The 55052-nt window shown below is 69.5% G+C and carries 60 protein-coding genes and 2 pseudogenes (1 of these 62 running past the window's edge); 18 read left to right on the plus strand and 44 right to left on the minus strand.

Annotated elements, in window-relative coordinates:
- From VJT49_RS00040 to VJT49_RS00060, 5 genes and pseudogenes are all read right to left on the minus strand, one after another.
- Positions 1 to 286: pseudogene (locus VJT49_RS00040) on the minus strand (haloacid dehalogenase-like hydrolase); the annotation flags it as partial.
- A gap of 25 nt (positions 287 to 311) precedes the next feature.
- Complete coding sequence (locus VJT49_RS00045; RefSeq protein ID WP_324161810.1) at positions 312 to 1076, minus strand: 3-oxoacyl-ACP reductase; 765 nt, start codon at positions 1074 to 1076, stop codon at positions 312 to 314.
- Between the two features lie 139 nt (positions 1077 to 1215).
- Positions 1216 to 2579, minus strand: a pseudogene (locus VJT49_RS00050) (aldehyde dehydrogenase family protein).
- Positions 2576 to 3286, minus strand: coding sequence for a gamma-glutamyl-gamma-aminobutyrate hydrolase family protein (locus tag VJT49_RS00055; RefSeq protein WP_324162023.1), 711 nt, complete (start codon positions 3284 to 3286; stop codon positions 2576 to 2578). The pseudogene VJT49_RS00050 and the gene VJT49_RS00055 overlap by 4 nt, the downstream one beginning before the upstream one ends.
- An 82-nt stretch (positions 3287 to 3368) precedes the next feature.
- The gene (locus VJT49_RS00060; RefSeq protein WP_324161811.1) at positions 3369 to 4733 is read right to left on the minus strand and encodes a glutamine synthetase family protein; all 1365 of its coding nucleotides are present in this window, start codon (positions 4731 to 4733) and stop codon (positions 3369 to 3371) included.
- Positions 4734 to 4834: 101 nt separating this feature from the next.
- Between VJT49_RS00060 and VJT49_RS00065 the strand changes: the two genes are divergently transcribed.
- The gene (locus VJT49_RS00065) at positions 4835 to 5653 is read left to right on the plus strand and encodes an amidohydrolase family protein (RefSeq protein ID WP_324161813.1); all 819 of its coding nucleotides are present in this window, start codon (positions 4835 to 4837) and stop codon (positions 5651 to 5653) included.
- A gap of 96 nt (positions 5654 to 5749) precedes the next feature.
- Positions 5750 to 6421 carry an MOSC domain-containing protein gene (locus tag VJT49_RS00070; RefSeq protein WP_324161815.1) on the plus strand — a complete coding sequence of 224 codons (672 nt, stop codon included), beginning with the start codon at positions 5750 to 5752 and terminating at the stop codon, positions 6419 to 6421.
- Here VJT49_RS00070 and VJT49_RS00075 read toward each other — a convergent pair.
- From VJT49_RS00075 to VJT49_RS00115, 9 genes are all read right to left on the minus strand, one after another.
- Positions 6414 to 7463 (minus strand): NAD(P)-binding domain-containing protein, encoded by a 1050-nt coding sequence (locus VJT49_RS00075; RefSeq protein ID WP_324161817.1) that lies wholly within the window; start codon positions 7461 to 7463, stop codon positions 6414 to 6416. The two genes, VJT49_RS00070 and VJT49_RS00075, sit on opposite strands and share 8 nt — an antisense overlap.
- Positions 7464 to 7520: 57 nt before the next feature.
- Entirely contained in the window at positions 7521 to 8195 is a 675-nt protein-coding gene (locus tag VJT49_RS00080) for an SRPBCC family protein (protein WP_324161819.1), read from the minus strand.
- A 144-nt stretch (positions 8196 to 8339) separates the two neighbouring features.
- On the minus strand, positions 8340 to 9194 hold the full coding sequence (locus tag VJT49_RS00085; RefSeq protein WP_324161821.1) for a xanthine dehydrogenase family protein subunit M: 855 nt from the start codon (positions 9192 to 9194) through the stop codon (positions 8340 to 8342).
- Positions 9191 to 11629, minus strand: coding sequence for a xanthine dehydrogenase family protein molybdopterin-binding subunit (locus tag VJT49_RS00090; protein WP_324161823.1), 2439 nt, complete (start codon positions 11627 to 11629; stop codon positions 9191 to 9193). Before VJT49_RS00090 ends, VJT49_RS00085 begins: the two co-directional genes overlap by 4 nt.
- Position 11630: 1 nt before the next feature.
- The gene (locus VJT49_RS00095) at positions 11631 to 12167 is read right to left on the minus strand and encodes a (2Fe-2S)-binding protein (protein ID WP_324161825.1); all 537 of its coding nucleotides are present in this window, start codon (positions 12165 to 12167) and stop codon (positions 11631 to 11633) included.
- 255 nt (positions 12168 to 12422) lie between these two features.
- Positions 12423 to 13535: an XdhC/CoxI family protein gene (locus VJT49_RS00100; RefSeq protein ID WP_324161826.1), complete on the minus strand. Its 1113-nt coding sequence runs from the start codon at positions 13533 to 13535 to the stop codon at positions 12423 to 12425.
- Positions 13528 to 14637: a vWA domain-containing protein gene (locus tag VJT49_RS00105; protein WP_324161828.1), complete on the minus strand. Its 1110-nt coding sequence runs from the start codon at positions 14635 to 14637 to the stop codon at positions 13528 to 13530. The genes VJT49_RS00100 and VJT49_RS00105 overlap by 8 nt, the downstream gene beginning before the upstream one ends.
- Positions 14638 to 14762: 125 nt before the next feature.
- Positions 14763 to 16049 carry an RNA polymerase sigma factor gene (locus VJT49_RS00110; protein WP_324161830.1) on the minus strand — a complete coding sequence of 429 codons (1287 nt, stop codon included), beginning with the start codon at positions 16047 to 16049 and terminating at the stop codon, positions 14763 to 14765.
- 16 nt (positions 16050 to 16065) lie between these two features.
- Positions 16066 to 16485 (minus strand): YciI family protein, encoded by a 420-nt coding sequence (locus VJT49_RS00115; RefSeq protein WP_324161832.1) that lies wholly within the window; start codon positions 16483 to 16485, stop codon positions 16066 to 16068.
- A 117-nt stretch (positions 16486 to 16602) separates the two neighbouring features.
- On the opposite strand from VJT49_RS00115, the gene VJT49_RS00120 reads away from it, so the two are divergent.
- Together VJT49_RS00120 and VJT49_RS00125 are read left to right on the plus strand one after the other, a co-directional pair.
- Positions 16603 to 16995 (plus strand): hypothetical protein, encoded by a 393-nt coding sequence (locus VJT49_RS00120; RefSeq protein WP_324161834.1) that lies wholly within the window; start codon positions 16603 to 16605, stop codon positions 16993 to 16995.
- A 649-nt stretch (positions 16996 to 17644) separates the two neighbouring features.
- A complete protein-coding gene (locus tag VJT49_RS00125; protein ID WP_324161836.1) occupies positions 17645 to 18022 on the plus strand; it encodes a hypothetical protein in 378 nt (125 codons plus the stop codon).
- A 155-nt stretch (positions 18023 to 18177) separates the two neighbouring features.
- Here the strand turns inward: VJT49_RS00125 and fxlM are convergent, their stop codons facing one another.
- Genes fxlM through VJT49_RS00145 form a run of 4 tightly spaced genes read right to left on the minus strand, consistent with a single transcriptional unit; the run spans position 18178 to position 21945 of the window.
- Positions 18178 to 19383, minus strand: a complete 1206-nt coding sequence (gene fxlM / locus VJT49_RS00130) for a methyltransferase, FxLD system (protein ID WP_324161838.1) — start codon at positions 19381 to 19383, stop codon at positions 18178 to 18180.
- Positions 19380 to 20624: a lanthionine synthetase C family protein gene (locus VJT49_RS00135; RefSeq protein WP_324161840.1), complete on the minus strand. Its 1245-nt coding sequence runs from the start codon at positions 20622 to 20624 to the stop codon at positions 19380 to 19382. The genes fxlM and VJT49_RS00135 overlap by 4 nt, the downstream gene beginning before the upstream one ends.
- Complete coding sequence (locus tag VJT49_RS00140) at positions 20621 to 21268, minus strand: thiopeptide-type bacteriocin biosynthesis protein (RefSeq protein ID WP_324161842.1); 648 nt, start codon at positions 21266 to 21268, stop codon at positions 20621 to 20623. Before VJT49_RS00140 ends, VJT49_RS00135 begins: the two co-directional genes overlap by 4 nt.
- Positions 21220 to 21945: an FAD-dependent oxidoreductase gene (locus VJT49_RS00145; RefSeq protein ID WP_324161844.1), complete on the minus strand. Its 726-nt coding sequence runs from the start codon at positions 21943 to 21945 to the stop codon at positions 21220 to 21222. Before VJT49_RS00145 ends, VJT49_RS00140 begins: the two co-directional genes overlap by 49 nt.
- A 63-nt stretch (positions 21946 to 22008) precedes the next feature.
- Between VJT49_RS00145 and VJT49_RS00150 the strand changes: the two genes are divergently transcribed.
- Together VJT49_RS00150 and VJT49_RS00155 are read left to right on the plus strand one after the other, a co-directional pair.
- The gene (locus VJT49_RS00150; RefSeq protein WP_324161846.1) at positions 22009 to 22638 is read left to right on the plus strand and encodes a TetR/AcrR family transcriptional regulator; all 630 of its coding nucleotides are present in this window, start codon (positions 22009 to 22011) and stop codon (positions 22636 to 22638) included.
- Positions 22639 to 22666: 28 nt separating this feature from the next.
- Positions 22667 to 22858: a hypothetical protein gene (locus VJT49_RS00155; RefSeq protein ID WP_324161848.1), complete on the plus strand. Its 192-nt coding sequence runs from the start codon at positions 22667 to 22669 to the stop codon at positions 22856 to 22858.
- A gap of 73 nt (positions 22859 to 22931) precedes the next feature.
- Here the strand turns inward: VJT49_RS00155 and VJT49_RS00160 are convergent, their stop codons facing one another.
- The 12 genes from VJT49_RS00160 to VJT49_RS00215 form a co-directional block, all read right to left on the minus strand.
- A complete protein-coding gene (locus tag VJT49_RS00160; RefSeq protein WP_324161850.1) occupies positions 22932 to 23801 on the minus strand; it encodes a MoxR family ATPase in 870 nt (289 codons plus the stop codon).
- Positions 23802 to 23812: 11 nt separating this feature from the next.
- Complete coding sequence (locus VJT49_RS00165) at positions 23813 to 24355, minus strand: nucleotidyltransferase family protein (RefSeq protein ID WP_324162024.1); 543 nt, start codon at positions 24353 to 24355, stop codon at positions 23813 to 23815.
- A gap of 37 nt (positions 24356 to 24392) precedes the next feature.
- On the minus strand, positions 24393 to 25181 hold the full coding sequence (locus VJT49_RS00170) for an IclR family transcriptional regulator (protein WP_324161852.1): 789 nt from the start codon (positions 25179 to 25181) through the stop codon (positions 24393 to 24395).
- A gap of 3 nt (positions 25182 to 25184) precedes the next feature.
- Positions 25185 to 25580: a 4-carboxymuconolactone decarboxylase gene (gene pcaC / locus VJT49_RS00175; RefSeq protein ID WP_324161854.1), complete on the minus strand. Its 396-nt coding sequence runs from the start codon at positions 25578 to 25580 to the stop codon at positions 25185 to 25187.
- Entirely contained in the window at positions 25577 to 26341 is a 765-nt protein-coding gene (gene pcaD, locus VJT49_RS00180; protein ID WP_324161856.1) for a 3-oxoadipate enol-lactonase, read from the minus strand. The genes pcaC and pcaD overlap by 4 nt, the downstream gene beginning before the upstream one ends.
- Positions 26338 to 27666 (minus strand): 3-carboxy-cis,cis-muconate cycloisomerase, encoded by a 1329-nt coding sequence (gene pcaB / locus VJT49_RS00185; protein WP_324161858.1) that lies wholly within the window; start codon positions 27664 to 27666, stop codon positions 26338 to 26340. The genes pcaD and pcaB overlap by 4 nt, the downstream gene beginning before the upstream one ends.
- Before the next feature lie 125 nt (positions 27667 to 27791).
- The gene (gene pcaG, locus VJT49_RS00190; RefSeq protein ID WP_324161860.1) at positions 27792 to 28337 is read right to left on the minus strand and encodes a protocatechuate 3,4-dioxygenase subunit alpha; all 546 of its coding nucleotides are present in this window, start codon (positions 28335 to 28337) and stop codon (positions 27792 to 27794) included.
- 217 nt (positions 28338 to 28554) lie between these two features.
- Positions 28555 to 29292: a protocatechuate 3,4-dioxygenase subunit beta gene (pcaH, locus tag VJT49_RS00195; protein ID WP_324161862.1), complete on the minus strand. Its 738-nt coding sequence runs from the start codon at positions 29290 to 29292 to the stop codon at positions 28555 to 28557.
- Positions 29293 to 29383: 91 nt separating this feature from the next.
- The gene (locus tag VJT49_RS00200) at positions 29384 to 30559 is read right to left on the minus strand and encodes a thiolase family protein (protein WP_324161864.1); all 1176 of its coding nucleotides are present in this window, start codon (positions 30557 to 30559) and stop codon (positions 29384 to 29386) included.
- Entirely contained in the window at positions 30556 to 31329 is a 774-nt protein-coding gene (locus VJT49_RS00205) for a CoA-transferase subunit beta (protein ID WP_324161866.1), read from the minus strand. Before VJT49_RS00205 ends, VJT49_RS00200 begins: the two co-directional genes overlap by 4 nt.
- A complete protein-coding gene (locus tag VJT49_RS00210; RefSeq protein WP_324161868.1) occupies positions 31326 to 31553 on the minus strand; it encodes a hypothetical protein in 228 nt (75 codons plus the stop codon). Before VJT49_RS00210 ends, VJT49_RS00205 begins: the two co-directional genes overlap by 4 nt.
- The gene (locus tag VJT49_RS00215; RefSeq protein WP_324161870.1) at positions 31550 to 32374 is read right to left on the minus strand and encodes a CoA transferase subunit A; all 825 of its coding nucleotides are present in this window, start codon (positions 32372 to 32374) and stop codon (positions 31550 to 31552) included. Before VJT49_RS00215 ends, VJT49_RS00210 begins: the two co-directional genes overlap by 4 nt.
- Positions 32375 to 32454: 80 nt before the next feature.
- Here VJT49_RS00215 and VJT49_RS00220 point away from each other — a divergent pair, with 80 nt between their 5' ends.
- From VJT49_RS00220 to VJT49_RS34980, 3 genes are all read left to right on the plus strand, one after another.
- Positions 32455 to 33408 (plus strand): D-glycerate dehydrogenase, encoded by a 954-nt coding sequence (locus VJT49_RS00220; RefSeq protein WP_324161872.1) that lies wholly within the window; start codon positions 32455 to 32457, stop codon positions 33406 to 33408.
- Positions 33409 to 33433: 25 nt separating this feature from the next.
- Complete coding sequence (locus VJT49_RS00225) at positions 33434 to 34126, plus strand: HAD family hydrolase (RefSeq protein WP_324161874.1); 693 nt, start codon at positions 33434 to 33436, stop codon at positions 34124 to 34126.
- 508 nt (positions 34127 to 34634) lie between these two features.
- Positions 34635 to 35414 carry a hypothetical protein gene (locus VJT49_RS34980; RefSeq protein WP_414635755.1) on the plus strand — a complete coding sequence of 260 codons (780 nt, stop codon included), beginning with the start codon at positions 34635 to 34637 and terminating at the stop codon, positions 35412 to 35414.
- A gap of 53 nt (positions 35415 to 35467) precedes the next feature.
- On the opposite strand, the gene VJT49_RS00235 is transcribed toward VJT49_RS34980, so the two are convergent.
- The gene (locus tag VJT49_RS00235) at positions 35468 to 35782 is read right to left on the minus strand and encodes an iron-sulfur cluster biosynthesis family protein (protein WP_324161877.1); all 315 of its coding nucleotides are present in this window, start codon (positions 35780 to 35782) and stop codon (positions 35468 to 35470) included.
- A gap of 88 nt (positions 35783 to 35870) precedes the next feature.
- Complete coding sequence (locus VJT49_RS00240; protein WP_324161878.1) at positions 35871 to 36317, minus strand: hypothetical protein; 447 nt, start codon at positions 36315 to 36317, stop codon at positions 35871 to 35873.
- A gap of 99 nt (positions 36318 to 36416) precedes the next feature.
- Between VJT49_RS00240 and VJT49_RS00245 the strand changes: the two genes are divergently transcribed.
- Positions 36417 to 36827, plus strand: coding sequence for a GtrA family protein (locus VJT49_RS00245; protein WP_324161880.1), 411 nt, complete (start codon positions 36417 to 36419; stop codon positions 36825 to 36827).
- A 334-nt stretch (positions 36828 to 37161) separates the two neighbouring features.
- Positions 37162 to 37815 carry an RNA polymerase sigma factor ShbA gene (gene shbA / locus VJT49_RS00250; RefSeq protein ID WP_414635756.1) on the plus strand — a complete coding sequence of 218 codons (654 nt, stop codon included), beginning with the start codon at positions 37162 to 37164 and terminating at the stop codon, positions 37813 to 37815.
- On the opposite strand, the gene VJT49_RS00255 is transcribed toward shbA, so the two are convergent.
- Both VJT49_RS00255 and VJT49_RS00260 read right to left on the minus strand, forming a co-directional pair.
- Entirely contained in the window at positions 37806 to 38786 is a 981-nt protein-coding gene (locus VJT49_RS00255) for a TIGR03557 family F420-dependent LLM class oxidoreductase (RefSeq protein WP_324161882.1), read from the minus strand. The genes shbA and VJT49_RS00255 overlap by 10 nt on opposite strands.
- Entirely contained in the window at positions 38765 to 39094 is a 330-nt protein-coding gene (locus VJT49_RS00260; RefSeq protein WP_324162028.1) for a WhiB family transcriptional regulator, read from the minus strand. Before VJT49_RS00260 ends, VJT49_RS00255 begins: the two co-directional genes overlap by 22 nt.
- A gap of 100 nt (positions 39095 to 39194) precedes the next feature.
- On the opposite strand from VJT49_RS00260, the gene VJT49_RS00265 reads away from it, so the two are divergent.
- The gene (locus VJT49_RS00265; RefSeq protein ID WP_324161884.1) at positions 39195 to 39869 is read left to right on the plus strand and encodes a FadR/GntR family transcriptional regulator; all 675 of its coding nucleotides are present in this window, start codon (positions 39195 to 39197) and stop codon (positions 39867 to 39869) included.
- Between the two features lie 70 nt (positions 39870 to 39939).
- Here VJT49_RS00265 and VJT49_RS00270 read toward each other — a convergent pair whose 3' ends face one another.
- From VJT49_RS00270 to VJT49_RS00285, 4 genes are all read right to left on the minus strand, one after another.
- Positions 39940 to 40128: a hypothetical protein gene (locus VJT49_RS00270; RefSeq protein WP_324161886.1), complete on the minus strand. Its 189-nt coding sequence runs from the start codon at positions 40126 to 40128 to the stop codon at positions 39940 to 39942.
- An 18-nt stretch (positions 40129 to 40146) separates the two neighbouring features.
- Positions 40147 to 40893 carry an SDR family oxidoreductase gene (locus VJT49_RS00275; RefSeq protein WP_324161888.1) on the minus strand — a complete coding sequence of 249 codons (747 nt, stop codon included), beginning with the start codon at positions 40891 to 40893 and terminating at the stop codon, positions 40147 to 40149.
- A 70-nt stretch (positions 40894 to 40963) separates the two neighbouring features.
- Positions 40964 to 42259, minus strand: coding sequence for an enolase C-terminal domain-like protein (locus VJT49_RS00280; protein WP_324161890.1), 1296 nt, complete (start codon positions 42257 to 42259; stop codon positions 40964 to 40966).
- 77 nt (positions 42260 to 42336) lie between these two features.
- A complete protein-coding gene (locus VJT49_RS00285) occupies positions 42337 to 42834 on the minus strand; it encodes a GNAT family N-acetyltransferase (protein WP_324161892.1) in 498 nt (165 codons plus the stop codon).
- Between the two features lie 18 nt (positions 42835 to 42852).
- Between VJT49_RS00285 and VJT49_RS00290 the strand changes: the two genes are divergently transcribed.
- Both VJT49_RS00290 and VJT49_RS00295 read left to right on the plus strand, forming a co-directional pair.
- The gene (locus VJT49_RS00290) at positions 42853 to 44034 is read left to right on the plus strand and encodes a saccharopine dehydrogenase family protein (protein ID WP_324161894.1); all 1182 of its coding nucleotides are present in this window, start codon (positions 42853 to 42855) and stop codon (positions 44032 to 44034) included.
- Between the two features lie 33 nt (positions 44035 to 44067).
- On the plus strand, positions 44068 to 44709 hold the full coding sequence (locus VJT49_RS00295; protein ID WP_324161896.1) for a TetR/AcrR family transcriptional regulator: 642 nt from the start codon (positions 44068 to 44070) through the stop codon (positions 44707 to 44709).
- Here the strand turns inward: VJT49_RS00295 and VJT49_RS00300 are convergent.
- Positions 44645 to 45145 carry a metallophosphoesterase gene (locus VJT49_RS00300; protein ID WP_324161898.1) on the minus strand — a complete coding sequence of 167 codons (501 nt, stop codon included), beginning with the start codon at positions 45143 to 45145 and terminating at the stop codon, positions 44645 to 44647. The two genes, VJT49_RS00295 and VJT49_RS00300, sit on opposite strands and share 65 nt — an antisense overlap.
- Before the next feature lie 90 nt (positions 45146 to 45235).
- On the opposite strand from VJT49_RS00300, the gene VJT49_RS00305 reads away from it, so the two are divergent.
- The gene (locus tag VJT49_RS00305) at positions 45236 to 46999 is read left to right on the plus strand and encodes a VanW family protein (protein WP_414635757.1); all 1764 of its coding nucleotides are present in this window, start codon (positions 45236 to 45238) and stop codon (positions 46997 to 46999) included.
- Here the strand turns inward: VJT49_RS00305 and VJT49_RS00310 are convergent.
- Positions 46996 to 47715, minus strand: a complete 720-nt coding sequence (locus tag VJT49_RS00310) for a TetR/AcrR family transcriptional regulator (protein ID WP_324161900.1) — start codon at positions 47713 to 47715, stop codon at positions 46996 to 46998. The two genes, VJT49_RS00305 and VJT49_RS00310, sit on opposite strands and share 4 nt — an antisense overlap.
- A 240-nt stretch (positions 47716 to 47955) precedes the next feature.
- Here VJT49_RS00310 and VJT49_RS00315 point away from each other — a divergent pair, with 240 nt between their 5' ends.
- Positions 47956 to 48141, plus strand: a complete 186-nt coding sequence (locus tag VJT49_RS00315) for a DUF5302 domain-containing protein (protein ID WP_324161902.1) — start codon at positions 47956 to 47958, stop codon at positions 48139 to 48141.
- A 5-nt stretch (positions 48142 to 48146) separates the two neighbouring features.
- On the opposite strand, the gene VJT49_RS00320 is transcribed toward VJT49_RS00315, so the two are convergent.
- Together VJT49_RS00320 and VJT49_RS00325 are read right to left on the minus strand one after the other, a co-directional pair.
- Positions 48147 to 49151 (minus strand): MBL fold metallo-hydrolase, encoded by a 1005-nt coding sequence (locus VJT49_RS00320; RefSeq protein ID WP_324161903.1) that lies wholly within the window; start codon positions 49149 to 49151, stop codon positions 48147 to 48149.
- A 111-nt stretch (positions 49152 to 49262) separates the two neighbouring features.
- Positions 49263 to 50321: a Glu/Leu/Phe/Val family dehydrogenase gene (locus VJT49_RS00325; protein WP_324161905.1), complete on the minus strand. Its 1059-nt coding sequence runs from the start codon at positions 50319 to 50321 to the stop codon at positions 49263 to 49265.
- 118 nt (positions 50322 to 50439) lie between these two features.
- On the opposite strand from VJT49_RS00325, the gene VJT49_RS00330 reads away from it, so the two are divergent.
- Positions 50440 to 51192 carry an alpha/beta hydrolase gene (locus VJT49_RS00330; protein WP_324161907.1) on the plus strand — a complete coding sequence of 251 codons (753 nt, stop codon included), beginning with the start codon at positions 50440 to 50442 and terminating at the stop codon, positions 51190 to 51192.
- A 402-nt stretch (positions 51193 to 51594) separates the two neighbouring features.
- Positions 51595 to 53523: a S53 family peptidase gene (locus tag VJT49_RS00335; RefSeq protein WP_324161909.1), complete on the plus strand. Its 1929-nt coding sequence runs from the start codon at positions 51595 to 51597 to the stop codon at positions 53521 to 53523.
- 142 nt (positions 53524 to 53665) lie between these two features.
- Here the strand turns inward: VJT49_RS00335 and VJT49_RS00340 are convergent, their stop codons facing one another.
- Together VJT49_RS00340 and VJT49_RS00345 are read right to left on the minus strand one after the other, a co-directional pair.
- Positions 53666 to 54025, minus strand: a complete 360-nt coding sequence (locus VJT49_RS00340; RefSeq protein WP_324161911.1) for a VOC family protein — start codon at positions 54023 to 54025, stop codon at positions 53666 to 53668.
- Positions 54026 to 54991: 966 nt separating this feature from the next.
- Positions 54992 to 55052 carry the end of an FAD-binding and (Fe-S)-binding domain-containing protein gene (locus VJT49_RS00345; protein WP_324161913.1) on the minus strand. It continues 2717 nt past the right edge of the window, so only the last 61 of its 2778 coding nucleotides appear in the window; its start codon lies off the right edge, out of view — the gene reads right to left on this strand; it ends in the stop codon at positions 54992 to 54994.

A 55052-nucleotide genomic window follows, 5' to 3' on the forward strand; every position in this document is an offset into this window, starting at 1 on the left:
GGACCGGACGCAGGAGCCCGTCGTGTCTGAGGACCCAGGAGAGGGTGGCGTCGGTGACGTCGTTCTTGGTGACGGTGTTGTCCCAGTCGAAGACGGCGACCGGGTGGCCGCCGGCTCCTGAGCAGGTACCGCGCTCGTCGATCACCTGCTGGAGGCGGGCGCGGTTGTCGCCGTACCAAGTGCCGGTCAGGCGGGGGCAGTTCGAGGGTGCGGAGACGGGGTGGGCGGTGGGCGCGGCCGCCAGGGCGGCGGCCGCGGCCAGGGTCCACGCGAGAAGGGGTCGCATACGCGTGGACCGTACCGTTTCGTCCCTACAGGGGCGTGACGTACGCGCCCGCGATTCCGCCGTCCACCAGGAAGTCGGTGGCGTTGACGAAGGAGGAGTCGTCGCTGGCCAGGAAGGCGACGGCGGCGGCGATCTCCTCCGGTTCGGCGAACCGGCCCAGCGGCACGTGCACCAGCCGCCGCGCCGCGCGTTCCGGGTCCTTGGCGAACAGCTCCCGCAGCAACGGCGTGTTGACCGGCCCCGGGCAGAGCGCGTTGACCCGGATGCCCTCGCGCGCGAACTGCACGCCGAGTTCGCGGGTCATGGCCAGCACCCCACCCTTGGACGCCGTGTAGGAGATCTGCGAGGTCGCCGCGCCCATCACGGCCACGAAGGACGCGGTGTTGACGATCGAGCCCCTGCCCTGCCGCCGCATGTGCGGGATGGCGTACTTGCAGCACAGATACACCGACGTGAGGTTGACCTCCTGGACCTTCCGCCACGCGTCGATGCCGGTGACCAGGATCGAGTCGTCCTCAGGCGGCGAGATCCCGGCGTTGTTGAACGCGACGTCCAGCGAGCCGAATGAGTCCACAGTGGACTGGAACAGTGCCTCGACCTGGCTCTCACTGGTCACGTCGGTGGCGGCGAACTCGCCGTTCACCTCGGCGGCGGCGGCCTTCCCGGCCACCTCGTCGACGTCGGCGATCACCACCTTGGCGCCCTCGCTCGCCAGCCGCCGCGCGGTGGCGAGACCGATTCCGCTGCCGCCGCCGGTGATCACGGTTACGCGCCCGTCGAAACGCTGCATTCAAACCTCCATTTTCATGCAACCCGCGGGGGCGGGTAGCCAGGCCGTGACTCTGTCGTCAACTGCCGGTCGACCGCGTCGGCGGCCCGCCTCCCCGCCCCGTACCGGGTGTCCCTCTCATCAGAAATGCTTGTCTCGCCTATTCCACCGCGTCCGTATTGATGAACACGTTTTTCGTTTCAGTGAAGGCCGCCGCGGCGTCGGGACCGAGTTCGCGGCCGAGGCCGGACTGCTTGAAGCCGCCGAACGGGGTCCAGTAGCGCACCGACGAGTGCGAGTTGACCGACAGGTTGCCCGCCTCGACCGCCCGGGAGACCCGCAGTGCCCGCCCCACGTCGGAGGTCCAGATGGACCCGGACAGCCCGTACTCGGTGTCGTTGGCGAGACGGATCGCGTCGGCCTCGTCGGTGAACGGACGACGGCCACCACGGGACCGAAGATCTCCGCTGTGACCAGCGGATCGGCGAGCGACCTCGGGGTCACCACGGTCGGCGGGAACCAGAAACCGGGGCCTTCGGGAGCGCTGCCGCGAAACGCGACGGGCGTCTCGCCGGTGACGTAAGACGACACCTTCGCCTTGTGCTGAGCGGAAATCAACGGCCCCATCTCGGTGCCCTCCGTACCGGGATCGCCCACGACCACACCGTTGACGGCAGGCTCGAGCAGCTCCATGAACCGGTCGTAGACCGATTCCTGCACGAGGATCCGCGATCGGGAACAACAGTCCTGACCCGCGTTGTCGAAGACGCCGTAGGGGGCGGTGGCCGCCGCGCGCTCAAGGTCGGCGTCGGCGAAGACGATGTTGGCGCTCTTGCCGCCCAACTCCAAGGTCACCCGCTTCACCTGGTCCGCACAACCGGCCATGATCTGCTTGCCGACCGCGGTGGAGCCGGTGAACACCACCTTGCGCACGGCCGGATGGGTCACGAAACGCTGCCCCACCACCGCTCCCTGACCCGGCAGGACCTGGAAGACGTCTTCGGGGACACCGGCTTCCCGGGCGAGTTCGGCCAGGCGCAGGGCGGTGAGTGGGGTCAGTTCGGCCGGTTTGAGCACCACGGTGTTGCCCGCGGCGAGCGCGGGGGCGAAACCCCAGGCCGCGATGGGCATCGGGAAGTTCCACGGCACGATCACGCCGACCACGCCGAGCGGTTCGTGAAAGGTGACGTCGACCCCGCCCGGCACGGGGATCTGCTGCCCGAGCAGACGTTCCGGCGCGGCGGCGTAGTAGTGCAGCACGTCGCGGACGTTGCCCGCCTCCCAGCGCGCGTTGCCGATCGGGTGCCCGGAGTTGACGACTTCGAGCCGCGCGAGATTTTCGAGATCGGCGTCGACCGCGTCGGCGAACCGGCGCAGCAGCCTGGCACGGTCGCCCGGGGCGACGACTCGCCAAGCGGGCAGGGCCGCCTGCGCCTTCGCGATGGCCTCGTCCACTTCCGCCACGGAGGCGAGCGGAACCTCCCGGATGACCTCCTCGGTCGCCGGGTTGATCAGTTTCGTCATCGAGCCTCTCCCACCAGCGCAGCGAACAGCCGCGGGTCTCCGGCGCCGGCGGGCGCGGTCCCGTCGTCCTGTTCGGGATGCCATTGCACGCCCAGCACGAAGTCCTCGCCGGGCAGTTCGACGGCCTCGACGACGCCGTCCGGCGCCCAGGCCACCGCGGCGAGGCCATCGCCGAGCCGGTCCACCGCCTGATGGTGGTAGCACTGGATTTTCGCTTCACTGCCCAGGATTCCGGCCGCCCGGCTGCCTTCCGCGACGGTGACGCGGTTGGGACCGTAGGTCGCCGGAGCGGGTTGGTGCTCGGTGCCCACCACGTCGGGCAGGTGCTGGGTGAGCGTGCCACCGAAGGCGACGTTGAGCACCTGCATTCCCCGGCACACCCCCAGCACGGGCAGGCGCCGCCGCAGGGCCTCGCGCAGGAGCGCGAACTCGAACGCGTCGCGTTCGGGCCTGCTGATCGTCTTCTCGTGCGCGGCCCGGCCGTAGCAGGCGGGGTCGATGTCCGCACCACCGGCGAGCACCAGAGCGTCCACGGCGGACAGTACCGAAGTGTCCTCACCCATGGACGGCAGCAGTACCGGCACACCACCTGCCGCCACCACACAGTCCACATAGGACATGGGCAGCAGTGCGGCGGCGGTCCCCCACACTCCCCACTTCGCCTGCTCGACGTAGGTGGAGATGCCAATGCGGGGCTTGGGACGCAGAAGATTCGCGCGGCTCCCAGGGTGAGCGGTGAGCGTGCCCGAAGCCGGAGGCCTCGCGCGGGGCCGCGGAGAAGACTGCTTGTCAGAGGCGTTCGAAGCCACGGATACGCTCCCAATCGGTGACGGCGGCGTCGAAGGCGGCCAGTTCGACCCTGGCGGCGTTGAGGTAATGCTCGATCACGTCGTCGCCGAAGGCCTTGCGCGCCACCTTGCTCTCCGCCAGCAGCCCGGCCGCCTCGCGGAGGGTGCTCGGGACGGTCGGCTTGTCCGAGTCGTAGGCGTTTCCGATGAACTCGGGCTCGAGCGGCAGTTCGTTTTCGATGCCGTGCAGCCCGGCGGCGACCAGCGCGGCCACCGCGAGATAGGGGTTGACGTCGCCGCCCGGTACCCGGTTCTCCACCCGTAGCGACTCGCCGTGCCCGACCACGCGCAGCGCGCAGGTGCGGTTGTCGGTGCCCCAGGCGACGGCCGTCGGCGCGAAGCTGCCCGGCGCGAACCGCTTGTACGAGTTGATGTTCGGCGCGAGGAAGTAGGTCAGCTCGCGCAGGCAGGCCAGCTGCCCGGCGAGGAAATGCTCCATCAGCTCGGAGAACCCACCCGGCCGGCCGCCGGCCAGCACGGCGTCGCCGTCGCCTGCGCGGAGGCTGATGTGGATGTGGCAGGAGTTGCCCTCGCGCTCGTTGTACTTCGCCATGAAGGTCAGGCTCCTGCCCTCCTGCGCGGCGATCTCCTTGGCACCGGTCTTGTAGATGCTGTGGTTGTCGCAAGTGGACAGAGCTTCGGTGTACCGGAAGGCGATCTCGTGCTGGCCCGGGTTGCACTCGCCCTTGGCCGACTCGACATACAGGCCGGCGCCCGCCATGTCGTTCCGAATGCGCCTCAGCAGCGGCTCCAGGCGGGCGGTGCCGAGCATCGAATAGTCCACGTTGTACTGGTTGGCCGGGGTCAGCTCGCGGTAACCGCGCTGCCAGGCCTGCTCGTAGGTGTCCCCGAAGACGATGAACTCCAGCTCGGTGCCGACGTAGGCGGCCAGCCCGCGTTCGGCCAGCCGGTCGAGCTGGCGGCGCAGCACCTGCCGGGGAGACGCGGGAACGTCACCACCCTGTACCCGCTCGACATCGCAGAGCACCAGCACGGTGCCCTCGTGCCACGGCACGTGCCGCAGCGTGGACAGGTCCGGGCGGAGCACGAAGTCGCCGTAGCCACGCTCCCAGGACGACATCTCGTAGCCGGCCACGGTGTTCATGTCCACGTCGACGGCGAGCAGGTAGTCGCACGCTTCGGCGGCGTGCGGGACGACCTCGTCGAGGAAGTACCGGGCGGCGCAGCGCTTGCCCTGCAGCCTGCCCTGCATGTCGGTCATCGCGACGAGCACCGTGTCCACGGCGCCCGAATCGGACAGTTCACGGAGCTCGTCGATGGTGAGCATGCCCTTGGCGTCGGTCATCCGCCAACCTTTCCGCGTGCCCCGTCAGCCGTCAATGGACCACTATTGATCCATTGGGCAACCCTGTCAAGGCGGTAGGTTTGCCGAGGAAGGGGAGGCCCATGCCGGACGAAGTCATCGACGTGTGGATGCAGCAGCCCAACGAAATCTTTATGGCGCAGCCCTGGCTCGAACCGCTGCTGCGCTGGACAGGCATGTCCCTGCTGGCGCCGCCGCTTTCGGCCACGCTCGACGCCATGGACGAGGCCGGGGTGCGGATGGGTCTGCTGTCCGCCTGGCACTCCCCTTCCGGCGTGCTGATCTCCAACGACGAGGTTGCCGCGATCGTCGCCACCCACCCGGACCGGTTCGCCGGGATCGCGGCGGTGGACCTGGCGGACCCCGTGCGGGCCGTGCGCGACATCCGGCGGTGCGCGCGGGACCTGGGATTCGTGGGGGTGCGCGTCGTGCCCTGGTTGTGGAATCTCCCGCCCAACGACCGGCGGTACTACCCCATCTTTGTCACCTGTGTCGAGGAGGACGTGCCGTTCTGCACCCAGATCGGGCACACCGGCCCGCTACGGCCCTCGGAACCCGGCCGCCCCATTCCGTACCTGGACGAGGTGCTGCTGGACTTTCCCGAACTGGTCGTGGTCGGCGGGCACGTCGGTTATCCGTGGATGGCCGAAGTGCTGTCTCTGGCGAGCAAGTATCCGAACTTCCACATCGACACCTCGGCCTATGTGGTTCATCGTCTGCCTGCCGAACTGATCGAATTCATGCGCGGCCGGGGCCGGACCCGGGTGCTGTTCGGCAGCAACTACCCGATGCTGGGTGCCGGCACCTGTCTGAAACGGCTCGGCGAGCTCCAACTGGGCCCCGAGGCTCGCGAACTGTACTTGGGCGGCAACGCGCGGAGAGTTTTCCGGCTGCCGATTTGATACGGTCGAACGGGTCGAGAGGCGCTGCGACGGACCACGGTCCGCCACGCTCGACACGTCAAGGGCGCCTTCTTCTGCGGAGAAGGAGGCGGATCGATGCGTCGCGAAATCGGCCGGGTCGCCGGGTTGTGGCGTTACCCCGTCAAATCCAATGGCCGCCGAGCCGCTCGAGGAGGCCTGGCTGTCCTGGCACGGCCTGGCCGGGGACCGGCGCTGGGCCTTCGTCCGCGGGGGAAAGTGCGCAGCGGATTCCCCTGGCTGACCATCCGGCAGCGCAACGACTTGTGGCACTATGAACCGTTCTTCTCCACGCCGGAAAAGCCGGACACCTCGGCCGTGCTGGTGCGTTCGCCTTCCGGCGAGGTGCATGATGTGACCGACCCGGAACTGGCCGCCGAACTCGGCGACGTCCGTGTGCGGAAACAGGATCGAGGAATTTTCGACACCAGCCCGCTTTCCCTGATCACCACGAACAGCGTCGGCAGCTTGGACGTCCGGCGCTTCCGGCCCAACCTGCTCGTCGAAACGGAATCGGCCGAGGAGTCCTGGATCGGCTACGTGCTGCGGATCAAAGACCTGCGCCTGCGCGTGGACCGCCGGGACAGGCGTTGCGTGATCGTCAACATCGACCCCGACACCGCCCGCCGGGACCCCTCGGTGCTGCGCGCCATCGCCCGCGAGCACGACATGTGCCTGGGTGTCCACGGCTCCACGATGGCGCCCGGCCACGTTCGCCTCGGCGATCCGGTCGTGGTCGAAGCTACTTGAGCAGGTGCCGGATCTCGTGGGCGGCCGCGCGGCCCGCCCGGTTGGCGCCGATGGTACTGGCGGACGGGCCGTAGCCGATCAGGTGCAGGCGCGGCTCGGCCACCACGCGGCTGCCGTCCAGGCGGATGCCGCCGCCCGGCTCACGCAGCCCCAAGGGGGCGAGGTGGTCAAGGGCGGCGCGGAAACCGGTGGCCCACAGGATGACGTCGGCGTGTTGCTCGGCGCCGTCGGGCCAGACCACGCCACGAGGAGCGATCCGGGCGAACATCGGCCTGCGGTCCATGATCCCGCGCTCGCGGGCGCGGCGGACCTCCGGCGTCAGCATCAGGTCCGTCACGCTGACCACGCTGCCCGGCGGCAAACCGTCCCGGACCCGGCGCTCGACCTTCGCGACGGCCGCGCGACCGTACTCGGGCGTGAACTCCTCTTCACGGAACACCGGCGGGCGACGGGTCACCCAGGTGGTGCCGCTGGCGACCTCGGCGATCTCCAAGAGCAGTTGCACGGCCGAGGTGCCGCCGCCGACCACGATCACCTCGCGGTCCCGGAACTCCTCCGCTCCCTGGTAGTCGGCGGTGTGCAGCTGGCGCCCGGCGAAGGTCTCCTGTCCCGGATAGTGGGGCCAGAACGGTTTGTCCCAGGTTCCGGTCGCGTTGATCACCGCGCGGGCGGCCCACGCGTCCGTCACGCTCTCCACCAGGAGACGGTCGTCCGCGCGGCTCACCGAACGTGCGTCCACCGGGCGCGACACGGGCAGGTCGAAGGTCTTCTCGAACCGGCCGAAGTACGCGGGCACGGCCTCGGCGGCGGGCAGGTCCGGGTCGGGCGTGCCGAACGGCATGCCGGGCAGGTCGTGAATGCCATGCACCTTGCCCAGCGTCAGCGACGGCCAGCGGTACTGCCACGCCCCGCCGGGCCGCTTGCCGTGATCGAGCACCACGAACCCGGACCCGTTCCGGAACCCGGCTCGGCGCAGGAAATACGCGGCCGACAGACCGGCCTGCCCCGCGCCGATCACCACCACGTCGGTCTCGCTCCGCACACCCCGTACAACCCGCCGCCGGGCCCGATCTTTCCCGGGATGTGGGAGAACCCACTCCTACCGGCGACGAATGGCGCGGATGATCGCCAGCACGCCGAGGAAGGCCACGACACCGGCGAGTACCGGCGCGAGGCGCTTGGCGATCGAAGTGCCCGCGTAGTCGAACAGGTCGATGGCCTCGGCCTCCTGCCGGGGCGCCGGCTTCACGGCCTCAAGCTTGGGTTTCGCCGGCTCTTCCGCCGCCGCTCCGGGCTCCGCCGCTGCCTCCGCCGGTTCGGCCGCCGCCGCGGGCTGCTGCAACTGCTCCGCCAGGTTGGACGCGAACTGGTCGAGGATCTTGCCGCCGACCTCGGAGATCATGCCGCGGCCGAACTGGGCGGGGCGGCCGGTGACGTTCAGGTCGGTGGCCACCGCGCCCTTCGTGCCACCGTTCTCCTCGGCCAGCGTCACGGTCACCGTGGCGGCCGCCGTGCCCGCGCCGCGGGCGTCCTTGCCGGAGGCCTTGATGACGATCTTGCGAGCCGCCTCGTCGGCCTCCAGGAACTCCCCGGACCCCTTGTAGAGCAGGGAGATCGGACCGAGCTTGACCTTCACCGTGCCGGTGAAGGTCTCGCCCTCGACCTTGGTCAGCGTCGCCCCCGGCATGCACGGCGCCACGCGCTGCGGGTCGGTGACGGCCTGCCAGACATGCTCAGGCGATGCCGGAACGGTGAACTCATGGTCAAGCCGCACGGCCCGACCTCCCTTCTGCCGAACTTTTCAGCGTCAGTCAAAACCCGTGTGCGGACCCACCGTTGCTCTCCGTCACCAGGTACCCGTCGCGCGTTTCGAATGACGTATCTGCCTTAAGGTCACCTTACTGGCGTCCAACGGCTCCTAACCGGTGAGAGCGGCGGAAACCGCCCGCGCGGTGAGCACCCGGGAGAGCTCCTGGCGGTACTCGACGTCGGCGTTCGAGTCCGGGGTGGGCGCGGTGCCCTCGGCGGCGTGCTCGGCCGCCGAGCGGATGGCCTCCGCGGTCGCCGGCTGGCCGACCAGCGCCTGCTCCACCGCCGTGGCCCGGACCGGGGTCGAGGCCATGTTCGTGAGCCCGACCCTGGCCTCGGCGATCGTGTCGCCCTCGACCCGGACGGCCGCCGCCACCGCGACGATCGACCAGGCCTGCGCGACCCGGTTGAACTTCTCGTAGTGCGCGCGCCAACCGGTGAACTTCGGCACCCGCACCTCGACCAGGATTTCTTCCGGCGCGAGTGCCGTGGTGAAGAAGTCCTGGAAGAACTCCGCGGCCGGGACGGTACGCCGCCCGTCCATGCCCGCGATAACCATTTCCGCGTCCAGCGCGAGCGCCGGGGCGAGCAGGTCGCCCGCCGGATCGGCGTGTGCGATCGACCCGCCGAAGGTGCCGCGGTGCCGGACCTGCGGGTCGGCCACCGTGTCGGTTGCCTTGGCCAGTAGCGCGGCGTGCTCGGCGATCAGGTGGTCGCGCTGAACGTCGTAGTGCGTGGTCATGGCGCCGATGGCGAGGTGGTCTCCCTCGTCCCGGACGCCGCGCAGCTCGGCGATCCGGCCCAGGTCGACGATCTTCGACGGAGCGGCCAGCCGCATCCGCAGCACCGGCAGCAGGCTCTGCCCGCCGGCCAGCACCTTGGCGTCCTCCCCCGCGTCGGCCAGTGCCTGCACCGCTTCGTCCACTGTGGACGGAGCGATGTAGTCGAAGGCAGCGGGAATCACTGTGCACCTCCAGTAGCGTCGATCGAACCCAGCCCACCGCCTGCTTCGGCGCCGAGGCCGCCCGCGCCGGTCCGGCCGCGGTGGATCGCGGACCAGACCCGCATCGGCGAGCACGGCATCTCGACGTCGTTGACGCCCAGGTGCCGGATCGCGTCCACCACCGCGTTGACCACCGCCGGGGTGGAGGCGATGGTGCCCGCCTCGCCGACTCCCTTGACGCCCAAGGGGTTCGTGGTCGACGGCGTCTCCGTCCGGTCGGTGGTGAAGGACGGCAGATCGGCCGCCGACGGCAGCAGGTAGTCGGCGAACGTGCCGGTGGTAAGCGTGCCGCTCTCGTTGAACACGGCCTCCTCGAACAGGGCCTGCGCGATGCCCTGGGCGAGCCCGCCGTGCACCTGGCCCTCCACGATCAGCGGGTTCACCACGGCCCCGACGTCGTCCACCGACACGTAGGACCGCAACTGGACGCGCCCGGTCTCGGTGTCCACTTCGGCCGCGCACAGGTGCGTGCCGTGCGGGAACGAGAAGTTCTCCGGGTCGTAGACCGCCTCCGAGTCGACCGACGGCTCGACGCCCTCCGGCAGGTTGTGCGCCATGAAGGTCGCGAACACGACATCCTGGATCGTGGTCGACTTGTCGGTGCCCCGCACGGTGAACTTGCCCTGCTCGAACTCGAGGTCGTCCGGCGAGCATTCCATCAGGTGGGCGGCGATGGTGCGCGCCTTGGCGATCACCTTGTCCGCCGCCTTGACCACCGCGATCCCGCCGACGGCCAGCGACCGCGACCCGTAGGTGTCCAGGCCCTTGTGCGAGGACTGGGTGTCGCCGTGGAGCACCTCGACGTCCTCGAACGGCACGCCGAGCTGGTCGGCCACGATCTGGCTCCACGCCGTCTCGTGGCCCTGACCGTGCGCGGAGGATCCGGTGATCACCTCGACCTTGCCGGTGGGCAGCATGCGGATCGCCGCGTGCTCCCAGCCGCCGGCACCGTAGTCGAGCGAACCGAGCACCCGCGACGGCGCGAGCCCGCACATCTCGGTGAAGGTCGAGATGCCGATGCCGAGCTGGACCGGATCATTGCGCTCCCGGCGTTCGGCCTGCTCGCGGCGAAGCCCGTCGTAGTCGAACAGCTGCTTGGCCTTCTCCGTGGCGGCCTCGTAGTTGCCCGAGTCGTAGGTCAGCCCGGACACGGTGGTGAACGGGAACTCCTCGTGCTTGATCCAGTTCCTCTCCCGCAGTTCGAGCGGGTCCATGCCGATCTCGGCGGCGAGCTCGTCCATCATCCGCTCGATGCCGAAGGTGGCCTCCGGCCTGCCGGCGCCGCGGTAGGCGTCGGTGAGCGTGGTGTTGGTGAACACGTTCGTGCAGGCGAAGTGGTAGGCCGGGATCTTGTAGATCGCGTTGAACATGAACGCGCCGAGGATCGGCACGCCCGGCCCGACCAGGCCCAGGTAGGCACCCATGTCGGCGAGCAGTTCGACCTTGAGCCCGGTGACCGTACCGTCGCGGTTGGCGCTGATGGTGATGTCCTGGATCTGGTCACGGCCGTGGTGCGCGGTTTGCATGGTCTCCGAGCGGGTCTCGGTCCACTTCACCGGCTTGCCCAGCTTCAGCGCCACGAGCAGGGCCAGCGCCTCCTCCGGCAGCACGGCGATCTTGCCGCCGAAGCCGCCGCCCACATCCGGCGCGATCACCCGCAGCTTGTGCTCGGGGATGCCGAGGGTGAGCGCCGCCATGGTCTTGAGGATGTGCGGGATCTGGGTCGCCGACCACATGGTGATCTGCGCGCTGGTCGGGTCCACCACGCACGACCGGGGCTCCATGAATGCCGGCACCAGCCGTTGCTGGCGGAACCGGCGCTTGAGCACGACCTCGCCGGTGTTGATGGCTTCTTCGACGCTGCCGCCGGTGCCGGCTTCGCCGGAGTCGAACACCCACAGGGCGTTGCGGTTGGTGCCCAGGTCCTCATGGACCAGTGGGGCGGCTTCCGCGAGCGCGTTCTCCAAGCCGAGCACGACCGGCAGCTCGTCGTAGTCGACGTCGATCCCCTCGAGCGCGTCACGCGCCTCGGCCACGCTCCGGGCGACCACGGCGGCGACGCCCTCGCCCGCGAAGTTGACCTGCTTGTCGGCGAGCACCGGGCGGCGCGGATGCTTCATGTCCGGCGTGACCGGCCAAGCGCACGGCAGCCCGATCGCGCCGTCGGGGTCGAGATCGGCGGCCGTGTAGACGGCTTCGACCCCCGGCATGCCCCTCGCCTCGGTCGTGTCGATCGAGTTGATCCGGGCGTGCGCGAACGGGCTGCGCAGCACGGCGATGTGCAACATCCCGGGCAGCGTGATGTTGTCCGTCCAGCGGGTCCGGCCCGTGATCAGCCGGGCGTCCTCTTTACGAGTGCGGGCCTTGCCCACCTCGGGTTCGATGGTCGCGGTCATTTCACTCGCCTCCGACCCCGCTCGGGGCGCGCGTGGCCTCGGGCTCGGTCACCCGCTCGGCCTCGGGTCCCGCGCCGGGGCTCATGTGACGGGCGGCGTCCCGCACCGCGCGCACGATGTTCTGGTAACCGGTGCAGCGGCACAGGTTGCCTTCCAGGCCCTCGCGGACCGCCTTCTCGTCCGGATCGGGGTTGTCCGCGAGCAGGTCGATGGCCTGCATGATCATGCCGGGGGTGCAGAAGCCGCATTGCAGCGCGTGGTTGTCGTGGAACGCCTGTTGCACCGGGTGCAACTGGCCGTCGCGGGCCAGACCTTCGATCGTGGTGATCTCGCAGCCGTCGGCCTGCACGGCGAGCACCGAACAGGACTTCACACTGTGCCCGTCGAGGTGAACGGTGCAGGCCCCGCAGTTGCTGGTGTCGCAGCCGATGACGGTACCGACTTTCCCGAGTTTGTCCCGCAGATAGTGCACGAGTAACGTTCGGGGTTCGACCTCATCGGTGTACTGGGTTCCGTCGACAGTGACGGTGATACGCATCAGGCCTCCTGGATGGAGCGTGATCGGCTTCATACCGAGCCTGCTCCTTATGGCGCCCAGGGACAAGTCCGAGTGGACGAGCGCTTCCGCCCCACTCCGCAAGTGCGTCACCAGTGGACTGGTTATCACCGCATCCGCGGATCAATGATCGACGAACGGGCCATTCGTACACGTACGAACCCACCACTCGTGGCGGTGAGCGGGCGGGCGCAGGTTTCCTGCCCGCACCGCCACGCGAACCACTTCAAAACGGTCCTACGCGTGGATGCGGCCGGAGAGGTCGCTGAGGCGGCGCCCGCCACCGCCCCAGCGCAGGGCGATGATCTCGGCGGCGATCGACACCGCGGTCTCCTCGGGTGTGCGGGCACCCAGGTCGAGGCCGATCGGGGAAGCCAGGCGGGACAGTTCCTCCTCCGTCAAACCGGCCTCGCGCAGGCGTGCCAGCCGGTCGTCGTGGGTGCGGCGGGAACCCATGGCGCCGACGTAACCGACGTCCAGCCGGAGTGCGACCTCCAGCAGGGGCACGTCGAACTTCGGGTCGTGGGTGAGCACGGCGACCGCCGTGCGCCGGTCGATCCGGCCCGCCTCGGCTTCGGCCTTGAGGTACCGGTGTGGCCAGTCCACGACCACCTCGTCCGCGTCGGGGAACCGGCTCGCCGTGGCGAAAACCGGCCGCGCGTCGCACACCGTCACCTGGTAGCCCAAATAAGAGCCCATGCGCGCCATCGCGGCGGCGAAGTCGATCGCGCCGAACACCAGCATCCGTGGCGGCGGCTCGAAGGAGTTGACGAAGACGGACATGCCCTCGCCGCGGCGCTCGCCTTCGAGACCGTAATGCAGCGTTCCGGTGCGCCCGGTGGCGAGCAGCCCGCGGGCGTCGTCGACGACGGCATCATCGATGCGGTCGGTGCCGAGACTGCCCGCGGTGCGGTCCGGCCACACGATCATGTGCCGCCCGACGCGGGCGGGGTCGATGTGCTCGACCACGGTGACCACCGCCACCGGCTGTCCCCTGTGGACGGAGTCGACCACCTCCGCCAGCTCGGGCAGGGTCTGCCGGTCGATCCGCTCGACGTAGATGTCGATGATCCCGCCGCAGGTCAGGCCGACCGCGAACGCGTCGTCGTCGCTGACGCCGTAGCGCTGGAGCACCGGCTTCCGGTCCGCCACGACCTCCTGCGCCAGCTCGTAGACCGCGCCCTCGACGCACCCGCCGGAGACGCTGCCCACCACCTCACCGTCCGCGCCGACCAGCATCGCGGCGCCCGGGGCTCGGGGCGCCGAGGAGAAGGTGGACACCACGGTGCCCAGGCCGACCGCCTCGCCGTCGGCCCAGCGCTTGTACAGCTCGTCCAGCACGTCATGCATCGCGTATCTCCACCAACAGTCGTTCCAAAGTGGCCAGGCTGTGACCGGCCAGCAGACGATCGATATGCGGGAGCGCCGCCGCGATGCCCGACTGCACCGGGGCGTAGCCGTCGTGGCCCGCGTGCGGGTTCACCCAGAACACGGCATGCGCCAGGCGCCGCATCCTGGCCAGCTGCTCGCCGAGCAGGCTCGGGTCGCCGCGCTCCCAGCCGTCGGAAAACACCGTGACCACCGCGCGCCGCGCGACCCCGCGCTGCCCCCACCGGTCCAGGAACACCCGCAGCGTTTCGCCGAGCCGGGTGCCGCCCGCGAAGTCCGCGACGGCTTCCCCGGCGGCGAGCATCGCGCGTTCCGGGTCCCGCTGCCGTAACTGCCGGGAGACCCTGGTCAGCCGGGTGCCGAGGGTGAACACCTCCACGTCGGCCGGGGCGCGCCGGACCACGACGTGGGCGAACCGGAGCAGCGCGTCCGCGTAGGGGCTCATCGAGCCGGAGACGTCCAGCAGCAGTACGACACGCCGCAGGCGACGAGACGCATGCCGGTGCGCCGGCCGGACCAGCTCGCCCCCGCCCGCCAGCATCGCGCGCAAGGTCCGGTCGGGGTCGAGCGAGCCGCGCCGGGCCGGGCGCTGCCGCTGCGATCGCCTGGTCGGCAGTTCGGGCCGCAGCACGGCGAGCAGCTCCCGCAGATGCCGCCGCTCGGCCGAGGTCAGCTCGGAGAGATCGCGGTGCCGCAGCACTTCGACGTCGGTCGCGGCCACCCGCAGTTCGTCGGACCCGCCCTCGGCATCGCCGCCCTCGGCGAGCTCCTCCGCCATCGCGGCGACCCTGGCCTGCTGCTCGCGGCGGACCGTGGCCGGCTTCGGCTCGGGGGTGGCCGCGGCGAACCACTGGGCGAAAGCGCTGTCATAGCGCGGCAGATCGTCGGGGTCGGCGCAGAGCGTGACCCGGCCCGCCCAGTACAGCTGGCCGGTTTCGGCGACATCCACCCGCTCGACGGCGTCGAGATAGGCCTGCACCCGCTGCGGCCCGCACGGCAGCCCGGCTTCGCGCAGGGCGGTCGCGAAACCGACGAGGCTCGGCAACGGATCAGGGGTCGTCACCTTTCCATTGTTCCTCACTTTCGCCGGTGCTCTCGGCTACGCTCTTGTCGCCTGCGGGTACAGCCCCCGGTGACCGGCACCGGCGAGCCACCTCGGCCCGGCCCCGCCGTGATCGCCGCCTTTAATCAGCCGAGGTCGGCGAGCTTGCGCTCCAGCACCGCCCGCTCGCGCGCGTTGCCGCACAGCCGGGCCGCGAGCTCCAGCTCGGCGCGCGCCTCGCCGGTGCGTCCCAGACGGGCGAGCAGTTCCCCGCGAACGGTCGGCAGCAGGTGCGAGTTCGGCAGTGCCTCGGCGGTCACCAGCTCGTCCACGATCGGCAGGGCGGCGGCCGGTCCCTGGGCCATGGAGACCGCCACCGCCCGGTTGAGGTCGACCACGGGTGACGGCGCGAGCCGGCCGAGGGCCTCGTAAAGGAGCACGATGCGCTCCCAGTTCGTCGCCTCGACCGACCCGGCGATGGCATGGCATTCGGCGATCGCCGCCTGTAAGCCATAGGCGCCCAGTCCCCGGCCGACCTGCTCCGCGCGTGCCAGTGCCGCTCGTCCCCGGCGGATCGCGGCGCGATCCCAGCGGCGGCGGTCCTGGTGCTCCAGCAGCACCGGCTCGCCGTCCGGTCCGGTGCGCGCGGGGAACCGCGCCGCGGTCAGCTCGAGCAGCGACAGCAGGCCGTTGACCTCGGGCTCGTCCGGCACCAGCCGGGCCAGCACCCGGGCGAGGCGTCGCGCCTCGCTCGCGAGGTCGAGCCGGATCAGATCGTCACCGGAACTGGCCGAGGACCCTTCGGTGAAGATCAGGTAGACCACGCTGAGCACCGAGCCGAGCCGCTCGGCCCGCTCCTCGGCCGGCGGCACCCGGAACGGCACCCGGGCCGCCCCCAGGGTCTTCTTCGCGCGGGTGATCCGGGCCTGCACGGTGGCGGTCGGGACGAGGAAGGCCTTGGCGATCTCGTCGCTCGTCAGACCGCCGACCACTCGCAGGGTGAGCGCGACCCTCGCCTCCCGCGACAGCACGGGATGGCAGGAGATGAACATCAACGCGAGCACGTCGTCGTCGATCTGGTCCGGATCCCACAGCACGTCCTCGGCCCCCCGGGCCGGATCGGCGGGCACGCTCCCCGAGGCGACGCCGCCCTCGCCCAGGTCGTGGGCGAGGGCGGCGTACCTCTCGTCAAGGGCAGAGCGCCGTCGGAACGCGTCGATCGCGCGACGCCGGCCGACGGTGAGCAACCACGCCGCGGGGCTGCGGGGTACACCGTCACGCGGCCAGGTCACGAGTGCCTCGGCCAGCGCCTCCTGGGCGAGATCCTCGGCCAGCGCGAAGTCGCTGGTGTGCCGCGCGAGCGCACCGACGATCCGGGCGGACTCGATGCGCCAGACGGCGGCGACGGCCTCACGGCCGGTCGGACCGGACATCTCCTGGTCGATCCGCTCAGAGCTGGCCGGTGGCCTCGCGCCACGCCCGCTCCTTCTGGACCCACTCGTTGTCCTGCGGGAACTCGTCGATCGTGGCGACCCGGCGGATCTCGGTCCTGAAGCCCGGGCCGGTCATCGGCGAACGCTTGGCCCACTCGACGGCCTCTTCCTTCGATGCCACGTTCAGGATGTAGAACCCGCCGAACAGCTCCTTCGTCTCGCCGTACGGGCCGTCGGTCACCACGGGCGGCTCGGACGAGTGGTCGACCACCACGCCCTCGGCGGCGTCGTCGAGTCCCTCCGCGGCGACCAGCACGCCGGCCCGGATCATCTCGTCGTTGTACTTGCCGACGGTTTCGAGCATCTCGTTGAAGTCGATGCCCATCATCTTCGAGAAGGCTTCGTCGGTCGCACGCATGATCAGCATGAACTTCATCGCTGGTTTCTCCCTGTTTGTCCGGGTCCCTCTGTGGCGACCCTCTCACCCCTGGGTCGAACGGAAAATCCGGGGATCGACACCCCGCCGATCCTTTTTTCGAAAGACACCCCCTGCTTGTTCGAGCGGACCTCCCAGCGCATCCGCGAACGGTTCGAGCCCCGGTTCCCGCATGTCCATGCGCATCGGCTACGTCACACGTTCGCGATACAGACCCTGGAACGGCTTGTCGGTGGCCACTACGAGCAGGTCGCGCAGGCGGAGCTGGCAACGCGCGGCGACAGCGCCTTGGCGCTGTATCTGACCAAGTGCGACCCGCTGACGGTGCTGCGTGACCTGCTCGGTCACAGCAGCGCGCTGCCCACCGAGGCGTACCTGCGGCGCCTGGACATGACCCGGGTCTACGCCGACGCCTACACCCGGTCGGCCGCCAAGCACGGGCTCGCCGACCGGGCAGCGGCGGAACACGAGGCCAACGAGGAATTCGACGACGACCTGGAGGACATCTGATGCCCGCGACCCTGCTTGAGCAGCCATTGGGGCTGTCGTGCCTGTTCAGTAAGGGCACTCGCGTGACCGCCGAAGTCGGCGAAACCGCCGAAGTGAACCCGACGTTGAGCCAGGAGTTGCTGGAGGGCCTGACTAACCTGGTCCATCCGCACGGCCGGATCGACGCCGCGAGCACCGTGTGGAACTACATATTCGGGCTGCGGAAACTGGTGACCTGGCTGTCCAATGCCGGCTTCACCGGCTCGGCCGCCCAGTTGAGCCGGGCGCGGCTGGCCGAGTTCTGGATGGGCTGCGGGCACGTCACGGAGCAGACGACCCGAGGGCTACTCAAGGCCGCACACGAGCACCAAGTCGTAGTGCTGTCGGCGGAGACGTGGGGGCTGGTGCAGGGGCGGGCGTTCAACCCGCAACGCCGCACGCTCCATACCCCGTTGACCCCGTACACGGAGGGCGAGTGGACGCGGCTGCGGGACGCCTGCCAGGACGTGATCCGGCCACCGTTCGCCGCGCATCGGCGCGCGCTGGAGGCGGCGGAGCGGGGACAAGACCCGAAGACTGGCTGGTGGACGCCGGAGAACATCCGGTGGCTGCTGCGAGAGTGGGGGCCGATCGGTGTTCGGGGCATCGCGAAATACCTGGGGAACCACCGTTGGACGATCTCGCGCTGGGGCGGGACGCCGCCGGGCACACCCCGGCAGACCCGGTCGACGACGCGGCCCTGGCCGAACTGGCAGCCCACACCGCCAATAGCGAGGAGCCTGGCGAGAACGGTGATCGGGAGGTGCCGGAGGTCCTGGCGCTGCTGGCCGAGGCCATCGACGACCGGGAAACCGGGATCATCGCGACCGCCGAACTGGCGGACCGGATCGGCTGGGACGCCAAGACCCTGGGTGAGACCCTGCGACGACTCGGGCTTCCCACGCCACACCCGCCCCGGCAACGTGTCGGTGGCAGCAGAAACCCTGTCTCCGTCCAGGACATCGGCGCGATCATCGCTGCGATCGCGTCCTATTTGGACGTCAGGTAGGTCGGCACACGTGCGCCGACCTACCTGTGCCGATTTCGCCGGGCGTCAGCGGCGCCAGGACCAGCCCCAACACCGGCTGTGCGGCCCCTCGCTGTCGGTCCGCACACCACCATGTGCTCGGCGTCGCTGGCACCGTCCAGGTCGGCTGTGCGGGGTCAGTAGGACAGCACGAGCCGGGTTTGCTGCTTGGTGACGACCAGCCCCTGGGCCGGCTCGTCGTCGGGTGTGTCTGCGGGGTAGGCGGTGATGGTGGGTTGGGCGGCGCGGTCGCGGTCCCAGGCGCGGATCTGCTCGCACAGCCGTTCGGCGAGGGTCGCTCCGGCGGGGCCGTGGCCGGTGGCGCCGAGTTCGTACCGGCGCTCGCCCGCGTCCTCGACGGGGCGGGGTTTGGTGAGGTAGGCCAGCGAATCGCCCTCGACGAGGGCCGGGGTGCGGTACGGGAAGGCCGCCGTGCAGACGCCCGCCTCCAGCGCGGTGTCGTCGGCGGCCAGGCGGCAGGTGCCGGGTTCGGTGGCGGTCAGGCGCAGCCAGATGCCGTCGAAGGGCTCGTTGGGCACCACCGTGGCACCCGACCACACGGTGGTGTCGGTGCCCGTGAAGACGTTCCGCAGTGCGTCCAGGTCGATGGGCTGGTCGGCATCCCAGTACAGGGCAACGTCGGTGGTGATGTCGCGGGTCTGTTCCCCGGTGGGAACGATGCCGATCATGGGGATGAAGCCGCAGAGCTGGCTGTCGTGGGCGCGCAGCACGGCGTCTTCGTGGACGAAGGCGACGCTGCGGGCCTGACCGCGCCAGTGCAGCGGCACGACCAGCCGGCCGCCCGGGGCGAGCTGGTCGAACCACGCCGCGGGCAGGTCCCACGGCCCGACCGTGACGATGATCTTGTCGTAGGGGGCGTGTTCGAGGTCGCCGAGTGCGCCGTCACCGGTGAGCACGCGGACGCGGCCGTAACCGGTCTCGTTCAGGGCGGTGCGGGCGTGGTCGGTGACGTCGGGGTGAATGTCGATGGTGGTGACCTGGCCGTGCTCGCCGACGAGTTCGGCCAGGAGGGCGGCGTTGTAGCCGGTGCCGGCGCCGATCTCGAGGACGTTCTCGCCCGGTCGGGGGTCGAGCTGGTCGAGCATCATGGCCACGACGGTGGGCACGGAGGCGCAGCTGGCGGGACGGTTCTCGCCGGGTTTGATCGTGATGGCCTTGTTGGCATAGGCGTCCTCGGCCGAGGCTTCGGGCACGAACCGGTGCCGGGGCACGGTGCGCAGCGCCTGCTCGATGCGGCTGGAGCGCAGGTGACCTGCCTGTTTGATGTTTTCGACCATGCGGTCGCGCAGGTCCTCCGGGCCGCTGCTGGTCATGCTCGTCATGCGCTTCCTTCCAGGTGTGTTTCTTGCAGGGCCGGTGGTGCGGTGAGCAGGCACGCGTCCCACCGCGCGGCGGGCGGCGTGCCGGTGTTCACGCTGGTCGGGGTGCTGGTGATGGTGTGCTGAACCAGCGCGACGCCCGCAGCGCCTTCCAGCATCCCCTCGGGGTCTGATAGTTGCGGGTTTTCCTGCCGCCAGCGGGCCAGCAGGGGCGGGAGCAGGCGGGCGATGTCGCTGTCTGCTCCGGCGTCGGCCGCCGCCCGCCAGGCTGTGTGTGCGAGCCCGGCCCAGCCGTGGCACAGCGAGCCGTCGCGGAGCCGGGCGAGCTGAGCGTCATCGGCGATGCAGCTGGCGAGCGCGGCTTCGGCCCGCCGCCGCCGCGGGGGGTCGGCCAGTGCGCGGCCTGCCAGTTGGCGGGCGCGGGCCAGTCCGGGGGTTCCGTAGCACCAGGACGGCCGTTGCGGGCCTGGCTGGCCGATAGAGCCGGTTCGGTACTCGGTGCGGGTGATCATGCCGGGCCACCACGGTCGGGACGGGGTGCCGCAACGCCAGCCGTCCAGCCAGGTGTCGAGGTGGTCGATGGTGTCGGTCTGGCCGGGCACGGTGATTCCGTCCAGCGTCGCGCTGGCCAGCAGCGCCAGCGGCCCGGCGATCCCGTGTGCCATGCCCAAGTTGCCGTGACCGCCCGGCCAGTCCGGCGAGGGATGATCGGCGGGCCCGTGGCCCGTCCACCAGCCGGGCACGGTCTGGCCGTCGACGGTGATCGGTTCGGTGAGGCGGACCAGGTAGGACAGGACCTCGCGCAGCAACTCGGTGTGGCGGGCATGCAGCAGGTAGACGCCGATCCCGGTCAACCCGTTGATCAGGTCGAACTCACGCAGCCGGGGCAGCTGTCCGCGCTCGATGCGCTGGTGGGCCCGGTCCAGGCGGCACCGGGTGAGCGCGGTGATGTGGCCGTCGAGGGCGGCCAGCGCGGTGGCGTATTCGGGCCGCGCGGCGATGCGCAGGACGTAGGCGACCGCGGGGGCGCCGCGGAACAGCCCGCAGGCGTCCGGGTCGGCGACCACGGGGTGGCGGGTCATCGCGGTGACCCACTGGTGGGCGGTGCCCTGGTCTCCGGCACCGCTGTGGGCGTAGGCGACGTGCAGCAGCGCGATCCCGGCCGCCCCGGCGCCCAGCGACTGGCTCCACTCCGGCGTGGGATCGTGCCCGGGTGGTGGTGTGAGCGGATCGGTCAGCCTCACCCCTGCTCGCCGCCTTGCTGTCGTGTCCGCCAGGCCAGCGCGGCCTGCCGTGCCAGGCGGCGACAGGTGCGTTCGCTGTCCGTGTCGATGCCGATCGCCCGGTTGTGGTGCATGTGCAGCAGCGACTCCACCACCCGGTCAAGGTCCGCCTCCGGCGGCAGTTGCTTGCGATAGGAGGCCAGCACCTCGGCGCGGGCCAGCCAGGCGTGGCCCACCGCCGGAGCCCAGCCCGGCATCGCCCGCACCGTGGCGACGTCGGTGGCCAGGTGGATGGCCTGATCGGTCACCGCCCGGTCGACAGCGGGCGTGGAGGGCACCGGCCGGGCGGCCAGCCAGTCCATCGCCTCGGCAAGATCGCCGACGAACCCGGTCACGATGCCCACCATGTTCGCCACGGCCAGGGCGGTCGGGTGCACGGCGCCTGCAGGCAGCTCCCGCAGCGCAGTAGCCACGAGCTGCGAGTCGGCCACAAAGACATCCTCGGCCGCGCTCATCGCCAGGCCGTGCCCGTAGCGGCCGACCTCGGGGTGGTAGGTGTCGATCACCAGCCGCCCGGCCACGCCTGCCTGCCGCATACGCTGCGTCCACTCTCCGATCATGTTCGTGTGCGTAGCGTAGCGGCCGGAGTCGGTGCGGATCCGCAACCGGAGGTGGTCTGTCTCCGCAGTGCTGCGGGTAAAGGTTCCGGTGGCCGCTGGGTCTGTGACGCCTCGTCCTTTCCGGGTGCGTGGGCGCTGATCCCGGGGGCATCCGGCGGGCGGTGCCGCCTCCTGCCCGCCGCATATCGCGGGCAGGGATGACGGGGCCGGTGGGAGCGTCGCGGCCACGACCCCGAGCGGTGAAACCGCACACGGCGAGTCCGGCCACAACGCGCACCCCACGGTATGATCACGACCACGCCGATCGAAACAGGAAGGAGACACGTGACCTCGGGGACATCGCTCCACCCAAGTTGGCAGCGAGCGACGCGAACAGGACACGGACCCTTCTGGACACGGCCACTGCGGCGACAAGCGGCGCCGACCATGATCCCGGCGAAATGTCCGGCCATCCTCGGCATCGGTGGCGCGTCGCCGGTCTGCTGCTTGAAAAACGCCTTCATCCGCTCGAAGGCCTGCCGCTTGTACTCCTCCACCGCGGGCAGCAGGCCGCGCCGGTACAGCGCCTCGGCGGTGGGCAGGTTGAATCCCCCCACCCTGACCGTTTGATCCACTTCGGACAGTCGCTCGACGACCAGCACGTCCACACCGGCCAGGCACAGCTCGCAGGCCAGCATCAGGCCGACCGGCCCGCCCCCGGAGATCACCACATCTGTGTTCATGACGCCCATCATGGGGGCAAACTTATACCGAGTCTATGTTTCGGTCGGGTATAGGATTAGCGTGTGGCGAGACAGGGACTACGTGAGCAGAAGAAGCAGGCGACCCGCCGGATGATCTCGAACATCGCGAGCGGCCTGTTCATCCAGCGCGGGTTCGACAACGTGACCGTGGCCGAGGTCGCCGAGGCCGCCGGCGTCTCGAAGATGACGGTGTTCAACTACTTCCCACGCAAGGAGGACCTGTTCCTCGACCGGCACGCGGACCGGCTCCAGGAGCTGGAGCAGATCATCCGCGAGCGCCCGTCCGAGGAACCCGTCCTGGCCACGCTTCGCCGCTACCACCACGAACTGCTGGCCACGGGGCATCCACTGTCCGGGGCGATCGACGGGGCACGCGGGTTCTGGCTCATCGTCAAATCCAGCCCCGCGCTCGTCGCCCGCACCCTCGAGCAGGACCGCGAAACCCGGGACATGCTTGCCCGGGTCCTCGCCGAGGAGATTCCCGACCGCACGGACGCCGAACTCGCGGCGACCGTGATCGCGGCGGCGACCGGCTCGGTCTTCGAGCACGCGATCAACCGGATCCTCGACGGCGCCGACGGGGACGAGGTCCGGCGTGACCAGGTCGCGGTCATCGACCGTGCCTTCGACCTCATCGAAGGCGGGCTCGGCGAAATCCCGGGCGTTTCCTGAGCCGGCCTACTTTTCGGCCGGCGAGCTCGTGCGGGCGCGGCGGACGGCCTGCGCGGAGTTCGCCGAGTTGTGGGAACGGCACGAGGTCGTCAAGCGCTTCGAAGACCACAAGACGCTCGTCCATCCCCAGCTCGGCGCGATCGAGGTCGACTGCCAGGTGCTGTTCACCGAGGATCAGAAGCCGCTGCTGGTGATCACCGCCACGCGGCGAGAACTATGAGAAGTTGCAGCTGCTCGGCGTACTCGGGACCGAGCGCCTCCCCGCCGACGGAGGGCCCGGTTGGAAACACTTCCTAAGCCAGCAAGGCGTCCAGTTTGGCGCGGACGCGGTCGATGTCCTCGCTGTACTTGAGGACGGCGCCCAGGGTTCGGGCAGCGGCCTCGGCGTCCAGTTCGTCGCGGTCGAGCGCGAGCAGGGCCTGCGCCCAGTCGAGGGATTCCGCGATGCCCGGCGGCTTCAGCAGCTCGAGCTCGCGCAGCCGGCGGACGGCCCCGGCGATCTGCGTCGCCAGGCGCTCGCCGACGCCCGGCAGACGGCGGCGCAGGATGGCGACCTCGCGGGACAGGTCCGGATGTTCGAGCCAGTGGTAGAGACAGCGGCGCTTGAGCGCGTCGTGGACCTCGCGGGTGCGGTTGGAGGTGAGGATCACCAGTGGCGGCTGTTCGGCCCGGATTTCGCCGTACTCCGGGATGGTCACCGCGTTTTCGTCGAGCAGTTGGAGCAGGAAGGCCTCGAACTCGTCGTCGGCGCGGTCGATCTCGTCGACCAGCAGCACGCAGGGGGCCGCGGTCAGTGCGCGCAGCAGCGGCCGGGCCAGCAGGAAACGCTCGGTGTAGAGGGACTGTTCGGCCGCGTTCACGTCCAGCGTTTCGCTGCCCGCTTCCAGGGCGCGCAGGTGCAGCAACTGACGCGGGAAGTCCCATTCGTAGAGCGCCTGCGCGGCGTCGATGCCCTCGTGGCACTGCAACCGGATGAGCGGCAGGTCCAGTGACTCGGCGAGAGACACCGCCAGCGAAGTCTTCCCGGTACCGGGTTCGCCTTCGCAGAACAGCGGTCGCCGCATCCGCAGCGCGAGGAACGCGGCCGTCGCCACGCCGTCGTCGGCAAGGTAGCCCACGCGCTCCAGCGTCTTCGCCAGCTCTTCGGGGGAATTGACCGTCACAGTTGCCCACACTACGGGTTCAGGTCGGCGGGGGTGTCGACGTCGGCGCCGCTTCCGAGGTCGGAGCAGTCGACGAGGCGCAGGTCCTGCCGTCCGGCGAGCCAGTCCCGGGCGCCGCGGTCGCCTCGCGCGCTGTCCGCGATCTCGGCCCACCAGCGGCGTCCGAAGAGGACGGGATGACCGGGCCTACCGTGATAGCTCGCCCGCGCGACGACCTCCGGGGAGGCGAGCGCACGCAGCCGGGCGACCACGCCGGCGTCGACCCCGGGCAGGTCGACAAGGTGGACCAGGACGGCGTCGGCGTCGGGAAGCGCCCGGAGACCAGCACGCAGTGACGCGCCCATGCCGTCCTGCCAGTCGGGGGCGTCGATCGCGATCGAAGGGTCGGGAAGGAGGGCACGCGCGTCTTCGGCCCGCGCGCCGAGCACGACCCGGATCGGCTCGCAGCCGCCGTCGGTCAGCACCCGCAACGCGCGCCGCACCAGCGGCTCCCCGTCCAGTTCGACGAGCGCCTTCGGCCGCCCGAACCGCCTGCCCGCGCCGGCCGCGAGCAACAAGCCCGCGCACCGTCCCTTGACGGGCGACCCGCGGTCAGCCACGGCGGGCCTGGGCCGGGCCGACGGCGAGGTCGGCTTCGATCCGTTTGGCGGCGGCGAACAGCGGCGGCACCATGTCCTCGCGGACCGACTCCAGGGTGTTCCGGCTCGCGTGGGTCGACACGTTCACGGCGGCCACCACGATCCCCTGCCGGTCCCGGACCGGGGCCGCCACCGAGCGCAGGCCCTCCTCGAGTTCCTGGTCCACCAGCGCCCAGCCCTGCTCGCGCACCTTGGCCAGCTCAGCCCGGAGCGAGGCGGGCGAGGTGAGCGTGTGCGACGTGAGCCGGTCCAGCCGGGCGTGCTCGAAGTACGCGGCAAGGGCGTCCGGGTCGAGCCCGGCAAGCAGCACGTGTCCCATCGACGTGGCGTGGGCGGGAAAGCGGGTCCCGACGTTGATGCTCACCGTCATGATCCGCGAGACCGCGACCCGCGCGACATAGACGATGTCGGTGCCCTCCAGGACGGACACCGAACTCGACTCGTGCACCTCCGCCGACAGCCGCTCCAGATGCGGCTGGGCGACTTCCGGCAGCGTCATGCTGGACAGGAAGGCATAACCCAGTTCCAGCACGCGCGCGGTGAGCGAGAAGTGCTTGCCGTCGGTGCGGACGTAACCGAGATCGACCAGGGTGAGCAGGAACCGCCGGGCCGCGGCTCTGGTCAGCCCGGTCGCACGGGCCACTTCGGACAGTGTCGGCTCCGGGGCTCCCGCGTTGAACGCGCGAATCACCGCCAGGCCGCGTTCGAGCGACTGCACGTGGTGTGATCCGCGGGTCTCCATTGGTCAGATGGTATTGGCGGACGGCTCGCCCAGTTCGGCCAGCGTCTTCTGCGCGATCGCGAAGGCCGCGTTGGCCGCGGGCACCCCGGCGTAGACCGCGGTGTGCAGCAGCACCTCGCCGATCTCGTCCGCGGTCAGGCCGTTGCCGATCGCGGCCCGCACGTGCATCGCGATCTCGTTTTCGCAGTGCAGGGCGGTGAGCACGGCCAGCGTGACGCAACTGCGGGTCCTGCGGTCCAGTCCGTCCCTGGTCCAGATCGAACCCCACGCCGAGCGGGTGATGTAGTCCTGGAACTTCCGGGTGAAATCGGTGGTGCCGGCGACGGCCCGGTCGACGTGCTCGTCGCCGAGCACCTCGCGCCGTACCGCCATCCCCGCCTCGAAAACCTCGTCGCTCACTTGATCGCCTCGATGATCAACTCGCTGAACCTCCCGGCCTGCTCGACGTTGCCCAGGTGGGCGGCCTGGGCGACGACCTCGAACCGGGCGCCCGGAATGCCGTCCGCGATGACCCTGCCGTGACCGGGAGGCAGGGCGGGGTCGTCCGCGCCGGAGATCACCAGTGCCGGTGCGGTGATCTTCGGCAGGTCCCCGACGAGGTCGAGGTCCGCCAGCACTTCACAGCAGGACGCGTAGCCGTCGCCAGGCGTGCGCGCGACCATTTCGCGCATCCGGCCGACCGCCTCAGGATTGGACGCCAGCCACGCTTCGGTGAACCAGCGTCCCATCGCGGCGCCGGCGATCTCCGCCATGCCCCCGGCACGTGCGTCGGCCGCCCGCTCGACCCACATCGACGCATTGCCGGGCCGGGCCGACGTGCAGCACAGCACCAGGCTCCGGACCCGGTCGGGCGCGTGCCCGCCGAGCCATATCCCGGTCATGCCGCCCAGGGACAGCCCCACGAAATGCGCCGCGGACACGCCGAGCCGGTCCAGCAGCGCCAGCACGTCCTCGCCGAGTTCCCGGAGGGTGTAGGGCCCGGCGGGCACCGGCGACTCGCCATGCCCCCGCGTGTCGTAACGCACGACCCGGAAGCCGTTGTCCGTCAACGGTTTCACCTGCGGGTCCCACATGTGCAGGTTGCTGCCGAGCGAGTTACTGAGCACCACGACGTCGCCGTCTGCGGGCCCGTCGATCACATGGTGAACCTCGACGCTCACGTTCCGCCTTTCTCGTGTGCCGTCAGAGCCCGCTCGACGAACAGCGGCGCACTGCCCAGATACCGCGCCGGGTCGAGCAGCTCGTGTATCCGCTCCGTGCTCAGATGCTTGCTGACCAACAGGTCCTGGGCCAGCAACTCCGCCAGCTCCCCTTCACCGGCCAACGCGCGTTTCGTGCACGCGGCCACCGCGTCGTGTGCGGCCAGCCGACCTGTCGTGGCAGCCAGTTCGCTGGCGACCCGCTCCGACAGCAAAGCGCCGCCGGTGATCTCGAGGTTGGCCCGCATCCGATCAGGATCCACCACCAGCCGCGCCAGGCTCGTCCGCAGCCAGTGGACCGCGGATCCGGTGCCGCGGAACAACTCGGTGAGTGGCCGCCACTCGGCATGCCATGACCCGGCGGCGCGCTGGTATTCCTGCGCCATCGCGCCGAGCAGCGTGCTCACCAGCCCGGGTGCCTGCTGGGCGGCGGCCTGCGCGGCCACCGCGGCGACCGGGTTTCGCTTGTGCGGCAAGGTCGACGAGCCGCCCGCGCCTTCGGCCTGCTCGTAGACCTCGGCGACCTCGGTCTGCGCGAGCAGCACGATCGTGCGGGTGATCCCGGCGACGGTCCCGCAGGTTTGCCCGAGCGCCCCGGCGAGTTCGGCGATCCGGCCGCGTTCGGTGTGCCAGGGCAGCGCGGGTTCGGCGAGTTCGAGGCGCCGGCTGAACGCGGTCAGCACGGCAGGCCCGTACGCGCCGAGGGAGGCGAGCGTGCCAGTGGCTCCGCCGAGCTGGGCGGCGAGCCGCACCGAGCGCAACCTCTCGATCGCACCGTCCAAACCGGACAACCATCCCGCCGCGGCGAACCCGAAGGTCACCGGCAGCGCCTGCTGGAGCAGTGTCCGTCCGGCCTGGACGGTCGAGGCATGCTCGCGGACCAGCTCCGCGACCTGGTCCGCGCACGCTTCCAGGTCCGCCAGCAGCGGTTCGAGCGCGCGCTTGGCGACCAGCATCGCCGCGCTGTCCATCACGTCCTGACTCGTCGCTCCGAAGTGGACATAGCGGGCAGCCTCGCCGCCGACCTTCGCGGTCAGCTCGCGAACCAGCGGCGCCGCGGGATTGCCGACACCGACCGCTTTCGCCCCGATCTCCGCCACGTCGAAGTAGCCCTCACGGCACACGTCGGCGATCCGGTCGGCGTGCTCGGCCGGGATGACCCCGACGTCGGCCTCGGCCTGTGCGAGCGCCGCTTCGACGTCGAGCAGCGCACGCAACCAGGCCGCGTCCCCGGCCTCGTCCCGGACCGGGCCCGCGGCCAGCAGCGGATCGAACAGCTCAGGCACGAAGGATTGGTCTCCTCTCGGGCAATCAACCACGCTCGCTGCCCCACGCCCGAAGGGCGGACGAACGCGGAGCCAGACCATCGGCCTGTCTACGCGTTCGTGCCAGCGGTTGGCAACGGCGCTGGTCAAACATCAAGGAACACAGTTTCCCCGGGTCCCTGCAGGTACACGTCGAATCGGTAGCCGTCCTCGGTCTTGGTGGCGACGAGCGTGTCACGCCGATCCTCCGGGACCGAGTTGAGCACCGCGTCGGCCGCGTTCGCCTCGGCGTTCTCCGGGAAGTAGATCCGCGTGACGACCCGATTCAGCAGGCCGCGGGCGAACACCGAGACGTCGATGTGCGGCGCCTGGTCCTTGCCGTCGCTACCGGGGACAACGCCGGGCAGCAGCGTGAGGATCCCGTACGTGCCGTCGGACCCGGTCGGGCACCGGCCGAAGCCACGGAAACCTTCGACGCGGCCACGCGGATCGTCCGGGTGGTCGAAGCGGCCGCCGGGATCCGCCTGCCAGGTCTCGATCAGGGCATCCGGAACGGGGTCGCCCGCGCCGTCGGTGACCGTACCGCGGATCCACACCGCGCCCGGCGTGCCCTCCGGGACCACCGTCGGCCCGTCGGCCCATGGCAGCCCGATCGCCAGATAAGGCCCCACGGTCTGGGATGGCGTGCTCACTCGTCCTCCTTGTCCAGCGGGACACCCACACCCGGTCGGCACCCACGAGCAAGGCTTCGCGATTGTCGCCCGCCGGTGCCTCCAACGTCCAGCGGGACACCCACACCCGGTCGGCACCCACGAGCAAGGCTTCGCGATTGTCGCCCGCCGGTGCCTCCAACGTCCAGCGGGACACCCGCACCCGGTCGGACGAGCGAACAGAGAAAACGATCGTCGCTCACTCGTCCTCCTCGTTCTCGAAGACCGAGGCTTCGCGCCCACGCACGACGATGTCGAACTCGAAACCGAGCGCCCAGTGGTCGGTGGTGCGGCTGTGGTCGTACCGGGAAATCATCCGCTGCCGCGCCTTCTCGTCCGGCACCGAGTTGAAGATCGGGTCCTGGAAGAACAACGGGTCGTCCGGGAAGTACATCTGCGTGACCAGGCGCTGGGTGAACGCGGTGCCGAACACCGAGAAGTGGATGTGCGCCGGGCGCCACGCGTTGTCGTGGTTCTTCCACGGGTACGCGCCGGGCTTGATCGTGGTGAACTCGTAGTGCCCGTCCGCGTCGGTGATGGTGCGGCCCAGCCCGTCGAAGTTCGGGTCGAGAGTGCCCGGCCAGTTGTCGCCGATGTGCCGGTAGCGGCCCGAGGCGTTGGCCTGCCAGATCTCGACCAGCGAGTTCGAAATCGGCCTTCCGTCGCCGTCGAGCAGCCTGCCGTGCACGACGATCCGCTGCCCGACCGGCTCGCCCTCGTGCTGCCGGGTCAGGTCGTTGTCCACGTCGCCGAGCCTGCCCGGCCCCAGCAGCGGCCCGGTGACCTCGGTCAGCTGCTGCGGCACCATGACCAGGGGCTGCTTCGGGTGCCGCAGTTTCGTCGAGCGGTAGCCCGGCGAGTCGAGCGGCGGATGCGTGCCCTCCGGGTCCCGCCGGTAGCGCGGCAGGGTCAACCTGCGACTGGCCGGAGCTGCCATTGCGAATTCTCCTTTTCTTCCGGCGACTTCGCGCGCGGGGCGCGGTCAGGCCTCACCTTGAATGCCGCCATTCCGCTCCCCGATCGACGCGCTACGCTTCCAGGACGACCGCGAGTCCCTGTCCCACACCGATGCAGATCGCCGCCAGCCCCCAACCGCCACCGCGGCGGCGCAGGTCGTGGGCGAGCGTGCCGAGGATCCGGCCGCCGGAGGCGCCGAGCGGATGGCCGATGGCGATCGCGCCGCCGTGGACGTTGACGATCGACGGGTCCAGTTTCGGCCAGTCCGCGAGGCAGGCCAGCGACTGCGCGGCGTACGCCTCGTTCAGTTCGACCGCCGCCAGGTCCGCCCAGCCGATCCCGGCCCGCTCCAGCGCGATCTCCGCGGCGCGCACCGGGCCGATGCCGAAGACGTCCGGGTCGACCCCGGCCGCGGCGCGACCGGCGATCCGCGCCAGCGGGGTCCTGCCGAGCCGCTCGGCGGCCTTCTCGTCACCCAGCAGCACGGCGGAAGCGCCGTCGTTGAGCGGGGAGGCGTTGCCGGCCGTGATCGTGCCGGCCTGGCGGAAAGCGGGCTTCAGCTTGGCCAGTTTGTCCAAAGTGGAGTCCGGTCGGACACCCTCGTCGCGGGTCAGGTCGGTGCCGGGCACCGGGACCACGAGGTCGTCGTAGAAACCCTCGTCCCATGCCTTGGCCGCGTTGAGATGGCTGCGCAGGGCGAACTCGTCCTGCTGCTCACGCGTGATGCCGTAGCGCTCGGCGAGCCGTTCCGTGCTTTCGCCGAGCGAGATCGTCCACTGCTCGGGCATCTCGGGGTTGACCATCCGCCAGCCCAAGGTGCTCGAATGCAGGGTCTGGTTCCCCGCCGCGAATGCCTTTTCCGGCTTGAGCAGGATCAGCGGCGCGCGGCTCATCGACTCCACGCCACCGGCGACGACCAGCGACGCGTCGCCGACCGCGATGGACCGGCTGGCCTGCATGACCGCGTCGAGCCCGGACCCGCACAACCGGTTGACCGTGGTGCCGGGCACGGAGGTCGGCCAGCCCGCGAGGATCGTCGCCATCCTGGCCACGTTGCGGTTGTCCTCGCCCGCCTGGTTCGCGTCGCCGAGCACGACTTCGTCCACTGTGGATGGATCGAGACCGGTGCGGGCGGCCAGTTCCCGCAGCACGTGTGCGGCCAGGTCGTCGGGGCGGACGCCGGACAGCGCACCGCCGTACCGGCCGAACGGGGTGCGGACAGCGTCGAGGACGAATGCGTCGGTCATTTGGCCGCCTTCAGCTCGCGCAGGGCCTTCAACTCGGCTTCGGTCGGGGCAGGGGTTCGGGACAGCTCCGGCGAGACCGTGAGGTCCCAGCCCGTCGCCTCGCGCACCTGCTCGACCTCGACCCCCTCGTGCAGCTGCGTCAGCACCAGCTCGGAAGTCTCCGGATCGGGCCGGAACACGCCGAGGTCGGTGATCACCAGCGTCGGGCCCGCCCCGCGCAGGCCGAGCCGCTCACGGTCGCCCTTGCCCCGGCCGTGCCCGAAGGAGGTGACGAAGTCGACCCGCTCGACGAAACTCCGCCTGCTCTGCCGCACCACCACGAACACCTCCTGGCAGGACGCGGCGATCTCCGGAGCGCCACCGGCTCCGGGCAGGCGGACCTTCGGGTTGGCGTAGTCGTCGCCGATGACCGTGGTGTTGATGTTGCCGAACTTGTCCAGCTGCGCGGCGCCGAGGAAACCGACGTCGATGCGGCCGGGCTGCAGCCAGTAGTTGAACACCTCGGGCACGCTGATCACCGCGTCCGCGGTCTTGGCCAGGATCCCGTCGCCGATGGACGCGGGCAGGCGGCTCGGCTTCGAACCGAGCGTGCCGGATTCGTAGATCAGCACGAGGTCCGGCGCGTGCGTGCGGCGCGCGAGGTTGGCGGCCGTGGAGGGCAGGCCGATGCCGACGAAGACTCGCTGCCCGCCGCTCAGCGCACGGGCGGCGGCGATCGACATCATCTCGTCGGAGGTGTACGTCTGCCCCGACTCCGCGACTACGGTCATTTCGCCTCCCGTGTCCTGCGGGACACCCGCACCCGGTCGGCACCCACGAGCGGGGCTTCGCGATTGTCGCCCGCCGGTGCCTCCAGTGTCCTGCGGGACACCCGCACCCGGTCGGCACCCACGAGCGGGGCTTCGCGATTGTCGCCCGCCGGTGCCTCCAACGTCCAGCGGGACACCCACACCCGGTCGGCACCCACAAGCAGGGCTTCGCGACTGTCGCTCATCGTGCCTCCTGGAGGGTCTCGCCGAACACCTTCTCGTTCAGCCACTGCTCGAACGAGTCCCTATTCCGCCCAATGGAATCCCAATACTCGTAGTACGCGTTGTCCCGTTCGTAGTAGCCCTGGGCGTAGGAGGGGTGCGCACCGTGCGGGACCTCGGCCACCGCGGTGACCGCCCAACTCGGCAGCACCATGCCGCCCGGCACCGGGCTCAGCTCGTCGACGATTTCCTCGACGGTGACCAGGCTGCGTTCGGCCGCGAGCACGGCTTCCTTCTGCACCCCGACCAGTCCCCAGATCTGCACGTTGCCGGCGCGGTCGGCGCGCTGCGCGTGGATGATCGTGACGTCCGGGTTGATCGCGGGCACGGCGGTCAGTTGCTCGCCGGTGAACGGACAGGTGATCTGCTTGATCGTGTCGGTGTGGCCGGGCAGGTCGGTGCCGATGTACCCGCGCAGCACCGCGAACGGCAGGCCGGAGGCGCCGGCGACATAACGGTTGGCCATCCCGGCGTGGCTGTGCTCCTCGATCTCCAGCGGGACCGGCCACGAGTTCTGCACCGCGTCGCGGAACCGGTGCAACGAGCCCACACCCGGGTTTCCGCCCCACGAAAAGATCAGTTTGCGCGCGCAGCCGGCGCCGATCAGCTGGTCGTAAATGATGTCGGGGGTCATGCGGACCAGGGTGAGGTTCCGGCGCCGCTGGCGGATGATCTCCTGACCTGCGGCATGCGGGATGAGGTGGGTGAATCCTTCGAGCGCCACCGTGTCACCGTCGTGGACCAGCCCGGCGACGGCTTCGGCGAGGGACAGTATGTCAGCCATGACTCGTTCCGTTCGCAATCCGAACAAAAGTTCTCCATATGAACTTACGTCGTCCGCCCCGCTTGGTGCAAGGTGGGCACATGCGGATCGTGGTCACCAGGCGGGTACCCGAAGCGGCGCTCGACATCTTGCGAGAGGCGGGCGAGGTGTGGATGTCGGACGTGGATCGTCCGCTGAGCCCCGACGAACTGCGGAAGGCTGCGCGCGGCGCGGCCGCGATCGTGAGCATGCTGCACGACCGCATCGACGGCACCGTCGCCGACTCGGCCGGCCCTGGCCTGCGCGTGGTCGCGAACGTCGCGGTCGGTTACGACAATGTCGACGTGGCGGCACTGGCCGAGCGGGGCGTGCTGGTGACCAACACACCCGGCGTGCTCACCGACGCGACCGCGGACCTGACCTTCGGCCTGCTGCTCGCGCTCACCCGCCGGATCGCCGAGGGCGACCGCCTGCTGCGGGCGCGGCGGCCGTGGTCGTTCCACCTCGGCTTCATGCTGGGCGCGGGACTGCGGGGCAAGACCCTGGGCATCGTGGGGCTCGGCCAGATCGGGCAGGCGGTGGCGCGCCGGGCGAAGGCCTTCGGCATGCGGATCATCTACAGTGGACGGTCTCGCTCCGCCGCGGAGGCCGGGCTCGACGCGCGTTTCGTGCCCACCGCGGAGTTGCTGGCGACGGCGGACGTGGTGTCCCTGCACTGCCCGCTCACCCCCGAGACCACGCACCTGATCGACGCCGAAGCACTCGCCGTGATGAAACCGGGCGCGTTCCTGGTCAACACCACCCGCGGCCCGGTCGTCGACGAACCCGCGCTCGCCGACGCGTTGCTGCACGGGGAAATCGCGGGAGCCGCACTCGACGTGTTCGAAAAGGAACCCGAGGTCGAACCGCGGCTGCTGGAACTGGACAACGTCGTGCTGACCCCGCATCTGGGCTCGGCGACGGTGGAGACCCGCACCGAGATGGCACTGCTGGCCGCCCGGAACGTCGCCGCAGTGCTGTCCGGCGGCGAGCCGCTAAACCCCGTGCACCCTTGATTGGTACGACAGTACTATTCCGGGCATGCGACACACGGAGCAGGTTCTGGTGTTCGACGCCGATGACACCCTGTGGGAAAACAACGTCGTCTTCGAGCGCGTCATCGACGACTATCTCGATTGGCTCGCGCATCCCACCCTCGGCAAAACGGAACTGCGGGCCGTCCTCGACCACGTCGAGCGCGCCAACTCCGCCGTACACGGCTACGGCACCCGGATCTTCCTGCGCAGCCTGCGCGAATGCTTCGAGAAGCTGCGAGAACGGCCGGCGACGGAACCGGAGCGGCGGGAAATCCTGGCACTGGCGGACGCGCTGATCAACCACCGCGTCGAGTTGATCCCCGGGGTCGCCGAGACCCTGGACGAGTTGCGCGGGCGTCATCACCTCCTGCTGCTCACCAAGGGCGACACCGAGGAGCAGCAGCGCAAGATCGACGCCTCCGGGCTCGCCGGTCACTTCGAAAGCGTGCACATCGTGCCCGAGAAGCACGCCGGCATCTATCTGCGGCTGGTCGGGCAACACGGGTGGACGCCGACGGACGCCTGGATGATCGGCAACTCTCCGGCGTCCGACATCCAACCCGCGCGGCAGGCCGGGATGAACGCCGTGTTCATCCCGAACGACAACACCTGGACACTGGAAGGCTGCGAACTCGACCCGGCCGACAACCGCGTCCTCCGCCTCGACCGGTTCCCCGACCTCCTTCGACACTTCTAGCGCCTCGACATAGACCAGTAGGCGAGTTTCGCCTTCCGCAGCCGAAAACCCATCGGTCGAACTCGCTCCGACGTGTTCTGATCTCCCGCACCTCTCCCGCGCCGGGCATGGCGAATCCCCACTCGGAACGGGTGCGGAGATCCGGCTGCCAAAGCCTGCCGTCACAATGGAGTGAGGATATCCGCCGGCTCGACCCCACTTTTCCCGCACGGCTACCGGCACGGTTCCTGGTGCTGGAGCGAGGTCCTCACCCGTGTAACGAGTATCGGCCGCCTGGCCGTGGCGGTGGACATCGCGGGGCACGGGCTTCACGCCCGACGGCCACAGTGCCTGACCAAGCACTGCCTGACCAAGCACTGCCTGACCAAGCGCCCGCCATCGCCGGAAACCGTGGCCACCGAGGTGTCGCCGGTGACGGGGGTAGACCTCGACCAGGCAGGCGACCTGCTGGTCTCGCAGATCAAGGAGGGTCGGCCGGGGCGGCCCGGTCACGGTGGTGGCGCACAGCATGGGCGGCACCGTGCCGACGCGGGCGGCCCAAACGGTGCCGGAGTTGGTGGCACACGCGGTGTATCTGACCGCTTTCGTGCCGGCCTCAAACGTTCCGGCCGTCGCATACGCGCGGATGCCCGAGAACGCGGACGCATTGATCGGACGAGCCTTACGGGCCAACCCGGCCGAGGTCGGCGCACAGCGGCTCGACCCCGCCTCGGACGATCCGGCCTATCGTCAGCAGCTGGCAGACGCGTTCTACAGCGATGTCGACCCGTCCGTCGCCGACGCCGCCATGGGACTGCTGACGCCCGACGCTCCGGCCGGCATCGCGCTCGGTGCCACCATGCTGACTCGCGACGGCTGGGGCTCGGTGCCCCGCACGTATGGTGCTCGACGGTTGCTTCCCGCTCGTTGTCCGCGCCACCTCGCCAGGTCCGCCAGGCGGCACGGAGTCCGAGCAGCAGCGGCTGGCAGGCATGTGCACTCGCGACAACGCGATCCGTCCGGCCCCGCAGCAGAAGTTCATCAGCGAGGCAGACGCGGCATTTCCCGACAACCCGACCTCCGTGGTGGCGCTCGACGCCTCTCACTCACCGTTCCTTTCGATGCCTCACCAGGTGGCCGACATCGTGGCGAAGCTGGGCTGAGAAGCCGCTCGACAAAACTCCTGAGGCAGCCCGGAGCTGGGCGGGCTCCCTTGTGGAACGGGAACTCGCGGTGCGGAGAGGGAAACGCGGACGCTGGAACGCCCGGCGGGTGCGGGTCTGGCCGGGTGCGAAAAGGCCCAACGTGACGTTCGAAGCCGGACGTCACGTCGGGCCGGGTACTTCGATCAGGCGGCTCCGGTCATACGGGAGGGGCGCCCGGAGCAGGCTGCGGCATCACCGCGAAGTTCAGCTGGCCCGACTCGTCCTGCTGGACGTCGAGCACCTTGTCATCGAGGAACTGGGCCGCCTGCGGTTCCAGGAACACCCTGGCCCCGCCCTCGGTGCCAAGGACCTGGTCCCCGGCCTCCGGCTGGTCGGCCACGGACAGCGCGAGCTGCGCGCCCGAATCCTGCTGAGCCTGGACCTCGAAGCGCAGCCCGCCCGTTTCCTGCTTTCCTTCTTGTGCGGTGAGCGCGGTGATCGCGTCCGCCGCGGCATCGGTCATCGCGAGCATGGTCTACATCCCTTCGGTTACGTGCGCTCGTACCACCGACCGTAGGCGCACGCGATCGTGCTCGCAGAGCGACCCTCGGTGATCGATCTCACGGTTCGGGTGGCGTCCTGATGGTCTGGGCGACCGAGCCGCCCGGTTTGTCCGCGTTCTGGTCTTCCTCCACCGAAGGCACCCGGCCTTCGCGATCTTCGGGCATGGCGAACGGTTCCTCGACGGGGTCGGCGTCGGCCGTCGTGTCGTCGATCGTTTCGTCGAGTTCATCGGCCGGCGTCGCGGCGACGGGCCGTTCGGGCACGTCGTCCGGCTGGACGTCCGGCTGCTCCTGGCGCAACCTGTCGCCCAGGCTCTCCCCTTCGTGCTCTTCGCCGGGTGTGGTACCGAAACGATCCGAGTGCGCGTACCGCTCCGGCGGCTCGACCCCCTCCTCGAGCGGGTCGACGCGGAGCCGGTCCTCGTCGAGGTCCTCGCTGCTGCTGAGCGCCGCCGGATCGGTCTCCACGACATCGGGAATCGGGTGTCCGTGAGCCTCACTCATAGCCTCGCGATACCCCGGGGCGCGATGAGCAAACGCCGAGATCGACGTCACTGCCGCCTGCGTAGCAAAAAGTTGCAGAGGCTAGATAAATTTTTTGGCATGGCCACCTCACTGTGGACGGGCGCCCGTCGCCATCCGGTGGTCTGGTACGTGCTGGCCGGTGCGGTGACCACCGGAGCGCAGGAGTTGCTGTTTCTCGCAGCACGGCCCGTGCTCGGTTCGGTCGCCGCGAACATCGTCGCCCTCGCGATCACCACGGTGGCCAATACCGAATTCCAGCGTCGCGTCACCTTCGCCGGGCATCGGGCCTCCAGGCTACGGCTGCACCTGCAGTCCGCCCTGACTTTCCTGTTCTACGCCGGCTACGGGTCGGTCGCGCTGATGTCGCTCGAAGCGATCATCCGGTCACCGTCCGCCACCTTGGAAGCCGTCGCCCTCGCGGTGGCGAGTATCGTTGGTGGCACCTTGCGATTTGCCATCCTTCGATGGTGGGTCTTCACGAGTCGCTAATTATCGCTTGCTACTCGTGATGCAAATTGGCGAAATGTGCATTCTGGCGCGCGATACTGCGCGAAACACACAGGTCTGGAGCGCCCCCGCGCGTCCAATTGCTGCAAATGGGCTATCTCTTCGTGAAATCTGGACTGCCAACGAGCGACCGCTTACGATTACGCACAGTCGCGTCGGTAGCGGGTTGGCAGGGTATGAATGGGAGTACCCGCTCACCGACGGTAATCAGGGACCCCGACGACGGCCGGTCGTAGGGTCGTCGCTGTCGTTGGGGAGCCGACTTATGAGAACGAACGTCCCGTCCGTTACTCCTGTGCCCGCTGAACCGCGGGAAGTGCCCGCTGAACCGCGGGAAGAACCGGGGTTCCTCACCCCGACCTCCTTCCCCCGCTCAGGCCAGCGGTTGACCAAGGAAGAACTGGACCCTGCCGTACGTGAGGCCGCGACCGGTGATCCGCAGGCCATCGACCGGCTCATCGCCATGATCACTCCGGTCGCCGTGAGATACTGCCGCGCCCGCCTCGGTGGCCGGGACCTTTCCTACCTGTCCGCGGACGACGTCGCGCAGGAGGTCTGCCTGGCCGTCCTACACGCGCTGCCCAACTACCAGGACCGCGGCGGCTCATTCCTGTATCTGGTGCACGCCATCGCCTCCAACAAGGTCGCCGACGCCTACCGGCTGGTCTCGCGCGACCGCTCCGACCCCATGGCCGAACTCCCCGAGCGCCCGCTCGCGCACAACGAGCCGGAAAAGCACGCGCTCAACGTCGACCTCGGCGACCGGCTGACCAAGCTGCTCGCCACACTGCCCCCGCTCCAGCAGGAGATCGTCACCCTGCGGATCGCGGTCGGGCTCTCCGCCGGGGAGACCGCGGAGGCCCTGGGCATCTCGCCCGGCAACGTCCGGGTGACCCAGCACCGTGCGCTGGCCAAGCTGCGCGCCTTGATCACTCGCGACGGCGACCTCATCGCGGACGATCAAAAGTAGGCCTTGCGCAACTCCGGCAGCAGCTCCGTGGCCGCGAAGTCGAAGAAGCCGTTTTGCTGGGCGCCACCGATCTGGACCAGGGCCAGGTCGGTGAAGCCCGCGTCGGCGAACGGCCGCGCGGCCTGCACGACCGCTTCGGGGTCCGGACCACACGGGATCGCCCCGGCGACGTCGGACTGGGTGACGAACTGGGTGGCCCCGGCGAAGGACGCGGGGCCGGGCAGCTCGGAATTGACCTTCCAACCACCGCCGAACCACCGGAACTGCTCGCGCGCCCGGCGTTCGGCGGCTTCGCGGTCGGGGTCCCAGCAGACCGGCAACTGACCGAACTTGCGCGTGCTGTCCTCGCCGACCTGGGCCCGCTCCTCGTCCCAGGCCCGGCAAAGCTCCCCCTTCGGCTCGGTGGCGATCATCGCGTCCGCCACCGGGGCGAACCGCTCCACGGACTGCCGACCGGACACCGCCACGCCGACCGGGGTCCGGCGCTCCGGCAAGTCCCACAGCTTCGCGGAGTCGACGCGGTAGTGCCGGCCGGTGTAGTTGACGTATTCGCCGTCGAAAAGGTCGCCGATGATCTCGACCGCCTCGCTGAGCATTTCGTGCCGGACATTCACCGGCGGCCAACCGCGGCCGATGACGTGCTCGTTGAGGTTCTCCCCCGCGCCGAGGCCGAGCAGGAACCGGTCGCCGGACAGCAGCGAAATGGTCGCGGCCTTCTGTGCCACCACCGCGGGGTGGTACCGCATGGTCGGACACGTCACGAAGGTCAGCAGCTCCACCCGTTCGGTCACCTGGGTGACCGCGCCCAGCACGCTCCACGCGTAGGGCGCATGCCCCTGCTCGTCCAGCCAGGGGAAGTAGTGGTCACTCATGACCTCGAACTCGAAGCCGGTTTCCTCCGCGGAGGCGGCGTGCCGGACCAGTTCCCGCGGCCCGGCCTGCTCGGTCATCAACGTGTAGCCGAAACGCACTCCTTCTCCCCTTCGTGCTCGTTCAGCAGCTGCTTGCGGCGGAGGATCGCGGCCCGCCGTTCGGTCTCGTCGAGCCCGCCCCAGACACCGAACGGCTCCTCCGCGGTGAGGGCGTGGTGCCGGCATTCCACGATCACCGGGCAGGACATGCAGATCCGCTTGGCCCGGGCCACCCGGTCCGCGCGGGCGAAGCCCCGCTCCCCGTCCGGATGGAAGAACACCGAACTGTCCAGATTGCGGCAGTTCCCGCGCCGCTGCCATTCCCAGGTTTCAGCGACCGGCGTGGGCAGCCGTGACGTGTCCGCCATGTCCTCACTCACCTCCGCGACCTTTCCAATTGCGCAGAGGTACTACCCACGTTCTCTCCCCGCTACACCTCGAGGTTGCGGGTAGTGGCAGGCTAAACGCATGCCGGTCACGGATGTCGCGATCGGGAAGATCAAGGGCATGATCCTTTCCGGCGAGCTGGCCCCGGGCGACCGCCTGCCCAAGGAGGCGGAGCTCGCCCAGCAACTCGGCCTTTCCCGTAGCTCGCTGCGGGAGGCCGTCAAGGCGTTGTGTCTGATCAGGGTGCTCGACGTGCGGCAGGGCGACGGCACCTACGTGACCAGCCTCCGGCCGGATCTGCTGCTCGACGCGATGACCTTCGTGGTCGACTTCCACCGCGACGACAGCGTGCTGGACTTCCTCGCCGTCCGCCGGATCCTCGAGCCGGCGGCCACCGCCATGGCCGCCCGCACCATGAGCGAGGCGGAGATCGCACGCCTTGGCCGGCTGCTCGACGAGGTGACCAGGGCGCCCACCGTCGAGGACCTGGTGGCCGGGGACCTGGCGTTCCACCGGCAGATCGCCGAGGGCTCCGGCAACCCCGTGCTGTGCTCGCTGCTCGAGGGCCTGTCCCGGCCGACCACCCGGGCGCGCATGTGGCGCGGCCTCACGCAGGAAGGCGCCCTGGACAAGACCCATGAGCAGCACGCGGCGATCTACCGGGCGATCGCCGCCCGCCAACCGGAGGTGGCCGCGTCCTGGGCCACCGTGCACATCGCCGGCGTCGAGGACTGGCTGCGCTCCACGCTCGCCTGAGCGTCACGGCGGTCCGGGCACCGATGTCCATGGGGCCGCGAGCAAGGCGGGTCTCGTTCGGAGGCCAACGCTACTCACGGCCACCATTGATGTCGATCGAGTCAGGGACCATCGAGCACGCCGCCGCGTTCGACGCGCTCGGCAGCCCCGGCGCCGGTCGGCTCGGCGTCACCGCACGCAACGTCCCGGCAAGCAGGACGTCTGGCTCGACGACTCCGGCGGAGACTACTGCCGGCTCCTGGCCGACCCACTTGAACAACGTCGCGAGTAGACCGTCTCAGCTGGGGCGGACGCGGAGGCCCTGCATGCCGCCGTCGACGGCGAGTGCGGTGCCGGTGGTGGCGCTCGAGAGCGGGCTGGCCAGATGGGCGATCGCGTGGCCGACTTCGCGGGCGGTGACCAGCCGGCCGGTGGGCTGCCGCGCCGCCAGCGCCGCGCGTTCGGCCTCCGGGTCGGGGGCGGCGTCGAGCAGGCGGCCGACCCAGGGCGTGTCCACGGTGCCGGGGCACACGCAGTTGACCCGGATGCCTTCGCGCACGTGGTCGGCGGCCATGGCCTGGGTCAGCGACAGCACGGCACCCTTGCTCGCCGAATACAACGCCCGCTGCGGCAGCCCCGCGGTCGCCGCGATCGAACAGATGTTGACGATCGCGGGATGCGCCGAGCACCGCAGGTACGGGAGGGCGGCGCGGCTCACCCGGGCCATGCCGACCACGTTCACGTCGAAGACCCGGTGCCATTCCTCGTCGCTGTTCGCGGTCACGTCGCCCTGTGCCCCGAGCCCGGCATTGTTGACCACGATGTCGATCCCGCCGAACCGCTCGGCGACCGCGGAAACCGCGGCGACGACGCTGACATCGTCCGTGACGTCGCACGGGAAGGCCGTCAGCGGTTCGGCCGCGTCCGGCTTCAGGTCCAGCACGGCTACCCGTGCGCCACGTTCCGCGAGCGTTTCCGCGGCAGCCAGGCCGATGCCCGACGCGCCACCGGTCACCACCGCCACCAAGCCGTCAAACTCGCTCACTGCTGCCTCCTGTGTTCTGCGGGACACCCACACCCAGTCGGCCACCACGAGCACAGCCGCCCACTGTCACTCACGCCTGCCTCCATTCGGGGCCGTCCGGGAACCGGAACCGGGTCAAGGTCCCGTCCCGCATCTGCGCGGAAAACCCGGGGGCCGTCGGGGTGACGTACCGGCCATCGCGCACCAGCGCCGGATCGGTGAAGTGCTCGTGCAGGTGATCCACCCACTCGACGGCACGATCGGTGTCGCTGCCGGACACCGCCACGTAGTCGAACATGGCCAGGTGCCTCACCAGCTCGCACAGCCCCACCCCGCCGGCGTGCGGGCAGACCGGCACGCCGAACTTGGCCGCCAGCAGCAGGATCGCCACGTTCTCGTTGACCCCGCCCACCCGGCTGGCGTCCAGTTGCAGCACCGAGATCGCGTTCGCCTGCAGCAGCTGCTTGAAGATCACGCGGTTCTGGACGTGTTCCCCGGTGGCGACCTTGATCGGGGCGAGCGCGTTGGCGATGGCCGCGTGCCCGAGCACGTCGTCCGGTGAGGTGGGCTCCTCGATCCAGTACGGGTCGAACGGCGCGAGCGCGGTCATCCACTCGATGGCGGCGCCGACGTCCCAGCGCTGGTTGGCGTCGACCGCGACGCGCACGCCGTCCCCGACCGCTTCCCGGGCCAGGCGCATCCGCCGCAGATCGTCGTCCAGGCTCGCGCCGACCTTGAGCTTGATCATGTCGAAGCCATCGGTGACCGCCTGTTTCGCCAGCCGCACCAGCTTTGCGTCCGAGTAGCCGAGCCAGCCGGGCGTCGTGGTGTAGGCGGGGTAGCCGCGGGCGAGCAGCTTTTCGATGCGCTCGGCCTTGCCGGGCTCGGCCGCGCGGAGGATGTCCACGGCGTCCCGTTCGGTCAGCGCGTCCGAGAGGTACCGGAAGTCGATCAGCCCGGCGATCTGCTCCGGGCTCATCTCCGCCAGGAATCTCCACAATGGACGCTCAGCGCGCCGGGCCGCGAGGTCCCAGGCGGCGTTCACGACGGCCCCGACCGCCATGTGCGCGACCCCCTTCTCCGGGCCGAGCCAGCGCAGTTGCGAGTCGCCGACCAGAGTCGCCGACAGCGCGGCCAGCGCCGTCGCGTCCTCCGGCACCTCCCGGCCGGCCACCAGCGGTTCCAGCGCGTGGATCGCGGCGGCCTGGACGTCGTTCCCGCGCCCGATGGTGAAGGTGAAGCCGTAGCCGCTGGGGCCGTCGTCGGTGCGCAGCACGACGTACGCGGCCGAGTAATCGGGATCGGGGTTCATCGCGTCCGATCCGTCCAGTTCCCGCGAGGTGGGAAACCGGATGTCCTGTACCTCCAGGCCGGTGATGCGAGCCACGGACGCTCCCTGCTTCGTCGAACGGCAGACATCCGATGTATAGCCGATGAACTGTCTTAGAGCCAGGGGGGATTGCTTTACAGCCTCGAGCGAGCCCGGCAAACATCCGATCTGCGCAAGCTTTTCTCGAAGCAGTGGTCCACGTAGGGACCGTTGGTGTAAGGCTCGACTTCGACGTATTCATGGGCTGTATACAGGGCTTTGGCCTCGACGAGGTCACTACGAGTGTTCAGTCTCATGACTACGGCGCCCAGCTCACGCGCGGTCCTCTCGGCGGCGCTCAACAGGCGGGACCCGCCTCCGTGACCACGAGCCGCGGGGTAGACGAAAAGTTTCGTCAGCTCGGCGATCCGCGGATCCAGTAGCCGGAGCCCCACACATCCCGTCACCTTGTCGCCGTCCCTGGCCAGCAAGAACACCGCGAGATCCGCCGCGGGCTCCGCGGCCGGCGCGGCGTCGACCTCGGTCGAGGTCGCGGGTCGTCCGTAGAAGCGGCTGGCGACGTAGCCGAGGTAATCCCGGATCACTGTGACGGCCTCGGGACGGTCGATTGCGACGGGCTCAATGCTCCACACTCCGTTATCGTGCCCGATATGACGCGCGATCAGGACCTGGTTTTGTTCGGCGCGACCGGGTTCACCGGCGGGCTGACCGCGGAGTACCTTGCCGGGCACGCGCCGGGGGACTGCCGCTGGGCGCTGGCCGGGCGCAACCGCGCCAAGCTCGAAGCCGTCCGCGCCCGCTTAGCCACGATCAACCCGGCCTGCGCCGGGCTCACCCTGTTGCATGCCGAGACGGAAGATCGCACGTCGCTGCGCGAGGTCGCCGAATCGAGCCGGGTCGTGATCACGACGGTCGGGCCTTACACCCGGTACGGCGAACCGCTGGTGGCCGCGTGTGCCGAGGCCGGTACCGACTACGTGGACCTTTGCGGCGAGCCGGAGTTCCTCGACCTGACCTACCTCCGCCACCATGCCCGCGCCCGGCAGACCGGCGCCCGGCTGGTCCACGCTTGCGGGTTCGACTCGATCCCCCACGACCTCGGCGTGTTCTACACCGTCAACCAGTTACCGGAGGGCGTGCCGCTGCGCGTGACCGGCCACCTCCGGATGAATGGGACGTTCTCCGGCGGAACCTACGCGTCCGCGATGACGGCCGCGTCCCGCATGCTGCCGGCGATCCGCGCGGCGCGGGCACGAGCGAAGGCCGAACCCCGTCCAGCCGGGCGCCGGGTGCGGGTGGAGACCGGCAAACCGCATCGGGATCCCGGCACCGGGCGCTGGCTGGTCCCGTTACCCACCGTCGACCCGCAGGTCGTGGCCCGCTCAGCGGCCGCGCTGGAGCGGTACGGGCCGGATTTCACCTACACCCACTACCTCTCCGCCAAACGGCTGCCGGTGGTCGCGGGGATGGCGGCCGGAGTCGCGGCGGTGGTCGTGCTCGCCCAGTTCCCGCCCGTGCGCAGGGCACTGGGCGCGATCAAACCCGGGGTCAAACCCGGACAGGGCCCGGACCCGGAACGGCGGGCGAGGTCGTGGTTCAAGGTACGGTTCACCGGCGAAGGCGGCGGGCAGCGCGTGGTGACCGAGGTGGCGGGCGGTGACCCGGGCTACGGCGAGACCGCGAAGATGCTGGCGGAATCGGCGTTGTGCCTGGCCTTCGACGAGGTGCCGGCCACCCCCGGCCAGGTCACCCCGGCCGCCGCGATGGGAGAAGCACTGCGGGCCAGACTGGTCGACGCGGGAATCGTTTTCCGGCAGGTGGTAGCCGATTAAACACCGTACAATCGGGCGCTTACCCTAGACCGTATGCCCCGACTCACCCGCGCCGAAAGTCAGGCACACACCCGTGACCGGCTCATCGCCACGGCGACCGAACTGTTCCTCCGCGACGGCTACTCGGGCACCTCGCTGGGCAAGGTCGCGCAGGCGGCCGGGTATTCCAAGGGCGCGGTGTACTCCAACTTCCGCAGCAAGGACGAGCTGTGCCTCGCCGTGCTCGACCGGATCCGCGCCGAGAGGGACGCGACGATGGCCGAGTCGCTGTCCACCGCCGAGGGGCCGGAAGACTTGCTGCGCGCCTTTTCCGCATGGTGGGAGCGGGTTACCTCGGACGAGACGTGGATGATGCTGGAAATCGAGTACCTCACGCACGCCCGGCGCGATCCGAAGCTGCGGCACCAGATGGCCGTACGTAACGCCGAGGTCCGTCGCAGCATCACCCAGTTGCTCACCAGCTGCCTGGACCGGTGCGGCCTGGGCCTGCCCGTTCCGCCCGAGGTCGTGGGAATCGCGCTGTACGGCATGTCGATCGGGCTCGGTTTGCTGCGCTCGGTGGACGGCGACCTCGATCTCGGGGCACTGCCCGCAGTGCTTCAGACGCTCGTCACCGCCGGAGGACCGGATGCAACTCCACCTCCTGAAGACGGCCCTGAGACACCCGCGCCGTGAGACAGGTGCACTCGGGCTGCCTGCGCCGGTCGGTGGGCGAACCGGGATTGAGCAGGCGCAACCCGTTGTCCGCCAAGGAGTCCCACGGAATGTGGCTGTGTCCGAACACCAGCACGTCGGCATCGGGGTAGGCGGCCGCACACCGCCGCTCGCGCCCCTTCGCCGGACCTGTCTGGTGTACCACCGCCAGCCGCAGGCCCTCGAGTTCCGCCCTGACCACCTCGGGTAACCGCGCCCGCAACGCGGGGCCGTCGTTGTTCCCGTAGACGCCGATCAGCCTGCGGCAACGGGACTCCAGCTCGTCGAGCAGGCCCACCTCGACCCAGTCTCCGGCGTGCACCACGACGTCGGCGGTTTCGACCTCCCGCCAAACCTGTTCGGGCAGCGCACGGGCGCGCTTCGGCACGTGTGTGTCGGCGATGATGAGCAACCGCATGCCTTGATGTCTACCCCGCCCGCACCACCCCCCAACGACTACCGGAAGTCCGGACCGTACCCTTCATCCCAGTTGCGTGGTTAGCGCTGGATGGTTGGAGAAGGATCCGTGGGCGACCCCGAGCGAACCGACATCCTGGAACCGGTCACCGAGGTAATCCCGGCAATCCGCCACAAGCGCCCGCTCCGCAGGCTGGCCGTCATCGCGGGCTCCGCACTCGGCGTGCTCGTCGCGTTGTACGCCATCGATCTCCTGGTCAGCCAAGGCGACGTGCCGCGCGGGGTGACGGTGGCCGGAGTCGACGTCGGCGGGCTCAAGCGGTCTGACGCCGAGCAGCGGTTGCGCGAGCAGATCGAACCGCGGCTGGCCAAGCCCGTCGCTATCCACGCCGGTGACGTCGAAACGACGCTCGACCCGGTCTGGGCGGGCCTGCGCCTGGACTGGGCGTCCACTTTGGATCAGGCAGGCGACCAGCCGCTCAACCCGGTCACGCGAATCGCCTCGTTCTTCACCACCCGCGAGGTCGGCGTGGTGACGCATACCGAAGAAGCGCGGGTCAACAACGCGCTGACCAACCTGCGGTGGCAGATCGACCGGGATCCCGTGGAGGGCACGATCCGGTTCGAAGGCGCCAAACCCGTCGCAGTCGAACCGAAGAGCGGGCAGCGCCTCGACGTGGTTGCGGCGACCCGGGAAGTGCTCACGAACTGGGCGTCCGGGCGAACCGTGGAGCTGCCGGTCACCACGACCCCCGTCACCGTCACCGCCGAGGCCGTGAAGACCGCGCTCGAGGTGTTGGCGATGCCCGCGGTGTCCGGCCCGTTGACCATCCACGGTGAGGGCACGGACGCCAGGCTCGACCCGAAGGCCATCGCCACCGCGCTGAGTTTCGTGCCCGGCGACGGCGGCAGCCTGGTGCTGAAGATCGACAACGCCAAGCTGGCCGAGGCGGCCGGACCGCAGCTCAAGCCGACCGAGAAGGAGGGCAAGGACGCGCAGATCGTGTTCAACGGCGGGCAGCCCTCGGTCGATCCCTCCGTGGACGGCAAGGTCGTGGACTGGGACCCGACTCTGCAGCCGATGCCGGAGGTGCTCAAGCGCACCAACGGGCGTGAGCTGACCGCGAAGTACAAGACCGCCGCGGCGAAGGTGACCACCGACCAGGCGAACCAACTCGGTATCCGGGAGGTCATCGGCGAGTTCACCACGGGCGGTTTCGCGGCCGACTCCGGTGTCAACATCCGCACGGTGGCGCAGAAGGTCAACGGCGCGATCGTCAAGCCGGGGGAAACGTTCAGCCTCAACGGTTTCACCGGTCCGCGCGGGGCCGCGCAGGGCTACGTCGAGGCCGGCGTGATCGAGAACGGCGCGCCCGCCCGCGAGGTCGGGGGCGGCATCTCCCAGTTCGCGACAACGCTGTACAACGCGTCGTACTTCGCGGGGCTGAAGGACGCCGGGCACAAGGAGCACAGCTACTACATCAGCCGGTACCCGGCCGCCCGCGAGGCGACGGTGTTCCAGAACCCGAACGGCTCGAGCGTCATCGACCTCAAGTTCACCAACGACTCGCCGACCGGGGTGGCGATCCAGACGATCTGGACCCCGTCGTCGATCACGGTCAAGCTGTGGGGCACCAAGCGGTACGACGTCGAGTCGGTGCCGGGCACGCGAACCGACCCCACCCAGCCGACGGAAAAGCCCGGCCCGGCGGAGAACTGCCACGCGGGCAACGGCTCGCCCGGCTTCACCACCACGGACACGCGCATCCTGCGGGAGGCGGGCTCCGGGCGTGAGGTCAAGCGGGACACCCGCACGGTCCACTACAACCCGCAACCCAAGATCATCTGCCCCTAGGCGGACGGCGGGTTGAGGTTCGCGAGCCGGCAGGCGACGCCGTCGAGGCAGCGGTCGATGGCGTAGTCGTAGAAGTCGGCGTAGTAGTTGGCGCACCTGACGGGATCCGAAAGCGTGCGGTGCACGTCGGCGGCCATGGCCGCGAGGCCGGGCCGCTCCTGGTCGTCGCGGAACTCCGCCAGCCCCGTGCCGGCGCGTTCCTTCTCCGCGGTGTTCCGGTGCTTCTCGTCCTCCACGGAGATGAACAGGCACGCGGCGTTCAACACGAGCTGGTAGACCGTGGGGGCCTCGTCACCGAAACCGGCTGCCTTCAGGGCTTGCACCCCACCGTCCACAATAGCCGCCGCGGACGACGTGGCGCCGTAGAGCGCCAGTCTTCGGGCCACTCCGGGATAACCGATCAGCACCGTGCGCAGATCGGTACACAGTGCACGGAACCATTCCCGCCACGGCAGGTCCGCCTCCGGTACCGGAAGCATCGCGATGACCCGCTCCACCACGGCGGCGACCACGGCCTCCCGGTCGCCGACGTGATGGTAGACGACCGCCGGATAGGCATCGACGGCCGAGGCCAGCTGACGCAGGGTCCAGCTGTCCAGGCCATGCCGGGCGGTCAACTCCAGCGCGGAGGAGATGATTTTCTCTGGAGTGACGGCGGGCAGACCGGCCGCGTCACGGGAACGCGGGCGACCGGGTCCCGCGGCAGACTTCACCATGGCGGTAAGAGTAGACGCACTTGACCCGAGTTACTGGCGGGCCGCCAGTTGCGTGATGGACTCAATAGCGACTGGCCATCCGGCGGCGCGGGTGAAACCGGAGGCCCCACATGATCCACAATCACCAAGCCCTGATCATGCTGGCCGGGCGGGCGCGGGTGTCCCGCAAACTCAACCGGGCGGCGGGTGTCCCCGCAAGCTCGACCGGGCGCGGGTGTCCCCGCAAGCTACAGTGGGTGCATGTCCGAAACCACAGCCTCGTCCGGTGATCCGGAGGACGACGTCAAGCGCAAGTTCCGCGAAGCACTCGAGCGCAAGCAGGCGAAGGCCCGCGCGAGCGCACCGCACGAAAACGGTGGGGGCAAGAACGCGCACGCGCACGGACCCGCCGCCAGCAAGCGGACCTTCCGCCGCAAGTCCGGATAGGACGCTCAGGGGGTAAAGGTTTCCAGGTGGTCAAGCACGACGAAGCGGCTTGACGGGCTCGCGGCGGCGACGGCCGCGCGCAACGGTTCCAGACCGCCGTAGTCCTTCGCGGGCTGGCTCAGCGGATAGTCGAAGTCGTCCCAATGCGTCGGTAGCACATAGCGCGAGTATCCGAGTGCGCGTAGTAACCTGGCCACATAGTCGACCACCTTCGCACCGCCGGCCGGCAGGAGCAGCACGTCCGGGCGAAGCCCGGTCAGTTCGGATTCGACGTAGTTCGAACCCCCGAAATCGAGCACACTCATTCCACCGCCACTGACCTCGTAAGCGAGGGTGCCGCCCTCCACCAAATCCCGAATTGTCTTCGGTTTCGGCAACTTGGTGCCGAAACCGGGGCGTGTGCCGGGAAACGGGACCCGCGCACGGGGACCGGTCGCGGAATGCACCGAGCGCAACACGCGGATGGTGTATCCGTCGAAGGCCAGGTACTCGCCGCCGGTGGCCACCGCGAGCTGGTCCTCGGGCGCGCCGAGCGCGGCCATCAGGTTCAGATGGGTCTCGGTGCCGAGCACCGTGGCGCCGGTCTTCTTGGCCAGGTAAGGAACATCGGTCAGGTGGTCGTAATGGCCGTGCGTGACCAGAATGTGGTCGGCCCGCAACACACCGCTGTCCACATAGGAGTCGATAAGCCCGGTGTCCACGCACAGCGGGGTTTCGGGGTCCGCGCCCTCCGGGGTGTAGGTGCCGGTTTCGAAGCGGGTCAGCCACGGGTCGATCAGCACGGTTTTGCCGCCGATGCGGATCTCCCAGCCGTTGTTGCCCCACCAGCGCAACGTGACGCCGCCGGTCGCCATGGCCGGAGCGGGCAGGGCGAACATCGCCGCCGCGGCGCCGGCCCCAAGCAATCCTCGTCTGCTGATTCGCGCCATAACGGCACAACAGCACAGGATCGGCACCCGCGTCCAGCCGCCCCGGTCGAACAGCAGGTCAGCGGCCGTGTTGTCACTCACGGACAAGGCGAACAAAGCGGTGTCGCGCAGGCTCGGCTCGCGGTTTCGGCGCCGGTGACCGGCAGCGGGCGTGCAGCCGGCCCCGCACGCCCGCCACCTCGAAGATCCCTTTCACGGCACCAGGATGGACCTCAGCCTGCCGACTTCCGACATCCGCCGCTCGGCCAGCCGGTCCGCGGCCGTCGCGGGTGGCACGCCCTCGGCATCGGCCAGCGCGAAGACCTGCCGGGTGGTTTCGAAGATCTTTTCCGCCTTGCGGCGGGCACGGACGAAGTCGAAACCGTGCAGCTCGTCGCTGACCTGGATCACCCCACCGGCGTTGACCAGGTAGTCCGGCGCGTAAAGCACGTCGCGGTCCTTGAGCAGCTTGTCGATGCCCGGGTGGGCGAGCTGGTTGTTCGCCGCCCCACAGACGATCTCGGCGCGCAGCGCGGGCGCCGTCTGGTCGTTGAGCGCGCCGCCGAGTGCGCAGGGCGCGAAGACGTCGAGGTCGAAACGAATCAGGTCGTGGGCGACCCGCACGTCGGGGTACGCGGCCACGGTGCGTTCGATCGCAGCCTGGGCGACATCGCTGATCACCACTTCCGCACCCGCCTCCATCAGGTGTCCCACCAGGAGATACCCGACCTTGCCCACTCCGGACACCCCGACTCTCCTGCCCGCGAGGTCGGGGCTGCCCCACCGGTGTCCGGCGGCGGCCCGCATGCCCTGGAAGACGCCGAACGCGGTGAGCACCGAGGAGTCGCCGGCACCGCCGTTGTCGGCCGAACGACCGGTGGCGAAGGAGCACTCCCTGGCCACGATGTCCATGTCGGCCACATACGTGCCCACGTCGCAGGCGGTGATGTAGCGGCCGCCGAGCGACTGCACGAAACGGCCGTAGGCCCGCAGCAGCGCCTCCGACTTGAGGGTCGCCGGGTCGCCGATGATCACCGCCTTGCCGCCGCCGAAATCGAGCCCGGCGAGCGCGTTCTTGTAGGACATCCCCTTGGCCAGCGCCAGCACGTCGGCCAGCGCGTCGCTTTCGCTCGGGTACGGGTAGAACCGGGTTCCGCCGAGCGCGGGACCCAGCGCGGTGGAGTGGACGGCGATGATCGCCTTGAGGCCGGTTGCCGCGTCCTGGCAGAACACGACCTGCTCATGGCCGGTATGGCCGAAAATCTCGGTCACGTCGGTGGCTCCTCGTCGTTCGCGGACGCTTTTGGCGCCCGCTTTTCCTTGACACGGAAAGGTCTTTTCGGTGGTTTAACGGTGCCACGACGGCGAACGCCCTGGCAAGATCGGTGCCATGTACGTGCGACGAGGCGGCAACGGCGATCCGGTTCTGTTACTCCTGCACGGCCTCGGTGGCACGGGCGAAGTCTGGCAGGGGCTCCTCGACCAGCTGGCGAGCTGGTGGCCGGGCAGCTGGATCGTGCCGGACCTGCCGGGTCACGGCCGGTCGGCGCCGCCCGCGCGGTACTCCTTCGGCGGGGTCGCCGCCGACGTGTCCGAGCTGGTGCCGGCCGGGCGCGAGGTGGTGGTGCTCGGGCATTCGCTGGGCGGTGCGCTCGCGCTGACGCTGGCCAGCGGCTGGTTCGGGGTGCCGGTGACGGCGGTGTGCGGGCTGGGCATCAAGGTGCGCTGGTCGCCCGAGGACGTGGCGAAGTCGCGCGAACTGGCGGCGTGGCCGGCGCGGACGTTCGCCACCCACGACGAGGCCGCCGAGCGGTGGCTGAAGGTGGCCGGACTGCAGGGGCTGTGGACCGTCGACTCGCCTGCCGTCGAGCCTGGTGTGGTCGAGAAAGGCGATGGCTGGCAGGTCGCGCTCGACCAGGGGGCGCTCGGTTTCGCCGCCCCGGACATCGCGGGGATGCTGGCGGCGGCCCGGGCCCAGGTCGTGCTGGCGGCGGGCGAGCACGACCCGATGTCCCCCGCCGAGCACCTGCGCGAGCTGTGCCCGAACCCGGTCATCCTCCCCGGTCTCGGCCACAATGCCCACGCCGAGGACCCGGCGGCGCTCCGGCCGTTGCTGAACCATTTACTCTCACCGTCTACCTAGTGTCTCCTAGACATGAGATATCGATTTCTACTCGCACCACAACTCCGCGAGTTCGTGCGTCGGTTGCGGCGCCGGGGCCGGGGCCGGGGCCGGAAAGTTTCTCCCACCGGTGGACCTCCAGCATTTCTTCGGGAATGTCGATATGTCGTTCCGTGGCGACTTCCGCGCGGTCAACGCCCGCGGGCCGGCTCATACTTGTCCGAGACATACTTCGCGTGCACCCAGCCTCCTTCGCTCGGCGAATAGAGCTTTTTATCCGGTTTACCACCAAAGTAGGAAACCCGATTTTCCGCCGACGCCGGGGCATTTCGTCGGTCTGCGCGACCTTTTCCTTCCCCTGAACGGGTTTCCGCTCTAATCTCTGCGCAGTTCAGCCTTCGATGTCAAGAGGAGAAGTCTGCGGTGCGAAGAGCTCTGACCCTGTTCTGTTCGGTCGCCTTGGCGGGACTGACGATCAGCGCGGCGCCTGCCTGGGCGGCACAGGGGCGCGCGGTGATCCCGCTGTCACATCCGTTGTGGGCGACCCCCCAAACCAAAGTTGCCGAAGCGAATCCCGCCTCGAAGTTGAGTTTCCGGGTGTACCTGGCGATGCGGGACCAGGCGGGCGCGGAAGCCGCGGCCCAGGCGGTCAGCGACCCGTCGAGCGGCGCCTACCGGCAGTACCTGACCCCCGGCCAGGTCACCGACCGGTTCGCCGCGAGCGATGCCACCGTGAAGTCGGTGCGTGACTGGTTGTCGGCCAGCGGGTTCGGCATCGGCGACGTGCCGTCGAACCGGGCCTACGTGGAGGCGACCGGAACCGCCGACCAGGCGGAGAAGGCGTTCGGCGTGCAGTTGGCCAAGTACCGCGTCGACGGCCAGGTGCTGAGGGCGGCCGACAAGGAGCTTTCGGTGCCTGCCGACCTGGCCGGTTCCGTGCTCGGCGTGATCGGTGTCGACCAGGCGTCGCAACTGCTCAAGCCGGACCACACCGACGGCTCGCCTTCGGACGTCCCGCCGACGGCCGGTTTCCGCAACGCGCAGCCGTGCGGTGACTACTACGGCCAGAAGATCGACACCACCGACCCGGCCTACGGCGGCCAGCACCTGCCGTACGCACCATGCGGTTACAAGCCCGGGCAACTGCGTTCCGCCTACGGTGTGGACAACGTGGGCTTCGGTGGTTTCGGCACGACCGTGGCCATTGTGGACGCTTTCGCCTCGCCGACGCTGTACGCCGACGCGGCCGAGTACGCGCGCCGCAACGACCCGTCGCACCCGCTCCAGAAGTGGCAGTTCGCGGAAAAGATCTTCCCGACGAACTCGGAGGCCGAGCCACCGGACCGCTGCGACGCGGCGGGCTGGTACGGCGAGCAGACGCTCGACGTCGAGGCCGTGCACGCGCTCGCCCCGGCGGCGAACATCCTCTACGTGGGCGGCTCCGACTGCCAGGACCCGTCGCTGGACCAGGCGTTGAACTGGATCGTGGCCGGGCACAAGGCCGACCTCGTGTCCAACTCCTATGGGGACAGCGGCGAGGACATCCCGGCGTCGGAGGTGCGATCCTGGAACCAGATCATGGTCCAGGCCGCGCTCGAGGGCATCGGCATGTACTTCTCGTCCGGTGACTCCGGCGACAACGCGGCCGTGCTCGGCAAGCCGTCGGCAGACTTCCCCGCCACGAGCAGCTGGGTGACGGCGGTCGGTGGCACGAGCCTGGCGATCGGCGCGAACGGGAAGAAGATCTTCGAAACCGGTTGGGAGACCGGCAAGAGCGTGCTGACCAACGGCGCGTACGTGCCGGGCCCGCCCGGGAACTTCACGTCCGGCTCCGGCGGCGGCACCAGCGTGATCTACGACGAGCCCTTCTACCAGCGAGGTAGCGTGCCCGACACGCTGGCCAGGCAGAACCAGAACGGCAACCACCGGGGCCGCGTGGTTCCGGACATCTCGACCGTGGGCGACCCGAACACCGGGTTCCTGATCGGGCAGACGCAGACCTTCCCGGACGGTGTCTACTACGACCAGTTCCGCATCGGCGGCACGAGCCTGTCGTCGCCGGTGTTCGCCGGGATCGTCGCGGTGTCCGACAGTCTCGACCACTTCCACCACGGCTTCCTCAACCCCCTGATCTACGCGACCGCGAAGGCGCCGTCGATCAGCGATGTGACACACGTGGAGGCCGCGGTCGAGCGGGTGGACTACGCCAACTCCGTCGACGCCTCAAGCGGTCTGATCGTTTCCGCGCGGAAACTGGACTACCCGAACCTGACGATCCACACCACCGCCGGCTACGACAACGTGACCGGGCTGGGCTCCCCGAACGGCCCAGCCTTCCTGTTCCTGCCGTAGCTCGCGTCATCACCGCAAAGTGCCCTCTCTCCCGCCGGGGAGGGAGGGCGCTTTCCTGCCCACGGTGCCGCCTCGGAGTCTTGAATGGACGGCAGACCAGGTCATATCTCGGCGCCAGAACCGGCGACGATCTCGGCGTGCGCTACACCGCTGCCCAGACGCCCAGTTCGTTCCCGCTGGGGTCGGTGAAGTGGAAGCGACGTCCACCGGGGAATTCGCAGGGGCCGTTCACCACTTGACCGCCGGCCGACTTCACGGCCTCCACCGACCGGTCCAAATCGGTGGAATAGAGCAGCACGAGTGGGCCGCCCGCCCGAACCTCCTGGTCCGCACGGAGGCCACCCACCTCCGCCGCACCCTGCGGACTCCGGATGCCCGCGTATCCCGGCCCGTAGTCGTTGAACTGCCAGCCGAACGCTTCGGCGTAGAAGCGTTTGGCCTGTTCGAGGTCCGTAACCGTCAGCTCGACGTAGTCGATGGCATGGTGTCGATGGGTAGACATGTCGCCCATTATGCGACGCGGGTACGACCTTCCGCGCCGGTCGACAGGGCTCGCACGGTCAGCGATCGACTGAAAGCGGCGATGCGCGGTCTGGAACGGCAAGGAAGCGGAGTCGTACGACCCCAGAATGAAGGTGGTTTGTCGCTGGTAGTGGTTGGTTTTCGGGAAGGGGTTTGTCCGGGATTCGTGGTGGTGGGGTTAACTGGTCGCCGGCGGGGGTGATGGTGACGACCCCGGTACTTTTGGTGATGTGGTCGGACCAGCCGGGAACGCGCGAACTCGGCGACCGCCGCCAACTGTGCGGCAAACTGGTTCATCGCGACCTGAATACGCTGGATTTTCCGCAGTGCCCGCGGCCTTGGTCCTGGGTCGGGAAACACCTCCCTGACGTCGTGGTGGACGGTTCGGGCCGGGTCCGCTTCCCCGCGGATGCCGATTCCCCTGCCTCTTTTATTGTATCGAACTGATGATCAAAATCACATGCGAAACAATTTCACGGCCGCTGGCCGAGCTGTGGCTGAGCCGATCAAGAGCACCGCCGAAGCGCACGGCAGGCGCCCGTCATAGCAAACACCGCTGGCCCCAGGACCGGTTGCGGATCACGAGCACGAGGTCGGCCACGGACGCCCTGTCACCCCGACAGCGAAATGAGACGCGAATTCGTGAGACCGTACCGGACGGGCGGCACCTCTTCCGGGACGAAACCGGCACCCTGGTCGGTCACCTCGATCACGACTCGCCGGTCCCGTGTCTCGACAGCGGGCGAGCCGCCACCCGTAGGCGATGCTCCACAGCCCGGCGGCGCCGCAGATCCGGACGGCGCCGCGGATCCCGGCGGCGGCCACAGTCGCGGAGCCGTGCCCAGCGCGCCGATCAGGCCCGAGATGATGGCGCGGCCGATTCCCGCGTATCCAAGCGCAAGTCTTCGCACCAGAAGCCGGACGGCACAGGAGACCTCGGCTCGGTTCATCGCAACGCCCGCGCCACGAGTTCCGCCAGGTGCACCGCGGTCCGGCCGGAGGTCTGG

Source organism: Amycolatopsis sp., assembly GCF_035276945.1.
Lineage (GTDB): Bacteria > Actinomycetota > Actinomycetes > Mycobacteriales > Pseudonocardiaceae > Amycolatopsis_E.

What these genes read in the sequence shown, in the direction of transcription:
- VJT49_RS00315 (WP_324161902.1), top strand. Translation starts at nt 47,956, where the DNA reads ATGTCCGAAACCACAGCCTCGTCCGGTGATCCGGAGGACGACGTCAAG.
- VJT49_RS00330 (WP_324161907.1), top strand. Translation starts at nt 50,440, where the DNA reads ATGTACGTGCGACGAGGCGGCAACGGCGATCCGGTTCTGTTACTCCTG.
- VJT49_RS00060 (WP_324161811.1), bottom strand. Translation starts at nt 4,733, where the DNA reads ATGACCGACGCCAAGGGCATGCTCACCATCGACGAGCTCCGTGAACTG.
- VJT49_RS00235 (WP_324161877.1), bottom strand. Translation starts at nt 35,782, where the DNA reads ATGCTCGCGATGACCGATGCCGCGGCGGACGCGATCACCGCGCTCACC.
- VJT49_RS00090 (WP_324161823.1), bottom strand. Translation starts at nt 11,629, where the DNA reads ATGACCGCGACCATCGAACCCGAGGTGGGCAAGGCCCGCACTCGTAAA.
- VJT49_RS00340 (WP_324161911.1), bottom strand. Translation starts at nt 54,025, where the DNA reads ATGTCTACCCATCGACACCATGCCATCGACTACGTCGAGCTGACGGTT.
- VJT49_RS00065 (WP_324161813.1), top strand. Translation starts at nt 4,835, where the DNA reads ATGCCGGACGAAGTCATCGACGTGTGGATGCAGCAGCCCAACGAAATC.
- VJT49_RS00110 (WP_324161830.1), bottom strand. Translation starts at nt 16,049, where the DNA reads ATGTCCGGTCCGACCGGCCGTGAGGCCGTCGCCGCCGTCTGGCGCATC.
- VJT49_RS00310 (WP_324161900.1), bottom strand. Translation starts at nt 47,715, where the DNA reads ATGGTGAAGTCTGCCGCGGGACCCGGTCGCCCGCGTTCCCGTGACGCG.
- VJT49_RS00265 (WP_324161884.1), top strand. Translation starts at nt 39,195, where the DNA reads ATGCCGGTCACGGATGTCGCGATCGGGAAGATCAAGGGCATGATCCTT.
- VJT49_RS00240 (WP_324161878.1), bottom strand. Translation starts at nt 36,317, where the DNA reads ATGAGTGAGGCTCACGGACACCCGATTCCCGATGTCGTGGAGACCGAT.
- VJT49_RS00225 (WP_324161874.1), top strand. Translation starts at nt 33,434, where the DNA reads ATGCGACACACGGAGCAGGTTCTGGTGTTCGACGCCGATGACACCCTG.
- VJT49_RS00245 (WP_324161880.1), top strand. Translation starts at nt 36,417, where the DNA reads ATGGCCACCTCACTGTGGACGGGCGCCCGTCGCCATCCGGTGGTCTGG.
- VJT49_RS00100 (WP_324161826.1), bottom strand. Translation starts at nt 13,535, where the DNA reads ATGCATGACGTGCTGGACGAGCTGTACAAGCGCTGGGCCGACGGCGAG.
- pcaH (WP_324161862.1), bottom strand. Translation starts at nt 29,292, where the DNA reads ATGGCAGCTCCGGCCAGTCGCAGGTTGACCCTGCCGCGCTACCGGCGG.
- VJT49_RS00170 (WP_324161852.1), bottom strand. Translation starts at nt 25,181, where the DNA reads ATGGAGACCCGCGGATCACACCACGTGCAGTCGCTCGAACGCGGCCTG.
- VJT49_RS00295 (WP_324161896.1), top strand. Translation starts at nt 44,068, where the DNA reads ATGCCCCGACTCACCCGCGCCGAAAGTCAGGCACACACCCGTGACCGG.
- VJT49_RS00200 (WP_324161864.1), bottom strand. Translation starts at nt 30,559, where the DNA reads ATGACCGACGCATTCGTCCTCGACGCTGTCCGCACCCCGTTCGGCCGG.
- VJT49_RS00300 (WP_324161898.1), bottom strand. Translation starts at nt 45,145, where the DNA reads ATGCGGTTGCTCATCATCGCCGACACACACGTGCCGAAGCGCGCCCGT.
- VJT49_RS00210 (WP_324161868.1), bottom strand. Translation starts at nt 31,553, where the DNA reads ATGAGCGACAGTCGCGAAGCCCTGCTTGTGGGTGCCGACCGGGTGTGG.
- VJT49_RS34980 (WP_414635755.1), top strand. Translation starts at nt 34,635, where the DNA reads ATGGGCGGCACCGTGCCGACGCGGGCGGCCCAAACGGTGCCGGAGTTG.
- VJT49_RS00305 (WP_414635757.1), top strand. Translation starts at nt 45,236, where the DNA reads ATGGTTGGAGAAGGATCCGTGGGCGACCCCGAGCGAACCGACATCCTG.
- VJT49_RS00070 (WP_324161815.1), top strand. Translation starts at nt 5,750, where the DNA reads ATGCGTCGCGAAATCGGCCGGGTCGCCGGGTTGTGGCGTTACCCCGTC.
- VJT49_RS00290 (WP_324161894.1), top strand. Translation starts at nt 42,853, where the DNA reads ATGACGCGCGATCAGGACCTGGTTTTGTTCGGCGCGACCGGGTTCACC.
- fxlM (WP_324161838.1), bottom strand. Translation starts at nt 19,383, where the DNA reads ATGACGAGCATGACCAGCAGCGGCCCGGAGGACCTGCGCGACCGCATG.
- VJT49_RS00260 (WP_324162028.1), bottom strand. Translation starts at nt 39,094, where the DNA reads ATGGCGGACACGTCACGGCTGCCCACGCCGGTCGCTGAAACCTGGGAA.
- VJT49_RS00215 (WP_324161870.1), bottom strand. Translation starts at nt 32,374, where the DNA reads ATGGCTGACATACTGTCCCTCGCCGAAGCCGTCGCCGGGCTGGTCCAC.
- VJT49_RS00045 (WP_324161810.1), bottom strand. Translation starts at nt 1,076, where the DNA reads ATGCAGCGTTTCGACGGGCGCGTAACCGTGATCACCGGCGGCGGCAGC.
- VJT49_RS00115 (WP_324161832.1), bottom strand. Translation starts at nt 16,485, where the DNA reads ATGAAGTTCATGCTGATCATGCGTGCGACCGACGAAGCCTTCTCGAAG.
- VJT49_RS00220 (WP_324161872.1), top strand. Translation starts at nt 32,455, where the DNA reads ATGCGGATCGTGGTCACCAGGCGGGTACCCGAAGCGGCGCTCGACATC.
- VJT49_RS00095 (WP_324161825.1), bottom strand. Translation starts at nt 12,167, where the DNA reads ATGCGTATCACCGTCACTGTCGACGGAACCCAGTACACCGATGAGGTC.
- VJT49_RS00205 (WP_324161866.1), bottom strand. Translation starts at nt 31,329, where the DNA reads ATGACCGTAGTCGCGGAGTCGGGGCAGACGTACACCTCCGACGAGATG.
- VJT49_RS00145 (WP_324161844.1), bottom strand. Translation starts at nt 21,945, where the DNA reads ATGAACACAGATGTGGTGATCTCCGGGGGCGGGCCGGTCGGCCTGATG.